This is a genomic window from Myroides indicus, from assembly GCF_004364575.1.
Taxonomy (GTDB): Bacteria; Bacteroidota; Bacteroidia; order Flavobacteriales; family Flavobacteriaceae; genus Flavobacterium; species Flavobacterium indicum_A.
Map to the genome: position 1 here is coordinate 1 of NZ_SOAG01000016.1, position 57671 is coordinate 57671.

Here is a 57671-nt window from a genome sequence, read left to right on the forward strand (position 1 = left end):
AAGCTTTAGATACATTTCCTAAATGTTGTGCTAATTCTAACACGCCCAACTTGTTTTTGATGATTTTTTGTTGTGTAGTCATAATACTTAATCTTGTTTTAAAGTTATTCAATTTTATTATAACTGTCAGATTAAGTATTGACTAATTCATTTAATATCTTAAAAAAGTAAGAGCCCGATTCTATTAAGTTCTTACTTTTTTAAGTTTTTGTAAGATGCTAGCCAAGTCTGTTTTACTATTAGGTAATTCATCTTTCCAACAAGAGTAAACTTCAGAATAAGAATCTGTTATCAAAAGTTTATTTTGAAGCATTCTTTCCATGTATACATCATTCTTAGAAAAACTATTGAACTCTTTCGTAGATATAAGATGGGGTTTCGTCATAATTACTTTCCCTTCTTTTCTTCTTTTAATATGTTCTTCCAATAAATGAGACCCAAAGATTGCTCGTTTATGAATAAGCAAAATATTTTGTGCACTTATTGTTAAATCTATTTTATCTGTCAAGTAAATTGGATAATGTGTATGTGCTTTAATTGCTTCGATTTCATTTTTCAGTTCTGCATTGGCAGTAGAATTAACAACAAACACCTCAAAATTTCGATAAGTTTGTATGTCTAGACTCCATAAAATATATTGTAAATCTATAACATTTAAAATATTATTAATAAATACAGCTAAATCTCTTTTCTTCATAAATCAAATATAAACGATTTTTTTATCTTTGTACTTCTTGTGACTCTTGAAAATCAAGTTATGAAATTATCGGTAATCATACCAACTTATAATGAGGAAGCTTATATTGCAGACGCTATTCATTCTGTATCATTTGCGGACGAAATTATTATAATTGATTCATACAGCACCGATCAAACGGTAGAAATAGCAGAAAAAATGAACTGCAAGATTCTATTTAATAAGTTTGAAAATTATTCTAAGCAAAAAAATCTTGCAATTCCTCATGCACAGGGAGAATGGATTTTATTTTTAGATGCAGATGAGCGCATCAGTATTGCTTTAAGAAATGAGATAATTTCCGCTATTGAAAGCCCAGGTAAAAACAGAGCATATAAATTACAATTTCCTCATTTTTTCATCAACCGCTTTTTATACCGAAAAGCAGACAAAGTGACTAGACTAGTATACAACAAAGACATTATTTTTACAGGAGACGTACATGAAAAATTAAACATTCCTGAGGGTAACACCAAAATCCTAAACCAGCCTGTTCTGCACTATACTTATAAAGGCATTTACCACTATCTGTCAAAAAAAGAATCTTATTCCTGGTTTCAGGCAGGAGAGATGTTAAAAAGAAATAAAAAAACAAACTACTTTCATCTTGTTTTTAAACCATTTTACCGTTTTTTTCATATTTATTTTATAAAAAGAGGTTTTTTAGACGGTATTCCTGGGTTAGCCGGAGCCACATTTGACGCTTATGGTGTTTTTGCACGTTATGCAAAATTGATACTGCTTCAAAAAAATCTAAAATAATTTTCCAAATTTTAATTTCCATTTAAACTGAAAACTATTTTCTGTTCCCTTAATATCAATTCTGTTTATTTCAAAGGATGATGAGAAAGGAAATTTATTAATGCGATTACCTATTCGCAAACCATATTTTATTCCAAAAGATTGCATAATCTCAAAAAAAACAGATTTATGAGGTTCTTTACGTGGAAAGTTTCCAAAAGGATATGCTATTACCGGAAAAACTTTTAAGTTTTCCTGATCTATCACTCTAATACTCTCTTCAAAATCATTTTCTATTTCTATTTTACTAAGATTTGAAAAATGCCGGTGTTTATAAGAATGATAACCTAATTCAATATTACTGCTCAGAGATTTTATCTGCTCCAAACTCATAATGGGTTCGGGATTGTCCATTCCATTCCATTCATCGCTTTTACCGATATAATAAAAAGGAATAAAAAAAGTAGCCTTTAAGTTGTATTTTTCTAATAAAGGAGCAGCGTATTCTAATTGATTTATTGTAATATCGTCAAAAGTTATGATAACGCTTTTTTGAGGAATCTTTTTCAGTTTATCTAACTCAGAAAAGTGAAGAGTCACATAATTATGTTTTATGAGATATTGAAATTGAGTTTCTAACTTTCTTTCATGAATAGAAAATGATTTTAACTCTGTATCGTTACTCAACACATTATGATACATTAAAACAGGTAAAACGCCCATTATCTTATTTTTAGATTTGTTATCGGACAAATTTATTACTTTTGTTAAAATATTTTAAAAATATTGTTCTACAAATTTGCATCTATGAAACTAACGATTTTTTCCCTGTACCAAAAAGAAGCCAATTTTGATAAATGGGCAAACAAATTAAATGAAATTGCTAAAGAAATTATTTTAATCGTAAATCGCCGTGATCTAAAAAACATTGTTTCTTTGTCAAATAAAGTCCCGGTTAAACTAATTAATGTAGAAAGTACTCTTTTTTTTGAAAAATATCAAGAGAGTTCACTTAACAGCTCTTCAAAATGGATTTTATTTCTTCCTATGCACCTTACCATCAATAAAATGGTTATATCCGAAATTAAAAATATTGCTACCAATAATCTCAATACACAAACAATATACGGTATACATGCAAAAGAAATAATTTTTATGGGAAATGTTATTAAAAAAGGAGGATACACTCAAGAAGCTAGCGGTTGGCTATATCATAATACAATAAACCCTCTAAGTATCTTTAGTCATAAAAACATTAAAATACAATCATCTTTTGAAACATTTCAGCCTATTGCGTTTGATGATTTTAATCTATTTCTTACATGGAAAAGTCAAATAATAGGTTATCATCAGTATTCCGAAAATCGTAAGCTTTTTTTAATAAGCTTTTTTATTCGCCCTCTAAATCAATTACTATACAGATGGATAATGAAAAGAGGGTTTTCAGATGGAAAAATCGGCTTTATTTTGGCTTATTTATATGCGCTATCTACATTCAAAGAGCAATTATTTTTATGGATGAAATATCGAAGAATTGATTAGCTTTTTCACAATACACTAAGTTTTTTATAACATAATTTTAAATACACTCATCTAACTTACTGCGTTATATAAACTATATAATACAGTTGATGATGACGAACCTCAGCATTTTGATTCCTACAAAAAATGAAGAAATTAATATTAAGTCATGTATTGAATCTGCGCAAAATTTAGCCAATGAAATTGTTGTTATAGACTCTTACAGTACTGATAAAACAGTGGAAATTGCACAATCCTTAGGAGCTAAAATAATTTTTAGAGAATTTGACAACTTTTCAAACCAAAAAAACTGGGCTATCCCCCAAATGGCTAATCAGTGGATTTTACTTTTAGATGCAGATGAGCGAATTACCCGTGAATTAGAAAAAGAAATACTTTCTTTAATTTCTTCTAATGAATTAGAAAGTCATAATGCATATTGGATATATCGGCAAAATCACTTTTTTAATCAGCCTATCAATTACAGCGGTTTTCAAAAAGACAAAGTAATTCGGCTTTTTCATCGTGACAAATGCCGATACAATAACAAAAAAGTTCACGAAGAAATTATAACAGAAGGTTCTATTGGTTTTCTGAAAAACAAATTATACCATAATACCTATAAAGGATTCGACTATCATATAGAAAAATTAAACCAATATGCTACACTACAAGCTGAAGACTACAACAAAAAAACAGGTAAATTAGGATTCTTTCATTTTGTATTTAAACCTTCTTTCCGTTTTTTCAAACATTATATTATCCAAAAAGGATACAAAGACGGCATTCCTGGATTTATTATGTCTTTTTTGGGGTTTTATGCGGTAATTTTGCGCTACATAAAAGTATGGATGCTGAGAAATGATATTAAAAATTAGAAACAAACACTGGGCGTATAATTTTTGTTGTCCATATCTTTTTTGATTATTTTTACAACAAATGATTCCCATGAAAACTTTAAAACATGTTTGTTTTACTTTGGTCATAATCTGTTTGTCAATTTCCTGCCGAAAAGACATAGATTTTGAGCCTATGAGCGACTCTCTTACTTTTTCTAAAGATACTGTTTATCTAGACACCGTTTTCACCAATATAAAATCAGCTGTTTATACATTAAAAGCATATAATAACTCAACTAAAAACATTTATATTCCAAAAGTTGGTTTGGCTAATGGAGAACAATCATATTATAAACTTATGATTGATGGCATCAGCGGCAAAACATTTGAAAACATTGAGGTGCTTGCTAAAGATAGTATCTATATTTTTATAGAAACCTCCATTGATTTTGACAAAACTCGAGATAAATCATATTTATATACAGATCAAATCCAATTCCTTGGCGGAGCTAAACCACAAAATATAGAATTAGTTAGCTTAGTTAGAGATGCTTATTTCCTATATCCCAAAAAAGACCTAAATGGGATAACCGAACAAATTGATGTTTCCAAAAACAAAAAAGAAAACGGCTTTTGGTTAACTGAAAATCACCCGACTGCCGGAAATACCTTACACCTGACTAATAAAAAGCCATATGTTATTTACGGGTTTGCTGCTATTCCCGAAGGCAAAAAACTAATTATTGACCAAGGCGCAGAATTATTTTTCTATAATAATTCGGGATTAATTGCTAAAAAAAACAGTAGTATTGAAGCCAATGGAACAATTGAGGAACCCATTGTATTCACCGGCAACAGGCTAGAATATTCATATCGCTACCTCCCTGGTCAATGGAGAGGAATCTGGTTACAGGAAACATCCAAAAGTTCCTTAAACAATCTCATTGTTACCAATACTGATATCGGTCTTATTGCAGAAAATACTCTAGATTTAAATTTATACAATGTACAGATTTACAATAGTGTGCAATATGGCTTATTAGCAATAAATGCACAAATAAACGGGAAAAACCTGATAACTGCCAATGCAGGAATATCTACTATGGCACTCCAAGAAGGCGGAAATTATAGTTTTATCCATTCTTCCTTAGTCAATTATTGGAATGCCCCTGATCAAACTTCACTTCTCATAGAAAATAAAGCTGAAACCTCTTTGGGTTCATATACTTTTGAAAACTGCTTAATCTATTCATCTGCATCAACTAGTTTTAACATCCATTCTGATGAAGCAAACATTCAAAAATTTAAATTCAAAAATAACCTGTTTAAAGATCTCAGCAACAGAACAATGTCATACACATTTCCTTACAATTATAACGATTCTACTTATTATGCAGATAATTTTATATTGACAAACCAAAATAGCGGAAAAGTGGTTTTTGCAGATATAAATCGTAATAAATATCAACCTACAGACCAATCTTCTTCGATATTAGGAAAAGCCGGCATCAAAACAGCCCAAAAGGTTCCCAACGATTTAAGCGGAAAACTGCGCAGTTCCGAACCAGATTTTGGAGCATATCAACATATAAACACTATGCAAGAATAATTTTCAAATTGTTTTTTTTTAAAGTATTTTTGCACCATACAACAACAACTAAAATAATCTTATCGCAATGATTTTTTTCTTCGAAAATCCTTCAAAAAAGTTCTACGCTGTTCAGGTGAAAAACGCTTTATCTATTGAAGATATTCAAAAACTAAATTGGCTTTTTGGCGACGCTAAGCACCTAGATCAAAAAGTAATTAACCGTCAATTTATCGGTCCACGTGCGACTATGATTACGCCTTGGAGTACCAATGCGGTTGAGATTACACAAAATATGGGCATTGGTGGAATTGTTCGTATTGAAGAATTTTTCGAAGCAAACCAACAAGAATTCGACCCGATGTTGTCCCAAGTATTTGAAACGTTGAATCAAGATATATTCGCGATTCACATTCAACCTGAGCCTATCATCTACATCGAGGATATTGCGAAATACAACCAAGAAGAGGGTCTTGCACTTAACGAGGAAGAAATTACTTACTTGGAAAAATTAGCTCATAAAATAGGACGTAAACTAACAGATTCAGAGGTATTTGGTTTTTCACAAGTAAACTCAGAACACTGTCGTCACAAGATATTCAACGGAACATTTGTGATAGATGGAGAGGAAAAACCGAGTTCACTATTCAAATTGATCAAGAAAACATCAGAAACAAATCCAAATGACATTGTTTCTGCCTATAAAGATAACGTTGCGTTTGTAAAAGGACCACGTGTAACACAATTCGCTCCTTTATCAGCGGATAAACCAGACTTTTATGCGGAGAAAGAATTTGATTCTGTTATTTCTTTAAAAGCAGAAACGCACAACTTCCCTACAACGGTAGAGCCTTTTAACGGTGCCGCTACAGGATCAGGAGGAGAAATTCGCGACCGTTTAGCAGGAGGACAAGGATCATTGCCTTTAGCAGGAACTGCTATTTACATGACTTCTTACTCTCGTTTAGAAGAGAATCGCCCATGGGAAAAAGCCATGGATGAGAGAACTTGGTTATACCAAACCCCAATTGATATTTTAATCAAGGCTTCAAATGGAGCTTCTGATTTTGGAAATAAATTCGGACAACCGTTGATTACTGGATCTATCTTAACTTTCGAACACGAAGAGGAAGCGCGTAAACTTGGTTTTGATAAAGTGATTATGCAAGCGGGTGGTATTGGATACGGAAAGTTAGATCAAGCCAAAAAACACAAACCAGAACAAGGAGACCAAGTGGTTATCTTGGGAGGTGAAAACTACCGTATTGGTATGGGAGGAGCTGCAGTTTCTTCGGCTAATACAGGAGCATTTGGATCAGGAATTGAATTGAATGCCATTCAACGTTCAAACCCAGAGATGCAAAAACGCGCAGCGAACGCTATTCGCGGTTTAGTTGAAGCAGACCACAACCCTATTGTATCGATTCACGATCACGGTGCGGGTGGACACTTAAACTGTTTATCTGAATTAGTAGAAGAAACAGGAGGACATATCAATTTAGACCAACTTCCAGTTGGTGATCCGACGCTTTCGGCTAAAGAAACCATTGGAAACGAATCACAAGAAAGAATGGGATTGGTGATTGGTAAAAAAGATATGGATACATTAGCGCGCATTGCTGAAAGAGAACGTGCACCAATGTATGCAGTAGGTGAAATTACTAATGATCACCGCTTTACCATTGAATCAGCAAAAACTGGAGCTAAACCAATGGATTTTGCTATCGAAGAAATGTTTGGTAGCTCTCCAAAAACAATCATGGACGATCAAACGATTGCCCGTGTGTATGCTGATTTAGATTATACTGTTGAAAAAGTAGACGAATACTTAAACCAATTATTGCAATTAGAGGCAGTAGCTTCTAAAGATTGGTTAACCAATAAAGTAGACCGTTGTGTGGGAGGTCGAGTGGCCAAACAACAATGTACAGGTCCATTGCAATTGCCTTTGAATAACTTAGGAGCTATGGCTTTGGATTACAAAGGAAAAGAGGGAATTGCTACGACAGTAGGACATACTCCTGTTGTGGCTTTGGTTGATCCTACTGCTGGAAGTAGAAATGCCATTGCTGAAGCTTTATCCAATATTGTTTGGGCGCCATTAAAAGACCAAATGAAAGGGATTTCCTTATCAGCAAACTGGATGTGGGCTTGTAATAATCCTGGAGAAGATGCTCGATTATACGAAGCAGTTCAAGCGTGTTCAGATTTCGCGATTGAACTGGGAATCAATATTCCAACTGGAAAAGACTCTCTTTCTATGAAGCAAAAATACCCGAATGACGAGGTAATTGCTCCTGGAACAGTAATTATCTCTGCAGCAGCAAACTGTACGGATATTACAAAAATCGTAGAGCCTACTTTAAAGAAAAACGCTGGTTCTATTTACTATATCCGTCTATCTCAAGACAGCTTCAAATTGGGAGGTTCTTCTTTTGCTCAAATTTTAAATAAAATCGGACAAGAAGTTCCAACAATTCAAGATGCAGCCTACTTCAAAAAAGCATTCAATGCAGTTCAGGATTTAGTAGCAAACAACCAAATTGCAGCAGGTCACGATATTGGAAGTGGTGGTTTAATCACAACGCTTTTAGAAATGACCTTTGCCGATGTAAATTTAGGAGCTCGTTATGACTTAACGGCTTTAAATGAAAAGGATACAGTAAAAGTTCTTTTCAATGAAAATATCGGTTTAGTCATTCAAGCACAAAACGATGAAGCGTTTAAAAGAGCCTTACAAGCAGCAGGTGTTGAAGCAACTAAGATTGGTACTGTTGTAACAGAAGAAACAGTATCTTTCCAAAATGGAACTGATAGCTTTAGCTATAGTGTTCCTGCAATCCGCGATACGTGGTATAAAACTTCGTATTTATTGGATCAAAAACAAACGAAAAACAACAAAGCGATAGATCGTTTTAACAACTATAAAAACCAACCGTTACAATTTGCTTTCCCAGCACAATTTGACGGAAAGAAACCAGTTGTGGATGCGTCTAAACCACGTCCAAAAGCAGCGATTATCCGCGAAAAAGGAAGTAACTCTGAAAGAGAGGTTGCCAATGCCATGTTCTTAGCTGGATTTGACGTAAAAGACGTTCACATGACGGATTTAATTTCAGGTAGAGAAACATTAGAAGATATTCAATTCATCGGAGCAGTTGGAGGTTTCTCTAACTCGGATGTATTGGGATCAGCTAAAGGATGGGCAGGTGCTTTCATGTACAACGAAAAAGCAAATACAGCCTTGAAAAACTTCTTTGCACGTCAAGATACACTATCTGTTGGTATTTGTAATGGTTGTCAATTGTTTATGGAATTGGAATTGATTAATCCTGAGCATGCTGTTCACGGAAAAATGTTACACAACGATTCTCAAAAACACGAAAGCAACTTTACTTCGGTTACTATTCAAGAGAACAATTCCATTATGCTATCTACATTAGCAGGTAGTACTTTAGGGGTTTGGATTTCACATGGTGAAGGTAAATTCAATTTACCAGAAGCAGAAAGCAACTATAATATTGTAGCAAAATACGCTTACGATAGCTATCCTGCGAATCCAAATGGTTCTGATTACAACACCGCTATGATGTGTGACAATACAGGACGTCACTTGGTTATGATGCCTCATATTGAGCGTTCATTGTTCCAATGGCATTGGGCGAATTACCCAGAAGGACGCAAAGACGAAGTTTCTCCTTGGATGGAAGCTTTTGTTAATGCTCGTCAATGGATTGAAGATATTAATTCAAATAAATACTAAATAGCTGGTCCTCTATTGTCTATTTATAATATTTAAAAAGCAGAACTTAAAAGATAGAGTTCTGCTTTTAATCAAATACATATGAATCAACAAGTAAACTCTTAAAAGTTTTTTTTGCTCGCTTTGTATTTAATCAGCCAAATAGGAAGTACCGCCCAAATAAATAAAATTCCCATTGCCAGAAAACTTCCGGAAGCCCCACCAAAAAAGCTTTTAAACACAGCTCCGGTATAGCCGAGTAAAGCGGAAATATCTAATTTTAGCAAAATTAGTATTCTAGCCAAATCAATGGGGTTAAAAATTGTTCCTACCAACGTAACTGTTTCTAATGGATAATCGCCAAAAATCATTAAAACGGATAGAAAAATGCCGTCGTAAATAACGGCTAAAAACAGCCAAACCAAAATTGAAAAACCAAAACCTTTGATTTTGTTTTCGTTCATCAGTCCGATGTTATAAGAAAGTGCCGTGAATATAAATGTAAGAAACGAACCGACAACAATGAGTTGTATAAAATCAAATATGACGGCGGATTGAAACAGTCCGTAACTGATAAAGGGAATTCCTAAACCGATAATTAAACTCATTGACAGCGAAAGAGAAACTCCTAAATATTGTCCCAAAAAGATAGATGAGCGCTTTAAAGGCAAAGCCAAAAGCAATTCTGTAAACTCTTTAGAATCATAATAATACATAATGCCAAAAATTGTTCCAATCAACGGCACCAGAATAATAATAACATTCATCAGCGTGATTACTGCTTTTCCGATGTCGTTGTTTAAAAACAACAGCACAAAACTAAGCAAAAGGTAAAAAAGCAAATAAATATAACTCCATCTACTTTTGATGAGGTCGTAAAAACTATATTTTAATATTTTAAGCATGGTTGTCAATTAAAATTGAGGCTATTGCGTGTTCAAAATTGGTTTGCTGAGTTTGGTTTTTAAGTTGAGAAATTGTTCCTTTAAAATATATTTTACCTTCTAAGATAAACATGATTTCATCGGATATTTCTTCCACAAAACTCATAATGTGAGAAGTAACTAAAATAGTTTTTCCTTTCTTTTTTTCTTCTTCAATGAGTTTTTTTAAAATAATCAGTGCGGCAGGATCTAATCCTGTAGTTGGTTCGTCTAAAATAATAATAGGGCTGTCAAACATAAATGTCAATAACAGGTTGACTTTTTGCTTGGTTCCCCCCGATAAGTTATTTAGTTTTTTATTTAAAAAAGGCTGAAGTTTAAACAATTGTAATAAATGCGTTTCATCTTTTGATTTGACGTTTCTCAAATCCTTAATCATCTTTATCAATTCTGCGACTGTAATGTTGTTTGGAAAATTGGCAATTTGAGGAAGATAATCTATCTCTTTTCTATAATTCCAGCGATTATTGATATCCTGTTGGTTTACAGTTATTTTCCCTTTATCCGGAAAAACCATTCCTAAAATACATTTATTCAATGTGGTTTTTCCTGAACCATTGGGTCCTAAAATGGCTAAAACCCCGCTTTTTATCTGAATGTCAATTCCTTTTAAAACTTGATTTTCGCCAAAGCGTTTATGTAGATTTTCAATTTGTATCATGTTTTATTTTTTTCATTGACGGAGTTTCATCCATCAAATTATCTGGTGTAAATACAGGCGAAACTTTTTCTGAAAAATCAATCAGATCAACAAACAAGCTTCTCAAAAAAATAATAGCTTCGGGCGTTTTATTTACCACGTATGAAAACAACTTTACGGGGCGATACGGCACATCGCCAACTCCGTCTTTGTCCAAGTCATATCCGGTATAACTGCTCCAAAAGTTGGAGTTGAAATTATTGCTGTTCATCCTTCCGGAATACACCAAATCAAAAGAATTGTTTAAAAAATTGTTGTAGTTTACTTCGTTTTGATAATTGGCACCGCGCGAATTAATTGCCCAGCCGTTACTTATAAAATCATTGTGTTTGTACACCACGCGGTTTGATCCTTCGATATTTATTCCGGTTGTGTTGTTTTTAAACGTATTGTAACTCAACTCTGTGTCGTTCACTTCTTTCAACAAAACGCCGTATGCAGCCGAACCCCAATTGTCCGCAAAAGTATTATTCAGCATTTTCATACTTTTAGAAAACATAATAGCTACTCCGGCTCCGTTGCTTATGTAAGAACAATTTTGAACTAAATCATTGTTTGAAAACATAAAGTGCAATCCGTAACGAACATTGTTTTTGCTGATATTATCGCTGATTGTGCAATTATTTGAAAATTCGAGGTAAATACCGTCGCGCACTTTTTCTACATAATTATCTGCAATTTCGATATCATCACTGTACCAAAGTTGGATTCCGTTTCCGGAATTATATTCACTGACGGCTTTTCCGTATATTTTATTGTTGAGAATTTTTCCCGTCTTTGATTTTTCAATATAAATTCCGAAAAACAAGTTTTTAATTGTGTTGTTTTGTATTGTAAAATGCTTGCTTTCTCTTACTCGTATTGCTGCATAATCGCGAATATAACTTGTTCCTACATTGATAAGCGTAAATCCGTCAAGAGTTACATTATCTGCTTTTATTACAAAAATTTCTCCTTGATTATCACCATCTACAATTGCATTTTTAGTTTTTAAAGTCAATGGTTTATCGATTAATATTTCGTGTTCAACATAGGTTCCATCTTCTACAAAAATTACATCGTTTTCCTGCGCTTTATCAACTGCTTCTGCAATTGTTTGAAAGGGACAGGTAGAGCAGACTTTATGTATATTTGCTTCTGCTTTATAAAATACCAAAAGGATTATTAATGAAAAAATAAGATGGCGATATTGAGCCTTTGTTTTCATAATATCATCCAAGTTATTTGTGATTTAATTTGTTTAAAATCTCGTTCCAGTTATAAATTTCCCCACCGTTTTCGGCGATAATTTCCTCAGCCTCACTTTCGGTTTTTAATGCCGATAAAAACGCGCCCATCGGACTCGGGATTTTCTTTGAGATAATATAAACAGCTGATTTAGCATCGATGGTTTCACCCGGATTAGATAAATCAGCAACAAGTAAAAGATGATAATTTTGGTCATTTTCCTGTTGGTTCAAATAGTGAACCATACATTCAATGGCATCAAATTTAAAATTTTTCCCTTTAGATGTCACCAATTGTGCTACATGAGCCTTATCAACAATTGTCATTCTGCAAAAATCGCAACCGTCACTTCCGTAATTAATGGGTTGTGCGTTTTTACCACATCCCATTAACAAGAAAAGCGTACTGATAAAGATGAGTCTTTTCATGAGTTTTTATTTTTTATATTGTTTGATTCCTACTAAATAAGCTGCGAATACGAATACCATTCCCAGTGCCATTAAATAAGCTCCTATATGAGGGTAAGAATAAGCGTCAAAGTTTAATATTTTTCGATGTCCGAATAAAGGTGGTTCGTAAGTTAGCGGGTTTCCGTTTAAATCTACCATTTTCATAATGGCGTGCGGATCTAAATTCCTACCATAATCCAATAACCACAAATTAAAATCGTACATCCCTAAAACTCCCAAAGTACCCATCAATAAAAGCCAATACAGAAAAAATACAGGCTTTATTTTTTCAAAAAATGCTCCTAATCCGATTGCTATTCCAAGTGTTGCCATCAATCCTATCACAATAGGAAAAACGGTAAACTCCCACATTTCTTCAGGTTTAGGTATGGTTTTCATTCCAATATAGTGATTGAGTCCGTCAATATTTTGGATATCAAATTCTTTTACTCCCTTAATGCCATCAATGTAGATATTCATTCCCAATGGAACGGGATATTGTGGCGCGCCAAGTTCTATGTTCCACAACGGAAAAAAGAAAAGTGAAAACAACAATCCCGAACCGATAATCATTAATACAGAGGCTTTTTTCATGACTAAGTGATTTTAATAAAGGACAAAACCTGAGTTTTGTCCTTTAACAATTGAAAAAAATGTTAGCTTGTGCTTTAATTAGCTATTGTTACTCGTCGTCTAACGACCAAGAAAGCTCAATATTTGAATCTGCCAGAGACACGCGAACGTATCCTTGCATTTCCTGATGCAATGCCGAACAAAAATCTGTGCAGTAAAATGGCCACACTCCTACTTCTTTAGGTTCCCAAACAAAAGTTTCTGTTTTTCCGGGAGTTACAAGCAACTCTGTTGTATTTGCTCCTAACATACTGATTCCGTGAGGAACATCAAAATCTTGTTCAAGGTTAGTTACGTGAAAATACACTTTGTCGCCGACTTTTATTCCCTCAATATTATCCGGTGTAAAGTGGCTTCTGATCATTGTCATATAAACGTGAACTTCTTTGCCGTTTCTTACCACTTTGGCATCTGCCGGTGATTTGGTTACGTATTTGTGCTTGTTTTCGTCCAGTTTATAAATCTCTCTTGACTTATGCATAATTTTATCTGCTTTAATAGCAGCTGCATAATGCGGTTCTCCAATCGTTGGAAAATCCAACAACAACTCCATCTTGTCCCCCGAAATATCGTATAACTGAGCAGAGTGATTTAAATCCGGACCTACCGGTAAATATCTGTCTTTGGTAATTTTGTTCATTGCCACTAAATATTTTCCGTCTGGTTTTCTTGAGTTTCCGCCCGGAATCATCAAGTGACCTACGGAATAATAAGTTGGTTTTCTGTCGATAACTTCCCAAGACCCCAATTTCCATTTAACAACTTCTGAGGAAATAAAGAAAGTTGTATAAGCATTTCCTTGGTCGTCAAATTCTGTGTGCAAAGGACCTAATCCAGGCTGTTCTACAACTCCTGCCAAAACATCTTCAAACTTTAAGATTGGAATACCATAGGATTCTCCATCAAACTGTTTACTTTCGATAGCTTTCAGCATTTTATCGAATGAGTGTACTGTTAGATTTGCTGAAAGTTTTCCGTTTCCGACAATATATTCTCCGCTTGGGTCAACATCACAACCATGAGGCGATTTTGGCGTTGGGAGCAAATATACCAAACCTGGTAATTCGGATGCATCTAAAATCAATACTTCTTCTTTCATTGTTGAAGTTGCTGTATGCGTACTATTATCAAATTTGTTATGTGCATACTTAGTCGGCATTTTTTTACCTTTTCCAGCTTTGATATACTCTTCCGCTTTTTTCCAATTAACTGCTGCAATAAAATCTTTATCATTTTGCGAAGCGTTTACTTCTAACAAACTATGTGCTTCTTCTGTATTATACGTAGTAAAGAAAAACCACCCATGCGATTTACCTCGTCCGGGATGCGCTAAATCGTAATTAAAGCCAGGCATCATAATTTGGAACGACAAATTCATATCTCCGGTTTTCTGATCAACACTAATAAAGGACAATGTACCTTTAAAATTTCCTTTGTATTCTTTAATAGAAATATCTCGTTGAGGAACCGGAACGGAAAATCGGGTTCCCGCTACAACGTATTCTGTATTTTCAGTTACAAAGGAAGAACTGTGATTTCCGGCACTATTTGGAATTTCGATAATTTCTGCTGTACTAAAATCCTCTAAATCAATACGGGCAATTCTCGGCGTATTATTTCCATTAATAAAAATCCATCTGCCATCTAATTCTCCATCAGTTTGTGAAATATCCGGATGGTGCGCATCATCCCAAGGTATAAAACCATGCGAAGTCATTAACATAGGTTTAGTTTCTTCGCTATATCCGTAAGCTTTTTCAGGATCCTGAGAAAAAACCGGAATCACTTTAAATAACCTTCCTGAAGGCAATCCGTATACAGATAACTGTCCGCTAAATCCTCCGGAAAAAAAACCATAATATTCATCATACTCTCCCGGTGCTACATAAACCCGTTCTGCAGCATTGGTTGCCATTGCTCCACTCTGCTTATTAGAAGAGGATGGATTGTTACACCCTGCCATAAATATCCCTGCAAGCGAACAAACTGCCAATAAATTAAATCTTTTTTTCATTTGAATATGTTTTATTAGTGTAGTCAAACAAATAGTATTAGTAATTAAAGGGTTCTGAAATATTCCAAAACTGCTCTGGCTTCATCTTCTTTCAGATTTTGATTAGCCATAGGCGCACCATTAAATTCTTTTAGTAATTCTTCAGCTAAAGGATCTTCTTTAATCATCACTTCCGGATTTAAGATCATATTCATTACCCATTCCGGAGATCTTCTTTCCAGAATTCCCTTTGGAGCAGGTCCAATAAATTTTTTATCAGGTTTGTGACAAGCTGTACACATATTTTTAAATATTTCCTGCCCTTTTGCCGCTAATTTTTGATCAATGTCAGCAAGAATCAATGATTTTACAGGTCCCACTCCTTTGTTTTCCAAATCAATTCTCTCAGAAGCTTCAGCTGTTTTTTGCATCTCTGTTTCAGAAATAGTTTTAGTTTCTTCTGCTGTTTTTACATTTCTTTCGTTAGTGATAATTGATTCTGTTTCTGCCATTTTATCAGCTTTAGAATTACAGCTAACTAATAGACCTAAACTCATAACAAGCAAGAAAAATACATTTGACGAAGTTTTCATTTTTATTTATATTTTACATTTATTGATACGAAATTATTAGTAAAACAACTTTCATAATATGATATTTATCACTTTTGAAAAATAAAGATATTTTCATCTTTTATTTAAATATACTTAAGATTAAGAAACAATGGCACATACTAACAAATAATTGAAAGACAACTTTCTAATTGTTTTAAGAGTGAGCAAAACAATAATTGTAGAGGAATAATAAGTGTTTTTATCTTTTGCCTACAGTACAAAACTTAAATTCTTTTTTGAATATTTGAGGCGAAAGAATTAGGTTATAAAAAATGTATTTTGGAAACAGGAGACAAAATGATAGAAGCAATCAGCTTATATAAGAAAAATAATTTTGAAATCACACCTAATTATGGACAATATGCTAATATAGAAAGTAGCATTTGTTTTGAAAAAGAGATTCTGGTTTGAAGCTCTAAATAATAGTAAAAGAAAGTATAGGCTATAATAATGACAGACTAAGACAAAAGACGAATAACACCGAATTAAAAAAACACTACAGCTAACAAGGTATTGGCAAAATGGCGGGGTTTTCGGATAATTGAAACTTTCTGCATATTAAGCCGCCGAATGTGTTCCACATTCAGCTTTTTTTAATAATTTAGCTTCTGTGGAAACACATCGGCTACGTTCCTGCTAAATTGAACTTTCCGTCCAATTTATCCGCCACTTCGCCAATGCGTTTCCCGTAGCGAGGAAATCCCTTCGGGCTTCCCTCGCTACGGCTCGGGGCTTCACACGTCAAGCACAGCCCTTCGGGACTGTCCTCGAACTTGGGTTTCACGCAAGCGAGAAACCTGCGTGAAGCCCCGAGCCGTTATAGGGCATTTTAAGACAGACACCATGCTAACAACAAACAGTGAACATTACGACAGAAATAAGAACGCTCTACAATCCCATTCAACCGACAGTCAGACAATCGGCTGACAACGTAACCTACACGGAATTTTTGCCCGACATAAAACTTCAACCTTTCATTTATTGCTATTGGCAATTGAAAACTACACAGCAACTTTCAGAACAATTCAACTATCGTGTTGTTTCAGACGGTTGCATTGACATCTATTTTGAACTAAACAACCCGAAAGAAAATTATGTAATGGGTTTCTGTAAAAAGTTCACGGAATTTCCGCTTGACAATACTTTCAACTACGTTGGTGTTCGTTTTCTGCCGACAATGTTTCCGCAGCTTTTCAAAATAAACGCAATAGAATTAAGTAACCGTTACGAACACTTAAATTCGGTTGTTCCACATTTGTCCGACTTTATTGCAAACAGTTTCAATGAAACTCAACAGCAAGATGAAATAAAAACATTACTTGATAATTATTTTCGTGAACTGACTACCAATACAACTTTTGACAACGACAACAGACTTTACGGTGCAATAGAACTCATTCTGAAAAACTTTGGAATGCTTGACATTGAAAAGGATATAGACACGGGTATCAGTACAAGGCAACTTCGCAGACTTTTTGAATTTTACATTGGCGACACCGCTAAAACTTTCAGCAAAGTTGTCCGTTTTCAAAATATTCTCAAAGCCAAGCCATCAAGCCAAAGTCTGCGACAAAACAAACTATTCTTTGACGTTGGTTATTACGACCAATCACATTTTATAAAAGAGTTCAAAAATTTTTATGGCGTTACGCCAAGCAAAGCGTTTGTCAGATGAATTTTGTCCGATTTTTACTATTCCAAAAGTTTCAGTTGTATGAACTTTGCATCGTTAATCAAATTCAAAAACAATGAAGCGAATAGTTTTAATCATTGCGACATTTTGCTTAACGGCAAATGTATTTTCACAAACAAATTCAGTAACTAAAAAAGAAATCAAGATGAAATTAAATGCAGGTATCGTAACATCAAAATTGGCAGAAACAAAAGAGTTTTACACCAAAACATTGGGCTTTGGCGTAACATTTGAAAACGAGTTTTATCTTTTGTTGCACACGCCAAACCACGAAGCGGAAATCAGTTTTTTGCTTCCAAACCACCCAAGCCAACAACCTATTTTTCAACAACCTTTCCAAAATCAAGGTGTTTATCTGACCATTGAAGTAGATGACGTGGATAGTATTTACCAAGAGTTGAAAAAGAAAGGCGTTGAAATAAAAATTGACATTCGCAACGAACCGTGGGGCGACAGACATTTTGCCATTCAAGACCCAAATGGTGTTGGTATTGACATCGTAAAATATTCGCCACCGACAGAAGAGTAAAAAACGCCCTATAACATAGCATTGGCGAAATGGCGGGGTTCACGGTAAATTGAAAGTTCCGTCTTCGTATGCCGCCAATGCTTTTTGCATTGGCTTTTTTGTAATTTAGCCACTGACAAAAAAGCATTGGCTACGTTTCGTCCAAATCGAAACTTTCCGCTTCGATTTTCCGCCACTTCGCCAATGCTCGGCACGTTATGTGCAATGCTACCAAACCACCGCAGACAAGCGACCACAGAACGATTTGACAATTACTCAATCCCTTGAACAATCTTTTTCCGGTGTGCAATTCCCCATTCTGTGAGATTATTAATAATTGTCTGTAGGGTCAAACCATGCTCGGTTAATTCATATTGTACGACTATAGGTTGCGTATCCAATACTGTCCGTTTAATCAGTTTATTAATTTCTAGTTCCTTTAATTCTTTACTTAACATTCGGTTCGAAATCCCATCAATATCATTTAAAAAATCAGAAAACCTTCTTTTGTTATAATAGCATATAGAGGTTAAAATAGGAATTTTCCATTTTCCGCTTAATACGTACATGGAGTCTTGTACAGCTCTCATTTCCTTTTTATGCTCTTTCTTAAAATCTTCAACTTGACACTTCATAATGTTACTTTGTTACATATATGTTACTGTTATTTATAAGAACAAAGTTACATATAATAACAAGAAAAAAATATCTTTGCCTAAATTAATTTTAAAAATATATAACAATGAATTTTAAAAACAAAAATGTTGTCGTCACAGGCGGCAGTAAAGGAATTGGGCTGGCTACGGCAAAAGCGTTTATTGAAGCGGAAGCAAATGTGTGGATAACTGGTCGAAACGCCGAGGGTTTAAAAAATGCGGAAGCAGTAATCAATAATCCAAATTTAAGAACCCTTGTTTCTGATACATCAAATTTGAAAAGTATTGCCGAATTGGAACAGAAAGTTGCTGCCAGCGGTAAAAAAATAGATGTATTATTCTTAAATGCAGGAATTGCTTCTTTTGCTCCAATTGAACATGCAACGGAGGCTGAATTTGATGCGCAGTTCAATACCAATGTAAAAGGAGTGTATTTTACTTTACAACATTTGATACCGCATATTGCAAATGGTGGATCCGTAATATTTACGTCGTCAACTAATGCAACAGCGTCAACTTTGGGTTCTAGTATTTATGCCGCAACCAAAGCAGCTTTAAATAAAATTGCTCAGGTTGCTGCTAATGAATTGGCAGATAGGAATATTCGTGTGAATATCATCAGCCCCGGACCAACTCAAACACCGGGATTGGAAAATGCAGTGCCAGCAGAAGCTAAAGAATACTTGGCATCCTTAACTGCTGTGCAAAGACTTGGGAAACCAGAAGAAATTGCAAAAGCAATACTTTTTGTAGCATCGGAACAAGCAAGCTTTATTACCGGAACAGAAATTATTGTGGATGGTGGTGTTACGAACTTTATGCTGAAATAAAGAAGTATAGGTTAGTCTTAAATAAGTAAATCGAGATTATTTAGGACTAACCTTCTCAAATATCAGAGATGCAATTTGCTGAGTCAGGATTAAACTAGTGGAACTTATCCTTCAGTTTTTACGCAAGAAATTATTCTTTATTAGCTGTTTGACCAAATAGTTTTTTTCTGTGCTCTTTGCCCCATTTTGATAAACTTTCTATCATTTCATGTAATTTTTGGCCGTGAGATGTCAAAGAGTACGCTACTGCTATTGGCTGAATATCTAAGACTGTTCTTTTCACAATCATATTTGTTTCTAGGTCTTTCAATTCCTTACTCAGCATCTTATTGGAAATCCCATTAACGTCACGCAAAATTTCTGAAAATCGACGGGAAGGATGGTAACACAAGCTGGCAATAATTGAAATTTTCCATCTTCCGCTCAATAAATCCATAGCATCGTGAACAGCTATTATCTCTTTCTTACACTGTTCTCTAAAATTATTTTCCATGATTATTCACTTAGTTACCCAAAAGTAACAATTACTTTTTGAAATTAAGTAACAAAAATAAACAATGATTTTCTAATTTTGGAAACTCTTATGTTGAATTAAATCAAACGTTAAAAAAATGGTCACAAACAAAGTCTTATTAAAAACAGCCAATGAAGCACTTGAAAAAGGGGATATAGATGGGTTCTTATCTTTTTGCACAGATGACACAGAATGGGTGTTCATCGGAGAAAAAACTTTAAAAGGGAAAGAGGCTGTTAAGCAGTATTTGGAAGAAGCTTATACAGAAACAACACAGTTCACAATTGAACGAATGATAGAGGAAGGTGACTTTGTTGTGCAGGTGGGTGAAATTAGTTTTGAGAATAAGAATGGTGAAGTTGAATCTTATCTTGCTTCCGATATATGGAGGTTTGAAAACGGAAAAATGGCTGAGTTAAAAGCTTTTGTATTAAAGAATGAGAAATAAAATATAAAATTTTAAAACAATAAAAATATGACACTTTTAGATAATTTAAAATGGCGTTATGCCACAAAGAAAATGAACGGGCAGTCTATCCCGGAGGACAAATTGGATTATATATTAGAAGCTGCTCGGCTTGCTCCATCTTCGTCAGGATTACAGCCATATAAAGTGATTGTAATCTCTGATCGTGCCTTGCTGGAAAAGATTAAACCGATAGCCTATGGCCAAGAGCAAATAACCGATTGCTCTCATTTACTGATATGGATAGCTTGGGATGGATATAGTGATGAGCGTATTTCTAATGTATTTAATGAGATGATGGACCTACGTAACTTGCCGCATGATACAATGGATGCATATCGTCAAAAAGTTTTAGAGCTTTACGAACATGAAGGCAAAGAATGGCAGGCACACCATGCGGCAAAACAAAGTTATATTTCATTTGGGATGGCAATAGCCACCGCCGCTGAGCAGAAGGTAGACGCGACACCTATGGAAGGTTTTGATTCCGAAAAATTGGATGAGCTTCTGAAACTTAGAGAGATTGGTTACAAAAGTACGGTAATACTTCCTTTGGGTTATCGAGATGCTGATAATGACTGGCTGATAAATATGAAGAAATACCGTAAATCTAAAGAGCAGTTTGTGCTTGAAATGAGTGTCGAGGATGCTGCGGATATTAATGTAAGCGAAAAATTTAACTTAAATGACTTAGCAACTAAATGATACACTGTTCGATTACAGGTTTTATCACATCTTCATACATAAAGCAATGCATTGACGTTACCTGTTTTTTTAAGCAGTTAAACATCCGTTTTAGGGGAGTTATGTCTAATAAAAAAAGGTATGCTTTTAAAATGGAGAAAATAATTTTATTTGAATATTAAACTATCCCATCTCGCTATCGATTGATACTAACTATTGTTAGAAGTAGTTTTCAAACTTGTAGGTAGAGATGGGTAGTATTTTGTTCTAAGCACTCTTTGCAACAAAGAATAATTACTGTAATTCCGTCACAATAATTTCATTTCCATCCAAATCGAAACAATGAAAAAAGCTATATTCTGGAGTTTTAATAACATCAGTTTTAAACCTTACGTTGTTATTTTTAAGTCGCTCATAGAGAGTTTCTAATTCTTGTGTATAAATCACCATCGTAGGCTGTTCGGCGGTTTGATTACCTACACGTTCTCTTTGCTTTTTTGTATCAGCTTTCAAGAACCAAATACCTAAAGAATCAGATGGTTTGCTACCAATATGAAGGAATCGTTGTCCTACATCTGTAGTTACATCAAAAAATCGCGTAAAGCCAAAGTTTTTTTCATAGAAATTGGCTGATTTCTCATAATCCTCTACCAGAAGAACTATTCTACCTAAATAATTTCTCATAAAAATAAAAATTAAAAAATTAATAAGATTTCGAAAACCTACAGTAAGTAATACTGTAAGATTGCTTTATCATAAAGCCTTTGATAGGCATATTCGTTTTTGGGTTCAATCCAATTGTACTCAATAAGACGCCATTCTTCAGTGTATGAGTCTAATTTCAGTAGTCGAATATATTCAATTCCACATATGACAAAATCCTCCCAAAACTGAAGCAAATAACCTCCATTTTCAAGATGATATTTACTCGCTTCGTTATAGTTTTTAAACCATTTGTGGATTAAGCCAATCCCATTACTTCTAAAAAGCATATCTTTTTTTACGATATGAAGTTTTAAATCTTCTCAGCGGCTATAACCGTATTCTGAGGCAATAAGATGATAGATATCTTTTAGACGAATCTCTTTTATAGAGTTTTTAATTTCCGAAGCAGTTAAATCTTGGAAGATTGGCTGATTGGAATATTCTTTTACCGAACTTTCACTGCTCGATTTAAAGTTTTTCAGTAGTAACTTGGCTTCAACTTTTAGTTGCTTGAGCCTTATTGGACGTAATTCTTTCATAATATCCTTTTAGTTGCCATTACTCACATTTGGCGGATTTATGAAACATTTGCATACCGAAAAAAAAGGTGACGTTGTCTTTTGTGAGTATAGGCATCCTTTTATTACCTAAGGCAAACTTAGAAATAAAATTTTAATATTTAAACAATTAACACCTATCTTTTTTGAGGTTTGATTTTTCTATGAAGAAAGGGTTTTGTATTTAACAATACAAACTTCAGGGATTCATTCTTATTAGCTTTTATTTTTTGACCTTCATTTAATGCAATTTCTGAAAATCTGAAAGGGATTAACTTGAAAAATTATTGCTAAATTAGCAACGATGAAAGATTTTATAAAATACATTCAACAATTTGCCCCTCTTAATGCGCAACAAATTGAAATAATTGAAAGCAAGGGCACAGAAATAGAACTCAAAAAAGGGGGCTATTTTATAGAAGAGGGGAAAGTATTGAAACAGGTAGGATTTGTGTTGGAGGGTATATTCCGTATTTATTATTTCAACCAGAAAGGTGAAGAAATAACTAAGATATTCATTGAGGAAAACCACTTGCTTTATAATCTAAAAAATATTCCATCTAAAGAATACATACAAGCGATTACCAACTGTAAACTACTGGTGTTCTCCAACCGAGATTGGGAAGAAATTTCTGACATAATAGTCGAATGGAAAACAATAATTCAAACAATAACCAATCGGTCACTAATCCAAAAATTGGAAAAGGTAAGTCCTTTGGTTTCACAAGATGCCACTACACGTTATTTGGAATTTATTCAAAAATATCCTACTCTTGTTAATCGCATTCCATTGTCCTACATTGCTTCATATTTGGGAATTACTCAACAATCTCTTAGCAGAATAAGAAAAAATCTTTATTAATTTACTTTTTACCATATGGTAAATAAGTTCATCTTTGGTCATTTTATATTTGCTGTAACAATAAAAAAGCAAGAGAATGAACAAAACAATTTTAATCACAGGTGCTTCCTCAGGGCTAGGAAAAGCTACAGCTAAATTATTTTCCTCTAAAGGGTGGACAGTAATCGCAACGATGCGCCATCCTGAGAACGAGACAGAACTAACACAGTATCCAAATATCCAACTTTTGAAACTCGATATCAGTAATAGTGAGCATATTGAGGAAGTAGTCGCTCAAGCAGAAAAAATCAGTCCAATAGATGTATTGTTTAACAATGCGGCCTATGGACTGATGGGACCCTTTGAAGGGGCATCCAACGAACAGTTAGGAAAACAAATTAACACCAATTTTTTAGGAACAATCTTGGTTACCAAAGCATTTCTCCCTCATTTTAGGAAAAGAGGAAGTGGAACAATTATTACCGTTACTTCCTCTACCGCAAACATACCTTATCCGTTTGTAGCTGTATATGCTGCTACAAAATCAGCCTTAGAAACTTGGACTGAAGGATTGAGTTATGAATTGAACCGATTTGGTGTGAATATTAAAACAATTGTGCCTGCCTATATGCAAACCAATTTTGGTGGTAATGCGGAAATGGTTTCTCATTCAGCATATGAAGATACCTTCAACCAATATTTCAGAGCTATGCGGGAGGACGCTAGTTTAAAACGGGATACGCCGGAACTAATTGCAAATGTTGTTTACGAAGCAGCTACGGACAATAAGAATCAATTACACTATCTTGCAGGTGACCTTGCTACCGAAGAGTATAATTGGCTAAAAAAAGAAGGAATTGAAAAGACAATGAACGAAATGAATAAGCGTTTTTTCTAAACTAAGAATAAGTTTTTTCTTTTTAAACTATATTAATTTCCTTATGCACTTTTCCATTATCCTGTGAATAATGGAAAAGTGTTATTATTTCTAGCGTTGTAAAGCCTATCATTTTTGTCAAAATCTTTAAACGAACCGCCCATATAGTAAAGTTAGGTATTGTTTTTTATTCCTATGTGATCATGAGAATTAGCTTTAGAATTCTAATTTTTGATTGAGGAATATTGGCTATTATACCAATGGAATTCCAATTACTCAATCCCTTGAACAATTCTTTTTCTGTGTTGATAACCCCATTTCTCCATAGCAACCAAAACATCATTTAAACTGTGACTATATTCGGTCAATTCATATTGTACAGTTATAGGTTTGGTATCGCAGACTTTTCGGCTGACCAATCCGTTCATTTCCAATTCTTGCAATTCTTTCGACAAAATACGAGGGGAAATTCCCGCTTCTCTCGACAATTCATTAAACCCTTTTTTACCGCTTCGTAACACCGAAATCAGGATTAACTTCCATTTACCGCCTACTATATCAAGTGTATCACGTATTGCCAAATTAGCTTTTGCACAACTTTCTATCGTATGTTCTTTCATATACTATTCTTTTTGTAAGTACTATCCTTTTTGTAACAGATAGCAAATGTATAGTATTTATTCTGAAATTTGCATCAGAATTAAAAATTAAAATATTATGTCACAAAAAGCAATCAAAATTACGGGATGGGGAATGACCATCGTTTTAGCACTTGTGTTTACAATGAGTGCTTTTATGAAACTCACGCAAAACGAAACGGCCTTGGAACAAGCTTCTTCTATTGGCCTTGATGCTTCCACGTATCAGTTTATTGGGGTTATTGAAATCATCTCGCTGATACTCTTCATTATTCCAAGAACTGGAGTTTTGGGAGCAATGCTGTTAGTAGCCTATTTGGGTGGAGCTATCGCCACACATTTGCAACATCAACAACCGATAGCAATGGCGGTTATTTTTCAAATGCTGCTTTGGGTTACGGCGTTTATTCGTTTCCCCGAACTGAAGCAAAGGATTTTTCAAACTAATAAAGCACAACAATGATGATACGCAGAAATATTTCAAAAATAACCCAAAACCATTGGCATAATGGTTTCTTGGGAACAGGACATCGTGCAATGGCGGTATTGGACGGTGTACCTTACAAAGACAGCGACCCTTTTATTTTGTTTATGGACGACAGCCTGAACCTTCCTGGTGGAGAACCCGTAGGAGGAGCACATCCACACGCTGGGTTTGAAACCTTGAGCTTGGTTTTGGAAGGCAATGAAAAAGATTGGAAAACGGGAAGTTTTGAACTAATGACCGCCGGAAAAGGCATTATCCACACCGAAGAAATCACTTCCAAACAAAAACTTCGTATGCTGCAAGTGTGGTTGGTACTACCGCCCGAAAAGCGATACGCTCAACCTTTCTTACAAAGAATGCTATTGGAAGACGTACCCAAAATTAAAACCGATACATACGAAATTCGTGTGTATAGCGGAAGCAGTAACGGATTGATTTCGCCATTAAAAAACCATACGCCATTTACTTTGGTGGACTTCAGGTTAGACAACCGAGCTGTGGTATCACAGGAAATTCCATCGCACTATAATGGTTTGGTATATGTATTAAAAGGCAGTGTGAAAGCTGGCGACAAAATCATCAATGCCGGACAAGCGGGTTGGCTTGATAAAGCGACTGAAGACGGCGATACCGAAATACAATTTGAAGCACTGGAAAACGACACCCATTTTGTGTTGTATGCCGGACAGCCTCATAATGTTCCTGTGGTTCATCACGGACCTTTTGTAGCAGATACCATGGAAGACATCGCACAGATGTATCGAGATTTTCGTCAGGGAAAATTTCCACATTTGAACGATTTGCCAAGCATTCAGAAAATATCCTATTCTTCACAAATAAGTAATTAAAAAATAATGTTTAGCGTTTTAAAGTTACTTTTTCGCGCTGGATTGAGCAATTTCCTAAAAGAACGGGAAAAAAGGTAGTGAATTGCGCAAAACCGCCTGATAGGCAAAGGTCACTAGAGCGACTGAATATATCAGGCGGTGCATCCTGCGCAAGGATGTGACGAAAGGAGCGAAACTGAATTATCACATTCATTCATTTATAAGGTTCAGTTCTCTCAATATGAGGTCAACAATCTCCGTTCTGGCGTTTATAAAATGTTCATAGTCTATGGTTTTGGATTGAATACAATTTGCGAAATAATAGACATTGGTTTTTGTTTCTATGTAACCTACATACCAACCAATATTTTGATTGTCTTGCTGCCCCAAACCTGTTTTTGACCTTACAATAAAATCTGCAGTATCATTTGATACCATTATCTTTTTCAGAATATCAATGGATCGCTTTGAAAAAGGTAGCTGGTAATTATGAATTCTCCTTAAAAAATCAACTTGCTGTTTAGGTGTAATACGAAGTCCTCCACTCAACCAAAAACGATCAATACCGCCTGAGGTATTTGCATTGCCATATTGTGCTTTATTCAGCCAGTCTTCCATCTGTGAAGTGCCAATAGTTTTAGCAAGTTCTTGATAATACCAAACGGTAGAATTTTTAAATGCATTTTTTAGATCATGGTCTTTATTCCAAATAGGTAGTTGCCTTTCTACACTGTCCCAGTGAATGATATGGTTTTCATCCTCTATATTACCCGTTTCGAGACCAATCAGTGAGTGACAAATTTTAAAGGTAGATGCGGGGGTAACTGCCTGATCAGAAAGAGCCGGATTGTACACTAGATATCTGTCTGCTTCCTGGTCGTATAAAACGAAGGTGCCCTCTACGTTAAATTGATCATAGTATTTTTTTAAATGACTTTGCACCTCGATGTGCTGAGCTTGTACAGTCGGATAAGAACTTAACAAGAAAGAAGTTAGGATAATTAGGATATTTCTGCTGTTAATCATCATTATTGCTTGCATTAAACTATAATTGCATTTGTTTTTTCGCATTTTGCATGATCAGTAGAACGTGAAACCACATTTATATATAAATATGTCTAGTCAGTACCTAAATTTAAGTATAGAAACGCTACTTTCATTCTCATCAATGAATCTCAGGCTACCAATTTTCTAATCAGGTAATGTTAGCATAAAATCAAGAATATCTTGCGCAATTTCCTTTACATGGGTTTCTAACGCAAAATGACCCGTATCGTAAAGCTTGACAATTGCATCTGGTATATCTCTTTTGTAAGCTTTGGCACCTTCTGGAAGAAAATAAGGGTCTTTATCTCCCCAAGCTATCAAAGCCTTAGGCTGATATTCTCTGAAGTATTTTTGAAATTCTGGATAAAGATCGACGTTATGTTTATAATCATATAATAAGTCAAGTTGCTTTTCGTCAGATTCTGGGCGATCAAGAAAGTATTGGTCCAGTGTATATGCTTCAGGTGCAATTAATTCAGGGTTTTCGACTCCGGTAAAATATTGAAACCTGAGTTCTTGCTCTTTTACAAATCCTCTTAGCGCATCCCTGTCCTTTTCTGAGTTGCTAATCCAATATCTTTTTACTGCATCCCATGCAGTACCCAATCCTTCTTCATAAGCGTTGCCATTCTGCGATATAAATCCTGTTATTTTTTCTGGGTTTGCCATCATTAAGCGATAGCCCGTAGGTGCGCCGTAATCAAATACATATACTGCAAACCTTTTGAGTTCCAAAGTGTCGATAAATGCTTGCATCACGTTAGTAAGGTTATCAAACGTGTAATCGAAATTTTCCCTTGTAGGAGAGTCTGAATAGCCAAATCCGGGAAGATCAGGAGCTATTACATGATACTTTTTATTCAAAATCGGAATAAGACTTCGAAACATATGTGATGATGTTGGGTAGCCATGGAGAAGTAGTATTACTGGAGCGTCCTGTGGTCCAGACTCCCGATAGAAAATATTATGTCCGGCTGCATTTATTGTGCGATAGTAGATGTTACGCTCTGTGTTTTCTGTTTGTTTTTTTAGATTCACTTTAGATTGTGCCATAATATATGGATTTAGTATTAAGGTTGATATGACAAGTATGCTTGTCACAGAAAATTTATTTGTTTTATTTTTCATACTACAAATTTATAGGCTATATTTGATTGTTAAAAATGATTTATTACGATGTAAAATATCACAATTTATGATTTATGAATATTAATGATCTGAAATTATTTATGGCGGTTGCTTTTCATGGTAATTTTACCAAAGCTGCAGAAGCGTCTTATACTGTACAATCGAATGTAACAGCAAGGATAAAAAGTCTGGAAGAAGAGTTTGATACGAAATTGTTTTTGAGAACTTCTAGAAAGGTTGAACTTACCTCAGCGGGGGAGACACTACTACATTATTCCAAGCAAATTATTAACTTAATTGAAGAGGCAAAAATATCCATCGGAAAAAACGACATAGTTAATGGTCAAATTAAAATAGGCTTTCTAGAAACTACAATGGCTCATAAAGGACCTAGCATTGTCCACGAAATGGCTGACAAATTTCCTCTGATTGATCTTCATTTAACTTCAAGTATGCGTGATACGCTAATTGATAGCGTGTTAAACTACAAATTAGACGCAGCATTTATACCCGCGCCGGTATACAACGAAGAGCTGAAACAGATTCATGTTAATGACGAGCGTATTGTCGCCGTAACGCCAATCTTTGTTAAAAATCTCGAAGATTTGCTAGAACAACCTCTTATGAAAGCAATTGTGTTTGATCAAGGTTGCTTTTTCAGAGCTCGATTGGAAGCTTGGCTGATAAGCCATAACATTATGAATTATCATAAAACGGTCATTAACTCCATAGAAGGAGTTGTCAATTTCATAGAATCTGGAATTGGTTTTAGCTTTCTGCCTGAAGAAATTGTATCAACCTTTTATAGTGGAAGGAAAATTAAAACACATGCTTTACCTAAAGAAATTGGGGCTGTCAAAAACGCCCTAATCTATCGTAAAGAGAGTGTACCCTCTCCTGTGCTCAAAGCGTTTATTAGTCTGTTTACATAATGAAATCTTGTAAAATGTATGATATACTGAAGAACCATATCGAAAAAATTATTTCCCTTACAGATTCCGAATTTGAATTTGTAGCTTCTTTGTTCACTCCAAAAGTCTATAAAAAAGGACAGTTCATCTTCCACGAAGGAGAGTATCTTACTAAGAATTTCTTTGTATGTAAAGGCTTAGTAAAGCTTGTATATAATGATTCCGATGCGCGCGAACATATTGTTTCTTTTGCTATGGAGGATTGGTGGGAAACTGATTTTGAAGCATTTTATACACAGAAAAAAACAACCATGTCGCTCATATGTCTAGAAGATACGGATGTATTATTTATTACCTATGATGACTACAAACATCTCTGCAATGCCTTGCCCAAAATAGAACATTTCTTTTTGGAAAAAGCGTACTTTGGATTTATCGCCGCACAAAAACGAATTCTTTCCGCCCTTACCTTGAACACTGCGGAGCGTTATCGTCAGCTGATCGAACGATATCCTAACTTAATCCAACGGGTACCCAAATCTCAATTGGCGGCTTATCTGGGTGTTTCTCGAGAAACATTAAGCAGGATATCGATCTAAAATCCAATTCATTAGCTTTTCTCGACAGCTCACAACTCATTCCCTCTATATAGCCTACTGTTTTTCTTTATTGCATATTTAAACTTCAACGTGTGACATACATCACTCCATAATTGTGATTTAGATCAACAGGGAGTGTCAAAATTGGAAACTAACTTTGCACTAAGCAATTAAAAACGAAAAAAGGATTCCTCTGTAAGGTAAAATGAAGAAAATAAGAAAACTTATTTAAATAGCAGTTTCTACAAATTGAATAGGAAAAGTACGGAGTAAAACGATATCTGATTTTAAAAGCATTACTATGTTAAACATATTTATTATTAACGGTGGCCAAATTTTTGGAACTTCAAGTGGACAATTAAACAAAAAACTGGCCGAAATTACAGATAATTTCATGAGTATCAATGGTTTTAATGTTCGTGCCTCTGACATCAACTACGAATATGATGAACTTGTAGAACTCGAAAATTTCCTTTGGGCTGATATTACCATTTGGCATGTACCTATTTGGTGGTTTCAACTACCACATAGATTAAAAGAATATATGGATGTGGTTTTTAAAAACGGAGAAGGGAGGCTTTATGAAAGCGATGGCCGCACAAGAAATGATCCTCAATTAAATTACGGTAGAGGTGGGTTGCTTCATTCTAAAAAATATTTGATAACAACCAGTTGGAATGCACCGAAAGGAGCATTTACAATTAAAGGTGAAATCATGGACCAAACCTCGGTAGATGATGGTGTTTTATTTGGTTTTCATAGGGCAATGGAATTCTTGGGATTATCGAGGCTTAAAGGATTTCATTTTTATGACGTTCTTAAAAATATGGATAAAGAACGCTTCGAAGAGTATGAGAATCAATATATAGAGCACCTTAATCGAACACTAAAAAAAGAGATTTTATTGGTTAGTAACCCTATTGATGGTAAAAACACTTAGCCAACGCACTCACCATATTGAGAGTCCCACTTTACTTCTTTTTGACTTTACAGCTCGAACAATGCACTGTATAAGGTGTAAAAAAGCTCTTACTATTGGTTTAGCACAACAATTAAAAAAACAACTTAAAATTTACATACAATGAGATTATTAGATGATTTAAAATGGCGGTATGCCACCAAAAAATTTAGTAGCAAAAAAGTTTCAAATGAAGATATAGAAACTATAGTTGAAGCCATCAACCTTTCTGCTTCATCATTGGGAATGCAAACCTACAGAGTTTTTGTGATCGAAGATCAAGCGTTAAAGAAGAGACTCGGTGAGGGGTCTTTTAATACGCAAATAGGTGAATCTTCTCATCTATTGGTGTTTGCCGCTTTCGGATCCATTAGTCAAGAGATGATTATATTACATTTTTCGCTTATGAAAGAGAACAGCCTGTCGAGGAATTAGCAGAGTTTAAACACGCCATTTGTAATTTTCTTTTGCCTCGTAGCGATGAAGAAAATTTCACATGGTCAAGTAAGCAAGCTTATATTGGCCTTGGAACTGCTCTAATTGCTGCCGCAAACCTAAAGATAGACGCTACGCCTATGGAAGGCTTTGATGCCGATAAGTTTGATAACTTATTAGAATTAAGGGACAAAAACTTGAAGAGTGTAGTATTGCTTGCCTTGGGTTATCGTGATCAAGAAAGAGATTTCTTAGCGAACCTTAAAAAGGTAAGAGTCCCAAATGAAGAGTTTGCTATTACTATTAAATAATCCGTTTCCCTTCTAAAAGCAATCTTTCAATAGTGGTTTATCGAGATGTAATGGACATCCATTCAAACCCACACCACTACACAACAACTCACACAATATATGAGGTGCAAAAAAATAAATCGCTTATGCATACAGTAAACATAAAAAATAATTAAAAATGGAAAAAAGAGAATTTAGTCCTTGGACATGGCAGAATGAACGCAGTTATGTACAAGCAGTTGAAATCAAAAATCCAGAAGGTATATTATATTGTTCCGGGCAGGCCGCTATAGAACCCAATGGTATATCTAGCAATGAAGATATGAAGTCACAGCTTCAAAAAGCAATTTCTAATTTAGAAGAGGTGATATCGTTAGCAGGATATAAGTGTAAAGGCATGGTTCGATTAAAGGTGTACACGACCTCTATGCAAGATCTTTGGCCACATTTTCATATCCTTCAGGAATGGATAGCCCAACATAATATCAGAACAGCTTTGACTGCCATGGAGGTCAATGTATTATTTGAAACATTAAAAGTTGAGCTGGAAGCTACGGTTGTCAAATAAAAAAGAGAAAACAGTAAAAAAAAGAAATAAAAGCAAATGTTTCTGAACGGCATACAGCGTGAGGGATAGAAGCGACATCCTTTTGCGGTCCTCGCAGATCCGCAAAAGATACAGCGAATAGCCCGACCCATCTGCATTTTATTGATAGCCTGGTCATGGGGGTAAAATGCAGGCGGTGGCACGTTCAAACCCTACTTTTCGTCCTGCTCGCCCATTCTCTGTATAAGTTCTTCTCGAAGTGCATCAAGGAATTTTGTACGGTTCATTTTTCTGTTTCTCAACTCCAAAAAAGTCTGATAGAAATTACCCAGATCAATGCCAAAGACACTTTCAAAATATCGAGCTATTTCTCTTATATCCTTGTTTCCATTTTCGAAAACCTTTTGAAAGTGCAAAGCGTAAATCAATTCAATCAATGCCACTTTGCTACCTGTCCATTTCAGCTTTTTCGGGGTTTTAGATTTATCTTTTTGGAATTTGTTATATAACTGGTCTTCGATATAGACTTGTATCAGATCGTTTGCGATTATCTTGGCAACCTTATAATCATGCGATGTGGAAAAAGTCATATCAGACTGAAAATACCCTGTATCAACGCATAGCTGAATATCCAGCTTTCCCCGTAAAAAATATTTGTCGTCAAGAAACGGGTTATTACTACGGTAATACTTGTAGAAGACCAGATTGTTGTCAAAGAACCTATTTAACTCTTTCAGTTCTTTGTTAAGGTGTTTTCTTATGGGTTTTGTCCCATAAGGCTTTTTTGCTTCAATTTTGTAAATCGTATTGTAGTAAATGAGCTTGGCTACGATGACAGGTTTTTGATGTTTGAAAAAATGGATTTCCTCATCAGTATTCTTAAAACCTCTTTTTAATACGTATTCTTTTAATTTGGACAGGCATTCTACAATAAGATGTATAACGGTTTCAATCCGTTTTAAAGGGCAGTTGGCCTCAAGCTCCAATTCGTTGATTGCCGTTTCCAGTTTGAATAATGTTTCATTATAGAATTGTTCAACATCACTAATGTTTCGGGATATTTTTATTTCCTCCAGTTATTCTATAAATTGAACGTACAGCTTTATTTATGACGTAGCAAGTAGTTAAATTTATAAACTAAAAAGTTAGCGGGAATATATTATGAAATTACTCTCTTATTCCTTTTATCTTGATACAACACGGCTGCAAAATCTAAAAACTCATCAATGAAATATTCTGTGTTTTTTTCTATATCTGAGTTTACAGGTTCGTTTTTTTCATTGAATGCATTTTGGATTTCTGGTATCAAAAGCCTTGTTGGAACAGGATATGCACCTAATCCCAAAACCAATGATTGCAAGTGTATAGAGGCTTGAACTCCGCCTAATTTCCCTGCCGATGTAGTTACTACGCCTATTGGCTTTTTACTAAACTCAGCCCAATAATATTCAACCATATTTTTAAGCGTGGATGTATATGTTTGATGATATTCGGGGCTAATAAATATAATGCCGTCTGATTTTATAAGAATATGTCTTATTTGTTCTATGTTTTGATGACTTTCTAGTTTTGTTCCAAAGGCGGGTAAGTTGATTTCTTGCAAATCAATCAACTCTGTTGAAACACGCTCATTCATTTTGTTTAGAAGAAAAATAGCTAAACTTTGTGATTTTCTTTCCTCTCTTATTGCCGATAAAATTATAACTATCTTCATATTGTTAATATATTTTTATGAATTTGTGATACTGAATTCGTTGTATGGAATAATCAGCCTCAATTTCCAAACCATTGATAGCTGTTTCTAACTTAGATAATGTCTCGTTGATTATTCATTAGGCTGATTTAAAATAATATCATTCGATCACACCGATATTCCAAATCAGTTATAAAATTATTTATAACATTTACAATAAAACCTCAGCTACCTTCCGTTCTACATACATTTGCCAAAAAACATTCGCTATATTGACTGGGCTATATGTTTGGCTATTTTCATCAATCGCCCCGTTTATCAGCAATATTCCGGCATAAGCTCCATGCTCAAGAAGCGAACTATTTAAACATAGTACTAGTGATCTAAGCGCAGAACTTGAAATGGAGTAGGACGAATATTCGGGCATTGGACATATTGCAATACCACCACCCGAAACTAATACGACACCATTTGATTCGATTAGGTTTTCTTTCAGGGTCTGAACCGTGGTTAATAACCCAATCACATTGATAATAAAATCATTGATTAAGTCTGCTTCGGACTCGTGGAAAATACATCGTTTGACGATATTAACTGCATTGTAAAAAAGGACATCTATTGTTTGAAATTTTTTTGAGATACTTTCTAAAACAAATTTTAATTTTTTTTTATTAGAAACATCAGCTTTGTAAGTAAAAACGTAATCTTTATATCCTGTTAGACTTTGCTTTAACGAATTAAGATTGTTTTCGTTTCTACTTATCAATATCACACTAAAACCGTCTATCAAAAATCGTTTTGCCACGGAGATCCCTAATCTTTGACCTGCGCCCACTATGAGCATTATTTTTCTATCCGTCATTCCCGTAACTCTGCCTAGTCTAATATTTTTTCAATTCTTGTATTCTGGGTGGTTTTGATAAGCCATCGGTCATTCGATTTTATCAATACCATAGTTAAGTGACCCGAACGATCTTCTACACTGTCATCATTTTTAAAATCCTTCCAGATCCAAGTAGCATATACTAATGCGATGTCATCATGTAAAAATTTTATGGTAATATCATCCAATTTATAAGTCATGTTTTGCTTTGATTCCTGTAAGAATTTATGGGCTTTTTTATGGCTTTCGATATTCACTTTATTTGAATCATATCTCCCCCCAGACCATGTTATAAACTTGGTGTCTTTTGTAAACAGTGCGCCCCATCTATCTATTTCGTGATTATTCCAAAAAACTACGTAGTCTGTAAATACCTCTCTAATCGCCTTTTCTTCTTTTTTCATATCCGTCATTTTTTTGTTGTTCATATCCTCTTGAATTGTTACATGGTTCTGTATATTTTGTTTGAGTTGCGAGAAGCAACTACTTAGGGTAATTGACAGTTTTAAACAAAATACAAATTGTAACAACTTCATTTTATCCATCTTTATTTCTATTTTAGTTTTGCTACACAAAATTAAATGACATATATTTCACGTGCTGTGATTCTAATCACAAAAGTATTTGACTATAAAAAATCTGTCGCAGCTAACCTCCATTCTGCTCAATCCCAAAAATGTCGTATTTTTGATATTAGTTTAAATCAATCATTGTATCATTTGATAATGACAGAAAACAACCAAAATATAATTAGGGAGTTCCATAGTATATTAGCCATGAAGTACACTTATGTAAATCACGAAAATTGGCTAAAACTCCAAGACATTTCGATAGTCAAAAACATTGGAAAAAATGAATTGATATTTCGGGCTGGAGACTATTTAAACTATGGCATTTTCGTTGTTGAGGGTTGTCTCAAACTATTTTATTTTGACGAGAGCGGATTGGAGAGAATATCGACATTTACGACCAAACATGAATACATGGATAATTGGAATGACATTCATCGGAATAGACCGTTGCCGTATTCTATCAGTGCGCTTACTCCGAGTACAATTATCCTTTACCCGCTTGAGAAGATGGTTGAGATATTCAAACAAGAAGCCGACCTACTACAGCTCTGTGTAGACTTGTCTCAACAAATCATTCAAAAGAAACAAGAGCATTACACTGTCCTAACTTTAAAAACGCCTTTGGAAAGATACGCCTACCTTTTAAAACATAGAAATGAATGGATTTCAGATATTTCTGTAACCAACATAGCGCAATATCTAAACCTAAGTAGAGAAACCGTCAGTAGGGTGAGAAATAAAATAGTAAAGGGATAAAACTTCTTAATAAGTACCAACTTATTATTAGACTTTACCAAATTCCAATGCCAAAATACCACCGATAATAAGGACTGACGACGGTATAAGTATTCTATTCAATAAAAGATTTCTAAATCATCTGTTGATCATTTTTAAACTTGATACACCTACACCAAGTGCTTTAAACCGGGGTCGTTCTTGATACGCTCCATTTCGCTTTCCACAATCTGCAAAACGTCTGTTTTGACCTGCCTGTAATTGGCTTCAATGACCTGTTTCATATTGTCGTTGCCGTGTTCATCGGTAAAAGATAATATCTGCGGTTTCTTTTTGTACGCTTTGGTTTCGGTAGAAACCTTTTCGTTATCCACCACGATTTCAGCATGAAATATTTTCTGCTCGATACGTTCATCGAAGTTGTCTGAAACATTTTCCTAATGGGCTTCGCTCCGTAGGGTTTCTTTGTCTCGATTTTGTAAATAGCGTTGTAGTAGATGAGTTTGGCAACAATGGCAGATTTCTGATATTTAAAAAATCGGATTTCTTCATTCGCATTTTTAAACCCTTTTTTAAAATGGCTTTTCCATTGGAAAGAAAAGTAACTGTGTCGTGATTTTGACACAGTTACTTGTACTTGGTTACTAGTTTTCTAAAATCAAACGTTCCAGTTTTACTTTGCTTTTGAGTGTACCAAAGAAAACGATAGCCTCATCTCCTTTTATCTCGGATATCGTTCCAACCGCTGACTGTCCCGTTAAACGAACAGTATCGCCAACTTTTATATTTTTTATCTCCTTGACAATATCATCAGTTAAAACTTGAACTGGCTCGATAACGGGTTTTGATTTACCTAAACCGTTTTCCGCTTCCTTTCGCTTATTTTCCCAGTACAGTTTGTCTTTAGCAATTGATTGGAGAAAATTATCCATATTAATAAATTCTTCACCTATTCTACCGGAAGCATCAGCGATAATACTCTCGTCCAAACCTATTCTTCGGGCTACTTCAATTGCAAAAGAACTTCCCGGATTTCCTATCGAAAGTTTGTACATTGGGCGGTTATTTTCGGAATCGTACAGCATCGCACCATTGATTACGCCCTCTGTTTTATAGGCGAAATGCTTTAGATTTTGGAAATGCGTCGTAATCAATCCAAAGCTTTTTTTGTTATTGAAACGCTCCAAAAGTGTTTCTGCAATTGCTCCTCCGATTTGAGGCTCTGTTCCACCCCCAAACTCATCAATCAAAAGAAGTGTTTTGTCATCGTTATGTTCTACAAAAAACTTCATGTTCGTTAAATGAGAAGTATAGGTACTCAAACTATTCTCCATACTTTGCCCGTCGCCTATATCCATGAATATATTCTGGAAGACACCTGCTTTTGAACCCTCATCTACCGGAATTAACAATCCGCACTGTAGCATATATTGTAATAAAGCTACCGTTTTCAAACAAAGAGATTTTCCTCCGGCATTCACTCCCGATACGATTAAAATCCTGTCTTTTTCAGTCAGAAAAATATCCAGTGGATGTGCGTGTTTTTTCTGTTGTCGCAGTGCAATGTCCAATAATGGATGTACAGCATTAGTCCATTCAATATTCTGTCTGTTCTCCAATACGGGCTTCGTAGCTTTGATACGTATCGAAAAAGATGCTTTTGCCTGAATAAAATCAATGGTTCCGAGGAAGTCGTATGATTTTAGAATTTCATCCGCTTCGGGTCTGATTAAATTCGTGAACTCTGTCAATATTCGGGCAATCTCTTTTCGTTCATCATTTTGCAATTCCCTCAAGCGATTAGATGCCTCGACTACCGCCTCGGGTTCTATAAAGAATGTTTTTCCACTGCCAGAGCTGTCGCGAACTACCCCCTTGATTTTCCTTTTGTTGGTAGCCGTCACCGGGATTATATAATGCCCACCTCTCATATCGGCTTGGACATCTCTGCCCACGATGCCCTGTGCTTGTGCCGTACGAAGTGCGGCAGCCATAGCTTTGGTAATATCTTTTTCCGCATCGATTTTATTTTTTCTGATGGTGTTTAGCAATTTGGAAGCATTGTCTTTTATCTGTCCAGACTTATCCAAAATTGAATTTGCCTTTTCGATGATCGATGGAAATGTCTTTATTTCATCTGCCAGTTTTTTGAGTTCAGGGTATTTTATCTTACCGGGTTGGTTTCTCGATTCGTCATTCAAAAACTCAACAATTCGAACAATAGTTTCCAGCGAATCGGATAATTGAGGGATTTCCTTTTCTGATAGCCAAAAAGAATTGTCCACCTGAACCTGTTTAAGGGCATAACGGATATCAATAAAGTGTTCCGAAGGGAAACTTTCTTTTTTGTTTATGATTTGAGAAAACTCATGGGTTTGTGTTAACCAACGTTCGATTGTTTCGAAATCAGTTGAAAAACGCATAGCGTTTACTTTATCGATGCCTAAGGGACTTAAGCACTTCTCTTTAATATGCTCACGTATAGCGTCGAAATCTATTTTATGTTCAAAATTTTCCGGATAAATATTCATCTCAAAATATGTTTAATAGCAAGCAATCAGACTATCGGGGTCTGAATACCAATTGTTTTTAAAAATGTAAAAGGATTAATTTGAGATTGCCCATACCCCATCCTGATACTGTCAATTTTGAGATACGGAATTAAATAATCTTGTATCTACAGCAGCATCCGGGTTTCTCTAAGAATGGAGAAACAAAATGGCGATATGGTATTTATGCGGAAAGAAAAAACATATTCTATGTGTCCTTAATTGGACAAAGATAATAAAAATTCCATTAATATGTGTTTATGAGTATTCAGATTCGAGAATGGACATGAGCAGTAAGGATCTATACCCGTCATCCGTCTTTATCTCGTCACGTAGAATACCGTCTAAACAGAATCCTTCTGACTTGTACAGATTTGAGGCTCGCTCATTATCTTGAAATACATCAAGCCATAGTTTATTAAACCTGAGTGAGATAAAGCAATATTCTTTGATAAGACGGATACACTGTCTACCAATTCCTTTCCCTTTTTCGCTAATGACTATTCGTCGGAACTCAAGCGACTTATTCGGATTTGTAATACCACATAAAATAATAAATCCGGTTATTTTTCCTGATGATTTATCCCACACGCTGACGTGTGCCATATTTTCATCTTCGATGGCAGCCATATGTTGTTCTCTGGTATAGGGAAGTATACAAGACTTGTTTTCGTCTTCGTTTTCAAGCCTGATTATTTCGGCTATGTCCTCCAAATGAGTTTTCATTAAAAGAATAGAATTATTTTCCATTATAAATAGATTTTGATCTAAAAATTTCAACTTAACTGAAAATGGTTCTATATCTGCAATGAATATCGATATTTCTAAAGAACATTCCATAAAACCAGAGAAATGAATTAAACAAAAGACATATTTTTAATTTAAACAATTAAAAATGAGCAGATACTGTTCGAATTTACAAAGTTTTTTTTGCCTTTAAAATTTTTAAATTAATTGTCATATCTGAGCTGCATCTTTTTTTGAAAGTAATATATGAGTTACATTTTTTTCGAAAAAATGCCCACTTTTGCGATGATAAAAATAGGAAAGAAAAGTATATAAAACAAGAAAACCCTTGATAAACAAGGGTTTTAAAAGTGATCCAGTTAGGATTCGAACCTAAGACCTACTGCTTAGAAGGCAGTTGCTCTATCCAGCTGAGCTACTGGACCTCACTTTGTCGGGGTGGCAGGATTCGAACCTGCGACCTCCTGGTCCCAAACCAGGCGCGATGACCGGGCTACGCTACACCCCGAAAAAACGCGGAGAGACAGGGACTCGAACCCTGGCATCGGTTACCCGATGACAGATTAGCAATCTGCTCCGTTACCACTCCGGCACCTCTCCGTTGCCATAGAGAATTGTTCTCTAATGCGGATGCAAAAGTAGCATTAGTTTTACTATCATCCAAACTTTTTTAAATAAAAAACATAAAAAAATAACACCCTAAAACAAACTTATTATAAATCAACATCCTATAATATTCATCGCGTTTGTTTCAAAGCGTATTTTTTCGTTTAAATCCTCTTCTTTTTAATTTATTTCCTTTCCTCACAATAATCTTAAACTCTTTCTTTTTTTGGTAAAACCTTTACTCAATGTTAACTTGCTCGTAATTTGTTTTCTCTCCAAAATTATTCATGTATATTTGTCTAATTGTTTTAAATTCGCAAAACTTAATTAAATAACTATAAATCATGAATAAAAAAGTAGTAATCGTATCTGCGGCAAGAACTCCAATCGGAAGTTTTCTAGGTAGTTTATCGACTGTTCCCGCTACCAAATTAGGAGCAGCTGCTATAAAAGGAGCTTTAGATAAGATCAATCTTGATATAAACCTAGTAGATGAAGTTTTTATGGGAAATGTAGTTCAAGCAGGAGTGGGTCAGGCACCGGCTCGCCAAGCTGCATTATATGCTGGTTTATCAAAAGAGGTTCCATGTACTACTGTTAACAAAGTATGTGCTTCGGGCATGAAAGCAATTATGTTTGGCGCACAAGCTATTTTATCGGGTGATGCTGAAGTGATTGTTGCAGGCGGAATGGAGAACATGAGCATGATTCCTCACTATGTGCATATGAGAAACGGTCAAAAGTTTGGCCCTTCCACCTTAATTGATGGTCTACAAAATGATGGTTTAGTCGATGCTTATGATAATAATGCAATGGGTGTTGCAGCTGATTTATGTGCTACTGAGCACAATATTACAAGAGAAGAACAAGATGCTTTTGCTGTGCAATCATACGAGCGTTCTGCTAAAGCGTGGGAAAGTGGAAAATTTAATAATGAAGTTGTTCCTGTAGCAGTACCTCAACGAAAAGGAGATCCTGTGATGGTTACTAAAGATGAAGAGTATACTAACGTTAGATTAGATAAAATTGCTTCTTTAAGACCTGCTTTTACAAAAGAAGGAACCGTAACTGCAGCTAATGCATCAACGATCAATGACGGTGCTGCCGCTGTAATATTGATGAGCGAAGAAAAAGCAAACTCTTTGGGATTAAAACCACTTGCTTATATTAAAGGATATGCCGATGCAGCTCAAGATCCAGTCCGGTTTACAACAGCTCCTGCCAAAGCTTTACCTAAAGCCCTCAAAAAAGCTAATATTGCTATTGAGGATATAGATTTCTTTGAATTTAATGAGGCATTTTCTGTAGTAGGTCTTGCTAATTCTAAAATATTAGGACTAACCTCTGACAAAGTTAATGTAAATGGCGGTGCAGTATCTTTAGGACATCCATTGGGATGTTCGGGAGCAAGAATTATTGTAACCTTATTAAATGTTTTAGAACAAAATAATGGAAAAATAGGAGCTGCTGCAATTTGCAACGGCGGTGGCGGTGCTTCTGCTTTAGTTCTTGAAAGAGCTTAATTTTCAAAATTGAAAAAAAGAAGAAAGAAGTGAAAAAACATTTTTTTGACTTCTTTCTTTTTCTTTTTCCATGGTCTATATCTTTTTCTATTTTAATAACAATGTACGCAATCTGTAATTTATCTATTGTTCCTTTAAGAGCCGAACCTTCGGATAAAAGTGAAATGACTTCTCAAGTCTTATTTGGAGAGCATTTTACTGTATTAGAGCAAACAGAAAAGTGGTCAAAAATAGAATTAGCTTTAGATCATTATCAAGGGTGGATTGACAATAAACAATTTCAAGCAATTTCAGTCGAAGACTTTCAGTTTCTTCAACAACAACCAACGCTCTTATCCGGAAATTTAGTAGATTTTGCCTCTTCTTCTAAAAACCAACTGTTACCTGTTTCTATTGGCAGTTCTTTGTCTTTTTTAGACAGCAGTTCTATTAACATCGAGCAATTTATTTATGAAGGAGAAAAAGTTTTTGGCAAAAAAGAAAAAAAGCAACTTTTAAATACTGCCTTTATATACCTCAACGCACCATATTTATGGGGAGGGAAAACTCCGTTTGGAATAGACTGTTCCGGTTTTACACAAATGGTTTACCGAATTAATGGATATCGCATTCCACGCGATGCATCACAACAAGCTAATGTTGGAGAAGTATTAAGTTTTATCGAAGAGAGCGAACCCGGAGATTTAGCTTTTTTCGACAATCAGGAAGGCAATATTATCCATGTAGGAATTATCATGGATAATAACTACATTATACATTCTCATGGAAAAGTAAGAATAGATCGTCTGGATCACTTAGGTATCTATAACATTGATTCTGGAAGACATACACACAAACTACGTGTAATTAAAAAAATTATATAGTATTTTTCAATTCTGAAACAATTTATTGTTAAATAAATTTCTTAAATAAAAAAGGTATCTTTGTCGAAATTCGTACATTATGAACACTTTCGAGCAATTTAATCTACCGAAAGCCCTGCAAAAAGCTCTTGATGAGCAAAATATAACCACTCCTACTCCCATTCAGGAAAAATCTTTCTCTGTTATTATGTCAGGAAAAGATGTCTTAGGAATAGCGCAGACAGGAACTGGAAAAACATTGGCTTATCTGCTGCCTATTTTAAAGCAATGGAAATTTTCCAATACAGATACCCCAAAAGTAATTATTTTAGTTCCTACTCGTGAATTAGTTGTTCAGGTTGTTCAGGAAATAGAAAAGTTAACTTTATATATGTCTGTCCGAACTTTAGGAGTATATGGAGGAACCAACATCAATACTCAGCGAAACGCTGTTTATGAAGGGGTAGATATTGTTGTTGGAACTCCCGGAAGAACAATGGATTTGGCATTGGACGGTGTACTTCGGTTTGACAATTCACAAAAATTGGTCATTGACGAATTTGACGAAATACTTAATTTGGGATTTCGGACACAGCTTACTTCCATTCTTTCAATGATGAAAAACAAAAGACAAAATATTTTGTTTTCGGCAACTATGACAGAAGAAGTTGATGAAGTATTGGACGAATATTTTGATTTTCCGCAAGAAGTTTCTCTTGCCTCTTCAGGCACGCCTCTCGAAAAAATTGATCAGCAAATCTACTTTGTTCCAAATTTCAATACAAAATTAAATTTGTTAATGTACCTATTAGCCGACAAAGATCTTTTTAACCGCGTTTTGATTTTCATTAATAGCAAACGGTTGGCTGATGTAGTAATGGAAAAACTGGAAGAATTTTTTCCAGATGAATTTACAGTAATTCACTCCAACAAATCACAAAACTTTCGATTGAGATCCATGGCTGAATTTCAGGCCAATGAACTAAGAGGTTTACTAACAACAGATATTATGGCACGCGGATTAGATATTTCCGATATCAGCCATGTTATAAACTTACAGTTCACAGAATCACCTGAACAATATATCCACCGCATTGGTCGTACAGGTCGTGCAGATAAAAATGGTATTGCTATTTCTTTAGTAGATCCCAAAGAAGAAGAGATGAAATTAAATGCAGAAATTTTAATGGAAAAAGAAATCCGTCAAATTCCAATTCCAGAGGCAGTAGAAATTTCTGATCAGCTTATGGAGTTTGAAAAGTCTAAACTAAAATCAAAACAGCTGACTAAAATTAAAAAGACGGAGGAAAAAGGTGCTGCTTTTCATAAGAAAAAAGAAAAAAACACAAAAGTTAACCTTGGAGGTCCGGGAAAAAGAAACCCTCGAAAGACAAAACCCAGGAATCGCGCCGTAGATGCTAAACGAGCTACAAAGCGAAAAAACAAATAAAAAAAGCTGATTTAATAATCAGCTTTTTTTATTTGTTTAATCCTGTATCATTTTTTCCACATCTTCTGGTTTATGCTTATATTTAAATACGATTGCAAATAATACGGTTACCACTAAGGAATATAATGAAAAAATAATCCAGGAATGTCTCCAACCTTCTAACTGCAAAGTCAAGTCCTCTTGGCTATATACGTAGTGGTTTACTACAGCCTGAGCAATAAACATTCCCAACGTTGCACCAAATCCGTTTGTCATCATCATAAACACGCCTTGTGCAGAAGAGCGAATATCTTCTGTAGTTTCATTATCTACGAATAGTGAACCGGATACATTAAAAAAGTCAAATGCTATTCCATAAACAATCATCGACAGAATAAACATCCATACACCGCTGCCTGGATCGCCAACTCCAAATAAGCCAAATCGAAGTACCCAAGCTACCATTGACATTAACATCACAACTTTTATCCCAAACCGCTTTAGAAAAAACGGTATTAGCAAAATACACAGTGTTTCTGATATTTGAGATAATGAAATCAATGCATTTGCATTACTAGCTCCCCATGTATTTGCGTATTCGGGAATATTTTTAAATGTTGTAATAAATGGATTGGCATATCCGTTTGTTATTTGAAGTGAAACTCCTAAAAGCATTGAAAAGATAAAGAAAACAGCCATCTTTTTCTGTTTAAATAAAGCAAATGCTTTTAAACCAAACGCTTCTGCAAGTGTTTTTTTAGTTCCTGATTTAACAGGACAATTGGGAAGCACAAAACTGTATAAAAAAAGAACAACACCCAAAAAACCTGAAACATAAAATTGATGATAGTCTTGTTGAAAACTAATAAAACCGATACTGCTGCTAAAGTTAAACCCTAATACTCCGTCTGTATATCCAAAAAAATTGACAAAAAGCATAGCAAAAATAAACCCCACCGTTCCAAACGTACGGATAGGCGGAAAAGCTTTTATTACATCCAATTGATTTTGTTTCAAAATAGAATAAGCTGTAGAATTGGACAAAGCAATTGTTGGCATAAAGAAGGCTACACTAATGGTATATAATGTAAAAATAGTTGTAAAGTCTACACTACTTCCTGATATATATCCGTAATAACCCGTAGCAAACATAAAGACTGCTGCTAATAAATGATTTATTCCCAGTAATCTCTGAACGGGAATCCACCTGTCAGCAACTATTCCCATAATTGCGGGCATAAAAATAGATACAATTCCTTGCATTGCATAGAAAGATCCTATTTTCGGTCCTAAGCCCACAGCACCTAAATAGTTTCCCATAGACGTTAAATAGGCTCCCCAGACTGCAAATTCCAGAAAGCTCATAAACGTTAGTTTTAGCTTTACATTCATAATGTATTATTTATTTTCAAGGAAGTCGCAACTCAGTTAAATTCAGGAGTTCGATTCTCTCCTTCATATTAAGTTCTCTCTGTTACTAATTTCATTATTAGATCAAACTGTTCAACTCTTGATAAATCTGAATTATCTATTTCTATTGCATCTTCAGCTTTTATTAAAGGTGAATCTTTTCTTGAAGTATCTATTTGATCTCTTTCTATTACATTGCGGAATACTTCATCATAATCCACAGATGCATTTTTTTCTTTCAGCTCCTTAAAGCGCCTTTCTGCTCGAATTTCAGGAGAGGCTGTCATAAAAATTTTAAGCTCTGCATCGGGAAAAACAACTGTTCCAATATCTCTCCCATCCATGATAACGCCTTTTAATTTTCCAAAATTTTGCTGTTGTTCGACCAGCTTTCTCCTAACTTCCGGTACCTCTGCTACCTGACTCACAAATTTAGATACTTCTAACGTGCGAATTACTTCTTCAACATTTTCTTGATTCAGGTAAATCTCTGCAAAGCCTTTTGCTGCATTATATTGAAAATTCAATTCTATCTGCTCTAAACTGTTAATTAAGTCTTCCTTCTTAAAACATTCTTTATCGATCATTTTTTTACGCATGGCAAATAGTGTAACTGCTCTGTACATAGCTCCTGAGTCAATATAGACGTATCCTAGCTGTTTTGCTAATGATTTTGCCAATGTACTTTTTCCTGTTGAAGAAAACCCGTCAATGGCTATAGTTATTTTTTTCAAAATAAATACTTTTTAATTAATTCAAATCAATTGAAACACCAAACATACTTGTATTGGCAGCTACAGTCTGTCTTGCATATGAATAGTCAAACTTAAATCGATTGTATTTAAAGCCCGCTCCTGCTGTAAATCCAGAAAAATGTCGCTGATCCACAATACGCAATTCCTCCCCTTTTCTAAAATTGTATCCCACTCTTAAATTAAATTTTTTATCAGGAAAAAGCTCTATTCCTACAGTAATATGCCTCAGGGCATTATTAAAAAAACTTATCTTTTCTTCTTTTCTATTACCCTCCAAATCTGCCTCGCCTCTATTGGGATTAGAATATGATAAATCCCACTTCTGTAAATTATCTAAAGCTAGATGCCAGCGCAAAGGTACATTTTCTAATTTTTTTGAAAGTGCTAATGCAATATCTAACGGCATTTTTTCGCGATGCTCTGCATAAGAAGTTATTTGTCCTCCCAAGTTTCTAATTACAAAAGCAAAGTCTATATTACTATCTTCATCTTTGTATAACACACCTAAATCAACAGCCGCTCCTAAAGAATTATAAATTTCCATATTAGAAAAAATAAACTTAGCATTCACCCCAAAATACCAATTGGTACGTTCAATATTATAGGATGTTCCTAAAGACAGTGCTACTTCATTACCGGAAAAACTTCCAACCGGATTTCCCCACTCATCATATCCTTCAATATCACCGTAATTAATATAGTTAACACCTATAAACAGATTTTTGTGATCGTCAAAAGACTTTACATAAGCCGCAGATCCGTAATTTATAGCATTAAAAACTCTGCTAAAATTAAGCGATAATTGATTGTTCATTGTTTTGCTGATACTTGCGGGATTAGAAAAAGACAAAGAAACTTCGTCTCCTGAATTAGTGAAGTTTTTACCTCCAAGAGCTCCTTGTACGGGCGAAGTAGTCAGGTTTAAAAACTGATAAGTATAATCTCCTCCAACTTGTGCTGCCAAACTGTAGGAGATTATACTAAATAATAAAACAAATCTTTTAAACATTCAACTTCTGTAATTATAACTGTGACGAATCACTAATAGCTAAGATATTATTTTTCTTGACACAAAAATAAAAAAGAAAAGCACAGTTTTGTACAGAACTGTGCTTTTAAATTATTAATTATGTTTAGTCTTACTTTTCTTCCGTTTTAAATTCTTTTGGTTTTTTTACCTTTTGATTTGTTATGGCAATCGCTAAAACTTCTTCCATTTTATCTACATAATGAAACGTAAGCCCTTTCAGATAATTTTCTTTTATTTCCTCTATGTCCTTTTTATTGTCTTTACACAGAATTATTTCTTTAATATTAGCTCTTTTAGCTGCTAAAATCTTTTCTTTAATTCCGCCTACCGGAAGAACTTTCCCTCTCAAAGTTATTTCTCCTGTCATAGCTAAGTTTTTCTTGATTTTATACTGAGTAAAAGAAGAAACCATTGACGTTAGCATAGCAATACCCGCACTTGGACCATCTTTTGGCGTAGCCCCTTCGGGAACATGTAAATGGATTTTATAATTATCCAAAACACTCTGAGATATTTTCAATTCATCAGCATGAGCTTTAATATATTCTAAAGCAATTGTAGCTGATTCTTTCATTACATTCCCTAAATTTCCCGTAATGCTTAACCCTCCTTTTCCTTTAGAAACAATGGATTCAATATACAGAATATCTCCACCTACACTTGTCCAAGCCAAGCCAGTTACAACTCCTGCTACATCATTGTTTTCATATTTATCTCTTTCAAAACGCGGAGCCCCTAAAATTTGTCTCACTTCCTCTTCTGTTAATTTCACTTCATATGCTTCCTCCATAACAATTTTTTTAGCAATTCCGCGAGCTATATGTGCCAACTGCTTGTCCAATCCTCTTACCCCAGATTCTCTTGTATAATTAGTCACGATAAATTCCATAACTTTTTTATTTACAGAAACATTTTGGGGTGTAAGCCCATGCTCCTTTAATTGTTTGGGCAGTAAGTGCTGTTTTCCGATTTCAATTTTTTCTTCAATCGTATAGCCATTCATTTCTATGATCTCCATTCGATCGCGCAACGCCGGCTGAATTGTATTCAGACTATTAGATGTAGCGATAAACATTACTTTAGAAAGATCATATCCCATTTCTAAAAAGTTGTCGTAAAAATCTGAATTTTGTTCCGGATCTAATGCTTCTAATAAAGCTGACGAAGGATCTCCATTATAACTTGATGACAATTTATCAATTTCATCCAATAAAAAAACCGGATTGGATGTTTCTGCTTTTTTTATACTTTGAATAATACGACCAGGCATTGCTCCAATATAAGTTTTTCTATGCCCTCTTATTTCCGCTTCGTCCCTTAATCCTCCCAGTGAAATTCGGACATATTCACGTCCCAGAGCTTCCGCTATTGATTTTCCAATAGATGTTTTCCCTACTCCCGGAGGTCCGTACAAACAAAGAATTGGCGCCTTTAAATCGTTGCGAAGCTTTAAAACCGCCATGTGTTCTAATACTCTTTTCTTAACATCCTCTATCCCGTAATGGTCTCTGTTTAAGATTTTTTGTGCTTTGTTTAAATCAAACTGATCTTTTGAATAGGTATTCCAAGGCAGGTCTAATATTAACTCTAAATAATTCCTTTGAATACCGAATTCAGCAACCTGTGGATTCATTCTCTGAAATTTGAGTAATTCTTTGTCAAATCTTTCTTTAACTTCATTATTCCACTTTTTATTTTTAGCACGCTGACGCATCTCTTCAAACTCTTCTTCATTAGAAAAACCGCCTAACTCTTCCTGTATCGTTTTCATTTGCTGATGCAGAAAGTATTCTTTTTGCTGTTGATCTAAATCAATCCTAACTTTTGATTGAATATTATTGCGCAATTCTAATTTTTGCAATTCAATATTCATAAATCTCAATGTTTCAAAAGCTCTGTCTTTTAAATCATTTATTCTCAACAATTGCTGTTTTTCTTCTACCGAAAGGTTCATATTAGAAGAAACAAAATTGATCAAGAAAGAATTGCTCTCTATATTTTTAATCGCAAAAGTTGCTTCTGACGGAATATTTGGACTTTCTTTAATAATTTCAACGGCAACCTCTTTAATAGATTCCACTACCGCTAAAAACTCTTCATTATTTGCTTCCGGATAAGTTTCTGTCCGCTCTTGAATCCTCGCCTTTAAAAAAGGTTCCTCCTCAATTATTTCGACCAGATCAAAACGCTTTTTCCCCTGTAATATAACTGTTACATTACCATCCGGCAGCTTTAATACTTTTAAAATACGAGCTACAGTTCCTTCGCGATAAATATCTTTAACTCCCGGATTTTCTGTCGACTCGTTTAGCTGAGCTACTACGCCTATTGTTTTATTTCCTTTATTTGCTGAAGTCAAAAGCTCAATCGATTTATCTCTTCCTGCCGTAATCGGAATGACAACTCCGGGAAAAAGAACCATATTTCTCAAAGGTAAAATGGGCAACTCCTCGGGAAGTTCCTCTCTTTTGATTTCCTCTTCGTCCTCAGAAGTTAACAAAGGAATAAACTCAGAATCCCCATCCACAATATCTTGTAACGACAGATTGTCAAGTGTTATAATTTTTTGATTTGCCATAATTTCATTTGCGTCATTTTGTCAGTATTTGATATTTAAATACAAAATTTCCTTTTTCTTTATTTTCACAACACACTGAAAACCAAACGACTTCTTTCTTTTATATTAGATATATAGATATATTAGTCAATCTTTATGCCATAAAAAAGCCTGCTTCTGGAAGCAGGCTTTTTTATTATTTTACGTTGTTTATTTTAATTTTTATAATTCAATAACGGGCGGTTGCTCTGGTTTTTGAATTTCAACTCTCGCCACAAACTCCCCTTCTGTCATTTGTAAAACATGCGTGCCTCTATCTTCTCGAAGTTTAAAATCGAATCTTCCATAGTATCTTTTAAAAGTTTTATTCTCTTGAAATACATCCTCAATTTTATCGATTTTTAAATAACTACCATTTAACGCAGAGTCTTCATTATTTGAAAAATACTTTACACCATACAAAGAAGTATAACTCACCGAAAAGTCTTCATAAGTATAATCCCCTAATTGAATATCAACTGGAAATTGAAGTTTTAAATTTTGATTTCTATAACTTGGATTAAATGCATTGAAAGTAATTTGATTTGTATCGGAATTATGAATAGTATTTATTTCTAAATCTTTCAAAGGTTCTCCATCTACTAAGGTATAAAGGAAGCTCCCCGAAGTATTAGAAGTGGCTCTTTCATAAGGTAAATTTCCGAATTCTCCCTCTATCGTAAAATTGTCAAGGTGATTTATATTTAGTGTATTCGGCAACATTTCAATTTTGAATGTTCCATCAATAACTTTTGCTTCTTTATTGATTCTATTTATTTTTACCATACCACTTTTCCATTCAGGTCTTTCTGGATCTTGAGAGGTTGCCATATCAAAATGCTCATCTATCTCTTCTCCATAGAGATAAATTGCTACATTTACATTAGTAGGAAAACTTCCTTCTTGAAATTTCAATAAATTAATTTGAAGTACATCTTTCTCTTCTTTTCCCAATTTTGACACAACAATGGATAAAGCTCCTTTATTAGTAAGTTGTGCTTTTACATCATCCCTTACATATGCACTATCTTTTAAAAGAACTGTAAAATAAGGTTTTCCCACCAATTCAGGGTTATCTAAATTAGAATTAGAAGATTCTTTATCACACGACGTAAACAAAGTTGTTGTTAAAAATGATAAACAAATTGCACTTAATAAAATAACTCTTTTCATATAATCTAATTACTCTTATATATAGCTCCAAATATATAATTTTTTTTACATTATGTTATATCCTTGTTAACATTTAACATTTAATCTTATTTTATAGTTTTATATTCACCTTTTACCTTAGGTACCCTCAGTAAAAGTACAAATCCCAATACAAAAAACACGATAAGTAGTAAAATTGCATTTTGCATTTTTCCTGTTATATCGCTGATAAAACCATAAAACAGCATCCCTACTACAATTCCTATTTTTTCAGTAACATCATAAAAACTAAAAAAAGAAGTAGTATCTGTTGTTTTATGCAGCATTTTAGAATAAGTAGACCTGGATAAAGACTGAATGCCACCCATAACTAATCCTACCAATCCTGCAGCTACATAAAATTCATTAGGCAAAACAATTGTATAAGCATAGACACATATTCCCACCCACAAAATATTCAATACACATAGAGTATATATATTTCCTATTTTTTCTGATAATTTTGCAGTAAGATACGCTCCGAAAACAGCTACTAACTGAATAACTAAAATACTAATAATTAAACCTGTTGTCCTTTGGCTATCTGACTGCCATGCAATTTCCTTTTCGCCAAAATAAGCAGCTATTATCATTACGGTCTGTACAGCCATACTATACACAAAAAATGCTATGAGGTATCTTTTTAGCGAATTATAGTCTTGAAGTTCTTTCCAAACTTTTTTAATCTCTCTAAATCCTTTAAAAAAAATAGAATACGTCAATTTTTTATCTTTTTTAAAATCCGGCAGGTGTTTAAAAGTATACAAACTAAAACTTATCCACCACAGACCTACCAACAAAAAAGAACAGCGCATAGCGGATAAGGCTGAACTAAAACCTAAAACATCATATTTCATTACCATTCCTAAGTTGACGAGTAATAAAATCACACTGCCAATATACCCTAGAGCATATCCTTTAGCACTAATTTTATCTTGTTGGTTTTCAAATGCAATATCAGGAAGATATGAGTTATAAAAAACTAAACTCCCCCAAAAACCAATCAATCCAAACATATAAATTAGCAAACTAACACCAATATATTCTAAACTAAAAAAATATAACAGCATACAGGACAAAGCTCCTATAACACAAAACAATTTCATAAAAAATTTTTTCGTTCCTAAGTAATCTGCTATACCTGAAAGCAATGGAGAACATACGGCCACTATAAGAAATCCTACAGCCGTAACATAACTAATAATAGATTCGCTTTTTATTTCTACTCCAAAAAACGGATAAGTATCTATGCTTAATTCTCTAAACAGTGCCCCGTAATACAGTGGAAAAATAGAAGAAGATATCACTAATGCATAAACTGAATTTGCCCAATCGTAAAATGCCCATGCATTTAAAATCTTTTTGTCACCTTTAACAAAGTTTGCCATATAATTAAAATAGAGTAATTTCTAACAGAAAAGCTATCTCAACTCACATTAAGATAGCTTTTTTCTCTTTATTTATTACTTAAACGTTACACCAAACCTAGCTGCTTCAGCTTTAGCTTGTGGTATCATTTTCTTTAAATCGTTGATGCGCTGTTCATTGCTTGGGTGAGTACTAAAAAAAGAAGATCCGCTCCCACCTCCACTATTCGCAGCCATCCTTTGCCAAAAATCAACCGCTTCTTCCGGATTATATCCGGCAATAGCCATTAATGTCAAACCTATCTTATCAGCTTCACTTTCATGACTCCTGCTGAAAGGCAACATTCCTCCATAATTAGAACCTAAACCGTAAGCCATAGAAAGCGCTTCTTTAGTAGCTGCGCTTGAATTGCTTGTTGCAGCATCAACAGCCACAGCTCCTACCTGCTGTAAAATACCAGCACTCATTCGCTGTTGTCCGTGGTTAGCTAAAGCATGGGACACCTCATGCCCCATTACTGTAGCAATTCCTGCATCATTTTTACATATTGGTAAAATACCCGTGTAAAAAACTATTTTCCCTCCCGGCATACACCAAGCATTCACTTCTTTACTATCTACTAAGTTGTATTCCCATTGATAGTCTTTTAAATAACTTGAGTATCCATTAGATTTCAACCACAGCTCTGCCGCTGCCTTGATTTTTTTGCCAACTTCTTCAATTCTTTGAGCATCTTTAGTGCCTTTTATTACTTTATGTTCTTTTAAAAACTCGTCATATTGCTGAAAAGACATAGGGAATATTTCACTATCAGAAACAAAAGCCATTGTATTTTTTCCAGTAAACGGATTGGTTTTACAAGAGTTTAATGCAAAAAGTACTATCAAACAAATCAAAACTTTTTTCATAATTTCATTTTTTATCAAAAATAACAGTTAATTGTTAAGTTGTAAAATATTTTTCAATTTTTATTCCACTGTGTTTATTCTAATATTTTGTACTTTTATCACAAACAATCTAAAGCAATGTACAACAATAAAAACAAAGCTAAACAAGTACTTGAAGTCCCTAAATATATTATTTTATGGGGTAAATTCTTACAGTTTTTTTCGATCGATTTAGCTGCAAAATTTGCTCAAAACTTGTTTATTACCCCTATCAAATTTAAACCTCCGAAACGAGAACGAGAAATGTTCATCAAAAGCATAAAAAGTAAAATCACCATTCCTTCTATTCGCAAAGACATTGTTGTATACCAATACGGTAATAATAAAAAAGCAGATAAAAAAGCGCTTCTTATTCACGGATGGAATGGCAGAGGAACGCAATTGGTATCTATTGCTAATTTGTTAATGAGACAAGGCTATGACATTGTTAGTTTTGATGCTCCAGGACACGGAAAATCTCCTAAAAGCAAAACAAATTTAGCTGATTTTATAGAAACAGTATTTGAAGTTGAAAAGCAATTTGGAAATTTTGATTTAATTATTGGGCATTCTTTGGGTGGTATGACAACAATTCATGCTGTCAAAAACGGTCTAAGAGCGAAAAAAGCAATCATTATTGGAAGTGGTGACATTGTAGAAGATGTGATTGAAGACTTTGTAAAACAAATCAAACTAAAACCTGTTATAGCAGAAAAAATTAAAAATAGATTTGAAAACCAATTTAATCAGAGCATGGATAGTTACTGTGTGCACCTTGCTGCTCAAAAAATTGATATTCCTGTTTTGATTATCCACGACGAAGAGGATATAGACGTTCCCGTGAAAGCTGCCTACCAAATTAAAAAAAACATCCAAAATGGAGAATTGCTAATCACTCAGGGCTTGGGGCACCGAAAAATCTTGGGGGATAAAAAAGTAATTGAAAAAATCAAAGATTTCATCCAAAACTCCCAATAGCCATGTATTATATATACACAATATTCCTTTTCGTGGCTTTAGTCTCTTGTAAGCAACACAACCCTAACTATCAAAAAATAGCCGATATGAAAAAAGACAAACACACAACCGAAGAACAATGGTCGCAAATTTTAACTCCCAAACAATACTACGTTTTGCGCCAAAAAGGAACTGAAAGACCTTTTACAGGAGAGCATAACAACAATTTTAACAAAGGAACTTATCACTGTGCAGCCTGTGGACAAATATTATTTGATTCCAATACCAAATTTGATGCTCATTGTGGCTGGCCTTCTTTTGACAAAGCGATAGAAGGAAGCGTTGAATATATCAGAGATTTGTCACATGGTATGATCAGAACTGAGGTAATTTGCTCTAATTGTCACAGCCATTTAGGACATGTATTTCCCGATGGACCAAAAGAAACAACCGGAGACAGATATTGTATGAATTCCATTTCTTTAAAATTCATCCCTGCGAATAGCAAATAGCACTTCGCCAAAGTTAGTAAAGCATTTTTATCTCTTTAATTGCAAATTCTTCAATCGTGCCATTCTCTTTTGTTACGGTTAAATTACCATGACAAGTAACACCTTGTATAACACCTTCGAATGTATGTTTATTAGGCAATTCAAAAACACAGGTTTCCTGATATTTAAATAAGTTTTTATGATACTCATTCCACAATTCATTATTATCTCCGCTTTTTAACCTTTCGCAATTTTGTTTTAGTTCATTTAATACCGATTCCATAACCTCCTCTTTATCTATTTTTATTCCCAATAAATTAAACAAAGATGCTCCTTGAGGAAGATTTTCAAAATTTTGTTGATTCACATTTATTCCCATACCGGCAATTGACAAAACCTCACCGCTAGACTTGATAATATTTTCAATTAAAATCCCGCATATTTTCTTATTTCCTGCCAAAATGTCGTTAGGCCATTTGATTGAAAATGGCAGTTTATATTTTTTTTTCAATCCATTTAAAACACTTATTCCAACCACAATATTTAAATCAAATACACTTTCAGGAGAAGGAAGTAAATCTTTCAATAAAACGCTAAAAGTAAGATTACTACCCGACTCAACAAGCCACTCTGCTCCTCTTTGCCCCTTACCTGCAAATTGATTTTCAGCAACAACAACAGTAAAATTTTCAAGTTGAAACGCATATAGTAAATCTCTTAAATAAGTATTGGTAGATGCTGTGGCATCGAGTTTGATAATATTCATACAAAATTGTTATAGTCAAATCAGAAGCGATTCATTATATTTGATGCCAAAATTAGCTAACAATTATATTTAACATAGAAAAAACCGTATAAAAAATAAATGGCAGATAAAAATATCAGCAACGATGAGTTGATTGCCAACATCATCAAAGGCATAGAAACAGTGAAAGGAGAAAATATTACCATATTGGATTTAAGGGAAATTGACAATACCGCTTGTGATTACTTTATTATCTGTGACGGAAATTCTAATACTCAAATTAACGCTATTGCCGGTTCTATACAAAAAACAGTTTCTAAAGAATTACACGATAAACCTTGGCATATTGAAGGAGAAGAAAATGCAGAATGGGTTTTAATGGACTATGTAAACGTTGTTGTTCATGTGTTTCAAAAAAGTATTCGAGAGTTTTATAACATCGAAAATTTATGGGGAGACGCTAAAACAACGGTTATCGATAGCCAATATTAATTACAATAAATTTATTCTTCATGGCAGGAAATAATATGAAACCAAATCAAAATAAATCCAAATTCAGTCCGTGGATTGTTTACTCCAGTATTTTAGCAATTATACTGGTTATCAATTTTTTGACCAACGGAAGTAATCTTGGAGACTCAAAGCAGCTAAGCTTGTCAAAACTATTTGATTATTTAGAAAAAGGGTATGTAGAAAGAGTTGAATTTACCCGATCTGCTGCCAAAATATACTTAACGGAAGAAGCATTGCAAAACAGCGAATTTGAAGAGTTGCAACGCAAAACAATTTTAGGAAGAGAAAATACCGGTCCTCAGTATATTACTGAAATAGGAAACTCAGAAATTTTTCAAAAAAAATTAGACCAGGCAGCCACTGAAGGCAAATTAAAAGAATATAAATCTGAAACCGAAAGCAATTGGGGAGATTTATTTATCAACTTTTTACCTATCATCATCATCATCGCATTCTGGCTTTTTATGATGCGCAGAATGACGGGCGGGGGTGCAGCAGGTGGAGGTGGACAAATTTTTTCCATCGGAAAATCCAAAGCAAAGTTATTTGATGAAAAAAATGATATAAAAATTACTTTCAATGACGTAGCCGGTCTCGAAGGAGCGAAAGAGGAAATAGAAGAAATCGTAGAATTTCTGAAAAATCCGGAGAAATACACTTCCATCGGTGGAAAAATCCCCAAGGGAGCTCTATTAGTAGGTCCTCCGGGGACAGGAAAAACTTTATTGGCAAAAGCCGTTGCAGGCGAAGCAAAAGTCCCCTTTTTCTCTCTATCCGGTTCTGATTTTGTTGAAATGTTTGTTGGCGTCGGAGCTTCAAGAGTAAGAGATTTATTCAAACAAGCCAAGGAAAAATCACCTTCCATTATCTTCATCGATGAAATTGATGCTGTGGGAAGGGCACGCGGAAAAAGCAATTTTTCAGGCTCAAATGACGAACGAGAAAATACATTAAACCAATTGCTAACCGAAATGGACGGCTTTGGATCAAACACCAACGTTATTGTCCTCGCAGCTACAAACCGAGCTGAAATTTTAGACAAAGCTTTGTTACGCGCAGGCCGTTTTGACCGACAAATTTATGTTGATCTTCCAGATGTTAAAGAACGAGAAGCAATCTTTAAAGTCCATCTGAGAAATATTAAGAAAGTTGATAATTTAGATATTGATTTTCTGGCTAAACAAACGCCCGGTTTTTCAGGAGCCGATATTGCCAACGTTTGTAACGAAGCAGCTTTAACAGCTGCAAGAAAAGGTAAAACAGCTGTTGATATGCAGGATTTCTTAGATGCTGTTGACAGAATTGTGGGAGGTTTGGAAAAGAAAAACAAAATCATTACACCGGAAGAAAAATACGCAATCGCTATTCACGAAGCTGGTCATGCAACTGTAAGCTGGATGTGCGAACACGCCTCGCCGTTAGTTAAAGTAACTATTGTTCCAAGAGGGCAAAGCTTAGGAGCAGCCTGGTACTTACCTGCTGAAAGACAAATTGTTAGAACTGAGCAAATGTTAGACGAAATGTGTGCCACTATGGGGGGACGTGCTGCTGAAAAAATTATCTTTGATAAAATTTCAACAGGCGCTTTAAGCGATCTTGAAAAAGTTACTAAACAAGCTAAAGCGATGGTTACCGTTTACGGACTAAACGAAAAAATAGGTAATATTACGTACTATGATTCATCAGGACAAAACGAATACAATTTTTCGAAACCATATTCAGAGGAAACTGCAAAAGTTATAGATGAAGAAATTTCTAAATTAATCGAAGGACAATATCAAAGAGCTATTGATATTTTGTCTGCTAATAGAGATAAATTAATTCAACTGGCAGATTTACTGTGTGAAAAAGAAGTAATATTTAAAGAAGATCTTGAAAATATTTTCGGAAAAAGACCTTTTGATTCGGTCTCTAATTCTGGAGAATCGGAAAACACTCAAAAAGATTCTGCTGAAAAAGAGTTATAAAATTAAAATGCAGTATATTTAATAAAAATCTTAGCTTAAAGGCAACTTTAAGTTAAGATTTTTTTATCTTTGAATATTTAAATAATAAATTTACCTCGTTACTGTAAGTATGAGTATTTTCAAAAAGTTTTTAAAAAGTTTATTGCCTGCTCAAAAAGAAGAGGAATCTAATACAGAGAGAAGTCGATATCTTCCTGAGCAAGTATTGCCTGTTGACG

61 protein-coding genes, 3 tRNA genes and 2 pseudogenes (1 of these 66 running past the window's edge) are annotated in these 57671 nt (G+C 34.6%); 30 read left to right on the forward strand and 36 right to left on the reverse strand.

The features are described 5' to 3' along the window. Positions 1-184 precede the first annotated feature (184 nt). Positions 185-697, reverse strand: a complete 513-nt coding sequence (locus C8P70_RS07700; RefSeq protein ID WP_133712765.1) for a hypothetical protein — start codon at positions 695-697, stop codon at positions 185-187. 60 nt (positions 698-757) lie between these two features. On the opposite strand from C8P70_RS07700, the gene C8P70_RS07705 reads away from it, so the two are divergent. After that, positions 758-1498: a glycosyltransferase family 2 protein gene (locus C8P70_RS07705; protein ID WP_133712766.1), complete on the forward strand. Its 741-nt coding sequence runs from the start codon at positions 758-760 to the stop codon at positions 1496-1498. Here the strand turns inward: C8P70_RS07705 and C8P70_RS07710 are convergent. Then, the gene (locus C8P70_RS07710; RefSeq protein WP_243832687.1) at positions 1490-2230 is read right to left on the reverse strand and encodes a polysaccharide deacetylase family protein; all 741 of its coding nucleotides are present in this window, start codon (positions 2228-2230) and stop codon (positions 1490-1492) included. The two genes, C8P70_RS07705 and C8P70_RS07710, sit on opposite strands and share 9 nt — an antisense overlap. Before the next feature lie 54 nt (positions 2231-2284). Here C8P70_RS07710 and C8P70_RS07715 point away from each other — a divergent pair, with 54 nt between their 5' ends. The 4 genes from C8P70_RS07715 (at position 2285) to purL (ending at position 9188) form a co-directional block, all read left to right on the forward strand. Beyond that, positions 2285-3019 (forward strand): hypothetical protein, encoded by a 735-nt coding sequence (locus tag C8P70_RS07715; RefSeq protein WP_133712767.1) that lies wholly within the window; start codon positions 2285-2287, stop codon positions 3017-3019. A gap of 89 nt (positions 3020-3108) precedes the next feature. Then, positions 3109-3876, forward strand: coding sequence for a glycosyltransferase family 2 protein (locus tag C8P70_RS07720; protein ID WP_133712768.1), 768 nt, complete (start codon positions 3109-3111; stop codon positions 3874-3876). A 70-nt stretch (positions 3877-3946) separates the two neighbouring features. After that, positions 3947-5446 (forward strand): hypothetical protein, encoded by a 1500-nt coding sequence (locus tag C8P70_RS07725; RefSeq protein ID WP_133712769.1) that lies wholly within the window; start codon positions 3947-3949, stop codon positions 5444-5446. 67 nt (positions 5447-5513) lie between these two features. Continuing rightward, a complete protein-coding gene (purL, locus tag C8P70_RS07730) occupies positions 5514-9188 on the forward strand; it encodes a phosphoribosylformylglycinamidine synthase (RefSeq protein ID WP_133712770.1) in 3675 nt (1224 codons plus the stop codon). 101 nt (positions 9189-9289) lie between these two features. On the opposite strand, the gene C8P70_RS07735 is transcribed toward purL, so the two are convergent. The 7 genes from C8P70_RS07735 to C8P70_RS07765 all read right to left on the reverse strand — a co-directional run bounded on the left by C8P70_RS07735 (position 9290) and on the right by C8P70_RS07765 (position 15706). Then, positions 9290-10072, reverse strand: a complete 783-nt coding sequence (locus C8P70_RS07735; RefSeq protein ID WP_133712771.1) for an ABC-2 transporter permease — start codon at positions 10070-10072, stop codon at positions 9290-9292. Continuing rightward, positions 10065-10772: an ABC transporter ATP-binding protein gene (locus C8P70_RS07740; RefSeq protein ID WP_133712772.1), complete on the reverse strand. Its 708-nt coding sequence runs from the start codon at positions 10770-10772 to the stop codon at positions 10065-10067. Before C8P70_RS07740 ends, C8P70_RS07735 begins: the two co-directional genes overlap by 8 nt. Continuing rightward, on the reverse strand, positions 10759-12018 hold the full coding sequence (gene nosD, locus C8P70_RS07745) for a nitrous oxide reductase family maturation protein NosD (protein WP_133712773.1): 1260 nt from the start codon (positions 12016-12018) through the stop codon (positions 10759-10761). Before nosD ends, C8P70_RS07740 begins: the two co-directional genes overlap by 14 nt. Before the next feature lie 13 nt (positions 12019-12031). Next, positions 12032-12466 (reverse strand): nitrous oxide reductase accessory protein NosL, encoded by a 435-nt coding sequence (locus tag C8P70_RS07750; RefSeq protein WP_133712774.1) that lies wholly within the window; start codon positions 12464-12466, stop codon positions 12032-12034. 6 nt (positions 12467-12472) lie between these two features. Continuing rightward, positions 12473-13081 (reverse strand): hypothetical protein, encoded by a 609-nt coding sequence (locus tag C8P70_RS07755; RefSeq protein ID WP_133712775.1) that lies wholly within the window; start codon positions 13079-13081, stop codon positions 12473-12475. Between the two features lie 88 nt (positions 13082-13169). Next, positions 13170-15134 (reverse strand): Sec-dependent nitrous-oxide reductase, encoded by a 1965-nt coding sequence (gene nosZ, locus C8P70_RS07760; RefSeq protein WP_133712776.1) that lies wholly within the window; start codon positions 15132-15134, stop codon positions 13170-13172. Positions 15135-15178: 44 nt separating this feature from the next. Then, positions 15179-15706, reverse strand: coding sequence for a c-type cytochrome (locus C8P70_RS07765; RefSeq protein ID WP_133712777.1), 528 nt, complete (start codon positions 15704-15706; stop codon positions 15179-15181). Between the two features lie 300 nt (positions 15707-16006). On the opposite strand from C8P70_RS07765, the gene C8P70_RS14135 reads away from it, so the two are divergent. The 3 genes from C8P70_RS14135 (at position 16007) to C8P70_RS07780 (ending at position 17949) form a co-directional block, all read left to right on the forward strand. Then, positions 16007-16138 (forward strand): hypothetical protein, encoded by a 132-nt coding sequence (locus C8P70_RS14135; protein WP_262708897.1) that lies wholly within the window; start codon positions 16007-16009, stop codon positions 16136-16138. Positions 16139-16586: 448 nt separating this feature from the next. Further along, positions 16587-17402, forward strand: a complete 816-nt coding sequence (locus C8P70_RS07775) for an AraC family transcriptional regulator (protein ID WP_133712778.1) — start codon at positions 16587-16589, stop codon at positions 17400-17402. A 163-nt stretch (positions 17403-17565) separates the two neighbouring features. Beyond that, positions 17566-17949, forward strand: a complete 384-nt coding sequence (locus C8P70_RS07780) for a VOC family protein (protein WP_133712840.1) — start codon at positions 17566-17568, stop codon at positions 17947-17949. Positions 17950-18200: 251 nt separating this feature from the next. Here C8P70_RS07780 and C8P70_RS07785 read toward each other — a convergent pair whose 3' ends face one another. Further along, on the reverse strand, positions 18201-18563 hold the full coding sequence (locus C8P70_RS07785; RefSeq protein WP_166666195.1) for a winged helix-turn-helix transcriptional regulator: 363 nt from the start codon (positions 18561-18563) through the stop codon (positions 18201-18203). A gap of 107 nt (positions 18564-18670) precedes the next feature. Between C8P70_RS07785 and C8P70_RS07790 the strand changes: the two genes are divergently transcribed. Further along, a complete protein-coding gene (locus C8P70_RS07790; protein ID WP_133712779.1) occupies positions 18671-19414 on the forward strand; it encodes an SDR family oxidoreductase in 744 nt (247 codons plus the stop codon). A 130-nt stretch (positions 19415-19544) separates the two neighbouring features. Here the strand turns inward: C8P70_RS07790 and C8P70_RS07795 are convergent, their stop codons facing one another. Continuing rightward, positions 19545-19907: a winged helix-turn-helix transcriptional regulator gene (locus tag C8P70_RS07795; RefSeq protein ID WP_133712780.1), complete on the reverse strand. Its 363-nt coding sequence runs from the start codon at positions 19905-19907 to the stop codon at positions 19545-19547. Positions 19908-20025: 118 nt separating this feature from the next. Here C8P70_RS07795 and C8P70_RS07800 point away from each other — a divergent pair, with 118 nt between their 5' ends. Together C8P70_RS07800 and C8P70_RS07805 are read left to right on the forward strand one after the other, a co-directional pair. Next, positions 20026-20376, forward strand: a complete 351-nt coding sequence (locus tag C8P70_RS07800) for a nuclear transport factor 2 family protein (protein ID WP_133712781.1) — start codon at positions 20026-20028, stop codon at positions 20374-20376. Between the two features lie 27 nt (positions 20377-20403). After that, positions 20404-21099 carry an NAD(P)H-dependent oxidoreductase gene (locus C8P70_RS07805; RefSeq protein ID WP_133712782.1) on the forward strand — a complete coding sequence of 232 codons (696 nt, stop codon included), beginning with the start codon at positions 20404-20406 and terminating at the stop codon, positions 21097-21099. Between the two features lie 273 nt (positions 21100-21372). Here the strand turns inward: C8P70_RS07805 and C8P70_RS07810 are convergent, their stop codons facing one another. The 3 genes from C8P70_RS07810 to C8P70_RS07820 are packed head-to-tail and all read right to left on the reverse strand — an operon-like array spanning position 21373 to position 22322. Further along, on the reverse strand, positions 21373-21762 hold the full coding sequence (locus tag C8P70_RS07810) for a VOC family protein (RefSeq protein ID WP_133712783.1): 390 nt from the start codon (positions 21760-21762) through the stop codon (positions 21373-21375). A gap of 38 nt (positions 21763-21800) precedes the next feature. Further along, positions 21801-22070, reverse strand: coding sequence for a hypothetical protein (locus tag C8P70_RS07815; RefSeq protein WP_133712784.1), 270 nt, complete (start codon positions 22068-22070; stop codon positions 21801-21803). 33 nt (positions 22071-22103) lie between these two features. Next, a complete protein-coding gene (locus C8P70_RS07820; RefSeq protein WP_133712785.1) occupies positions 22104-22322 on the reverse strand; it encodes a hypothetical protein in 219 nt (72 codons plus the stop codon). 322 nt (positions 22323-22644) lie between these two features. On the opposite strand from C8P70_RS07820, the gene C8P70_RS07825 reads away from it, so the two are divergent. Beyond that, entirely contained in the window at positions 22645-23202 is a 558-nt protein-coding gene (locus C8P70_RS07825; RefSeq protein ID WP_133712786.1) for a Crp/Fnr family transcriptional regulator, read from the forward strand. A 76-nt stretch (positions 23203-23278) separates the two neighbouring features. Continuing rightward, positions 23279-24079 (forward strand): SDR family oxidoreductase, encoded by an 801-nt coding sequence (locus C8P70_RS07830; RefSeq protein ID WP_133712787.1) that lies wholly within the window; start codon positions 23279-23281, stop codon positions 24077-24079. Positions 24080-24330: 251 nt separating this feature from the next. Here the strand turns inward: C8P70_RS07830 and C8P70_RS07835 are convergent, their stop codons facing one another. Then, positions 24331-24678 (reverse strand): winged helix-turn-helix transcriptional regulator, encoded by a 348-nt coding sequence (locus tag C8P70_RS07835; protein ID WP_133712788.1) that lies wholly within the window; start codon positions 24676-24678, stop codon positions 24331-24333. A 97-nt stretch (positions 24679-24775) separates the two neighbouring features. Here C8P70_RS07835 and C8P70_RS07840 point away from each other — a divergent pair, with 97 nt between their 5' ends. Both C8P70_RS07840 and C8P70_RS07845 read left to right on the forward strand, forming a co-directional pair. Further along, the gene (locus tag C8P70_RS07840; RefSeq protein ID WP_133712789.1) at positions 24776-25159 is read left to right on the forward strand and encodes a DoxX family protein; all 384 of its coding nucleotides are present in this window, start codon (positions 24776-24778) and stop codon (positions 25157-25159) included. Next, positions 25156-26031: a pirin family protein gene (locus tag C8P70_RS07845; RefSeq protein ID WP_208293392.1), complete on the forward strand. Its 876-nt coding sequence runs from the start codon at positions 25156-25158 to the stop codon at positions 26029-26031. Before C8P70_RS07840 ends, C8P70_RS07845 begins: the two co-directional genes overlap by 4 nt. A gap of 189 nt (positions 26032-26220) precedes the next feature. On the opposite strand, the gene blaOXA is transcribed toward C8P70_RS07845, so the two are convergent. After that, positions 26221-27051, reverse strand: coding sequence for a class D beta-lactamase (gene blaOXA / locus C8P70_RS07850; protein WP_166666196.1), 831 nt, complete (start codon positions 27049-27051; stop codon positions 26221-26223). A 150-nt stretch (positions 27052-27201) separates the two neighbouring features. Then, positions 27202-28185, reverse strand: a complete 984-nt coding sequence (locus C8P70_RS07855; RefSeq protein WP_208293393.1) for an alpha/beta fold hydrolase — start codon at positions 28183-28185, stop codon at positions 27202-27204. 74 nt (positions 28186-28259) lie between these two features. Here C8P70_RS07855 and C8P70_RS07860 point away from each other — a divergent pair, with 74 nt between their 5' ends. The 6 genes from C8P70_RS07860 (at position 28260) to C8P70_RS07880 (ending at position 31946) form a co-directional block, all read left to right on the forward strand. Beyond that, positions 28260-29117 carry a LysR family transcriptional regulator gene (locus tag C8P70_RS07860; RefSeq protein WP_133712791.1) on the forward strand — a complete coding sequence of 286 codons (858 nt, stop codon included), beginning with the start codon at positions 28260-28262 and terminating at the stop codon, positions 29115-29117. A gap of 14 nt (positions 29118-29131) precedes the next feature. Further along, a complete protein-coding gene (locus C8P70_RS07865) occupies positions 29132-29695 on the forward strand; it encodes a Crp/Fnr family transcriptional regulator (RefSeq protein ID WP_133712792.1) in 564 nt (187 codons plus the stop codon). Between the two features lie 301 nt (positions 29696-29996). Further along, positions 29997-30635: an NAD(P)H-dependent oxidoreductase gene (locus C8P70_RS07870; protein ID WP_133712793.1), complete on the forward strand. Its 639-nt coding sequence runs from the start codon at positions 29997-29999 to the stop codon at positions 30633-30635. 141 nt (positions 30636-30776) lie between these two features. Continuing rightward, positions 30777-31088, forward strand: coding sequence for a nitroreductase family protein (locus C8P70_RS14140; RefSeq protein WP_262708898.1), 312 nt, complete (start codon positions 30777-30779; stop codon positions 31086-31088). 32 nt (positions 31089-31120) lie between these two features. Then, a complete protein-coding gene (locus C8P70_RS14145; protein ID WP_262708899.1) occupies positions 31121-31399 on the forward strand; it encodes a nitroreductase family protein in 279 nt (92 codons plus the stop codon). 157 nt (positions 31400-31556) lie between these two features. After that, positions 31557-31946, forward strand: a complete 390-nt coding sequence (locus C8P70_RS07880; protein WP_133712794.1) for a RidA family protein — start codon at positions 31557-31559, stop codon at positions 31944-31946. A 191-nt stretch (positions 31947-32137) separates the two neighbouring features. On the opposite strand, the gene C8P70_RS07885 is transcribed toward C8P70_RS07880, so the two are convergent. The 4 genes from C8P70_RS07885 to C8P70_RS07900 all read right to left on the reverse strand — a co-directional run bounded on the left by C8P70_RS07885 (position 32138) and on the right by C8P70_RS07900 (position 34929). Then, the gene (locus tag C8P70_RS07885; protein ID WP_243832688.1) at positions 32138-32911 is read right to left on the reverse strand and encodes an RteC domain-containing protein; all 774 of its coding nucleotides are present in this window, start codon (positions 32909-32911) and stop codon (positions 32138-32140) included. Between the two features lie 173 nt (positions 32912-33084). Continuing rightward, positions 33085-33639: an NADPH-dependent FMN reductase gene (locus C8P70_RS07890; protein WP_133712796.1), complete on the reverse strand. Its 555-nt coding sequence runs from the start codon at positions 33637-33639 to the stop codon at positions 33085-33087. A 190-nt stretch (positions 33640-33829) separates the two neighbouring features. Next, positions 33830-34480: an SDR family NAD(P)-dependent oxidoreductase gene (locus C8P70_RS07895; RefSeq protein ID WP_133712797.1), complete on the reverse strand. Its 651-nt coding sequence runs from the start codon at positions 34478-34480 to the stop codon at positions 33830-33832. Between the two features lie 14 nt (positions 34481-34494). Next, the gene (locus tag C8P70_RS07900) at positions 34495-34929 is read right to left on the reverse strand and encodes a YybH family protein (RefSeq protein WP_166666198.1); all 435 of its coding nucleotides are present in this window, start codon (positions 34927-34929) and stop codon (positions 34495-34497) included. Between the two features lie 174 nt (positions 34930-35103). Between C8P70_RS07900 and C8P70_RS07905 the strand changes: the two genes are divergently transcribed. Continuing rightward, the gene (locus tag C8P70_RS07905; protein ID WP_166666199.1) at positions 35104-35829 is read left to right on the forward strand and encodes a Crp/Fnr family transcriptional regulator; all 726 of its coding nucleotides are present in this window, start codon (positions 35104-35106) and stop codon (positions 35827-35829) included. Positions 35830-35978: 149 nt separating this feature from the next. Here the strand turns inward: C8P70_RS07905 and C8P70_RS13800 are convergent. From C8P70_RS13800 to C8P70_RS07935, 7 genes and pseudogenes are all read right to left on the reverse strand, one after another. Beyond that, positions 35979-36239, reverse strand: a pseudogene (locus tag C8P70_RS13800) (conjugal transfer protein TraG); the annotation flags it as partial. A 41-nt stretch (positions 36240-36280) separates the two neighbouring features. Then, positions 36281-36433: pseudogene (locus C8P70_RS13905) on the reverse strand (hypothetical protein); the annotation flags it as partial. Between the two features lie 19 nt (positions 36434-36452). Then, positions 36453-38339 (reverse strand): endonuclease MutS2, encoded by a 1887-nt coding sequence (locus C8P70_RS07915; protein WP_133712801.1) that lies wholly within the window; start codon positions 38337-38339, stop codon positions 36453-36455. Positions 38340-38615: 276 nt separating this feature from the next. Continuing rightward, positions 38616-39083 carry a GNAT family N-acetyltransferase gene (locus C8P70_RS07920; RefSeq protein ID WP_166666200.1) on the reverse strand — a complete coding sequence of 156 codons (468 nt, stop codon included), beginning with the start codon at positions 39081-39083 and terminating at the stop codon, positions 38616-38618. A gap of 372 nt (positions 39084-39455) precedes the next feature. Beyond that, a tRNA-Arg gene (locus C8P70_RS07925) sits at positions 39456-39529 on the reverse strand. Positions 39530-39537: 8 nt separating this feature from the next. Then, positions 39538-39612: transfer RNA gene (locus tag C8P70_RS07930), tRNA-Pro, on the reverse strand. Between the two features lie 8 nt (positions 39613-39620). Continuing rightward, positions 39621-39704, reverse strand: a tRNA-Ser gene (locus tag C8P70_RS07935). 350 nt (positions 39705-40054) lie between these two features. On the opposite strand from C8P70_RS07935, the gene C8P70_RS07940 reads away from it, so the two are divergent. From C8P70_RS07940 to C8P70_RS07950, 3 genes are all read left to right on the forward strand, one after another. Continuing rightward, entirely contained in the window at positions 40055-41233 is a 1179-nt protein-coding gene (locus tag C8P70_RS07940) for an acetyl-CoA C-acyltransferase (RefSeq protein ID WP_133712803.1), read from the forward strand. A 101-nt stretch (positions 41234-41334) separates the two neighbouring features. Beyond that, positions 41335-42096, forward strand: a complete 762-nt coding sequence (locus C8P70_RS07945) for a C40 family peptidase (RefSeq protein ID WP_133712804.1) — start codon at positions 41335-41337, stop codon at positions 42094-42096. Between the two features lie 79 nt (positions 42097-42175). Continuing rightward, the gene (locus C8P70_RS07950; protein ID WP_133712805.1) at positions 42176-43525 is read left to right on the forward strand and encodes a DEAD/DEAH box helicase; all 1350 of its coding nucleotides are present in this window, start codon (positions 42176-42178) and stop codon (positions 43523-43525) included. Positions 43526-43561: 36 nt separating this feature from the next. Here the strand turns inward: C8P70_RS07950 and C8P70_RS07955 are convergent, their stop codons facing one another. The 7 genes from C8P70_RS07955 to C8P70_RS07985 all read right to left on the reverse strand — a co-directional run bounded on the left by C8P70_RS07955 (position 43562) and on the right by C8P70_RS07985 (position 52762). Continuing rightward, on the reverse strand, positions 43562-44896 hold the full coding sequence (locus C8P70_RS07955; protein WP_133712806.1) for an MFS transporter: 1335 nt from the start codon (positions 44894-44896) through the stop codon (positions 43562-43564). 68 nt (positions 44897-44964) lie between these two features. Beyond that, entirely contained in the window at positions 44965-45648 is a 684-nt protein-coding gene (gene cmk / locus C8P70_RS07960; protein WP_133712807.1) for a (d)CMP kinase, read from the reverse strand. Between the two features lie 16 nt (positions 45649-45664). Further along, a complete protein-coding gene (gene porQ / locus C8P70_RS07965) occupies positions 45665-46678 on the reverse strand; it encodes a type IX secretion system protein PorQ (protein WP_133712808.1) in 1014 nt (337 codons plus the stop codon). A 130-nt stretch (positions 46679-46808) separates the two neighbouring features. Next, positions 46809-49277: an endopeptidase La gene (gene lon / locus C8P70_RS07970; protein ID WP_133712809.1), complete on the reverse strand. Its 2469-nt coding sequence runs from the start codon at positions 49275-49277 to the stop codon at positions 46809-46811. 201 nt (positions 49278-49478) lie between these two features. After that, on the reverse strand, positions 49479-50468 hold the full coding sequence (locus C8P70_RS07975) for a DUF6252 family protein (RefSeq protein WP_133712810.1): 990 nt from the start codon (positions 50466-50468) through the stop codon (positions 49479-49481). An 86-nt stretch (positions 50469-50554) separates the two neighbouring features. After that, positions 50555-51874, reverse strand: coding sequence for an MFS transporter (locus C8P70_RS07980; RefSeq protein ID WP_133712811.1), 1320 nt, complete (start codon positions 51872-51874; stop codon positions 50555-50557). 75 nt (positions 51875-51949) lie between these two features. Continuing rightward, positions 51950-52762, reverse strand: coding sequence for a M48 family metallopeptidase (locus tag C8P70_RS07985; protein ID WP_133712812.1), 813 nt, complete (start codon positions 52760-52762; stop codon positions 51950-51952). A 117-nt stretch (positions 52763-52879) separates the two neighbouring features. Between C8P70_RS07985 and C8P70_RS07990 the strand changes: the two genes are divergently transcribed. Continuing rightward, positions 52880-53758, forward strand: a complete 879-nt coding sequence (locus C8P70_RS07990) for an alpha/beta hydrolase (protein ID WP_133712813.1) — start codon at positions 52880-52882, stop codon at positions 53756-53758. An 86-nt stretch (positions 53759-53844) separates the two neighbouring features. After that, positions 53845-54249 carry a peptide-methionine (R)-S-oxide reductase MsrB gene (gene msrB / locus C8P70_RS07995; RefSeq protein ID WP_133712814.1) on the forward strand — a complete coding sequence of 135 codons (405 nt, stop codon included), beginning with the start codon at positions 53845-53847 and terminating at the stop codon, positions 54247-54249. Positions 54250-54262: 13 nt separating this feature from the next. Here msrB and C8P70_RS08000 read toward each other — a convergent pair whose 3' ends face one another. Further along, complete coding sequence (locus tag C8P70_RS08000) at positions 54263-54994, reverse strand: biotin--[acetyl-CoA-carboxylase] ligase (protein WP_133712815.1); 732 nt, start codon at positions 54992-54994, stop codon at positions 54263-54265. Positions 54995-55093: 99 nt separating this feature from the next. Between C8P70_RS08000 and rsfS the strand changes: the two genes are divergently transcribed. From rsfS to C8P70_RS08015, 3 genes are all read left to right on the forward strand, one after another. Beyond that, positions 55094-55465, forward strand: a complete 372-nt coding sequence (gene rsfS / locus C8P70_RS08005) for a ribosome silencing factor (RefSeq protein ID WP_133712816.1) — start codon at positions 55094-55096, stop codon at positions 55463-55465. Between the two features lie 20 nt (positions 55466-55485). Next, complete coding sequence (gene ftsH, locus C8P70_RS08010) at positions 55486-57453, forward strand: ATP-dependent zinc metalloprotease FtsH (protein ID WP_133712817.1); 1968 nt, start codon at positions 55486-55488, stop codon at positions 57451-57453. A 109-nt stretch (positions 57454-57562) separates the two neighbouring features. Continuing rightward, positions 57563-57671, forward strand: partial view of an LUD domain-containing protein gene (locus tag C8P70_RS08015; protein WP_133712818.1) — the beginning only. Its footprint extends 497 nt past the window's final position; 109 of the gene's 606 nt are visible here — the first part of the coding sequence; the start codon lies at positions 57563-57565; its stop codon lies off the right edge, out of view.

Coding starts and splice junctions, on each gene's coding strand:
- C8P70_RS07975 (WP_133712810.1), bottom strand. CDS start 50,468: ATGAAAAGAGTTATTTTATTAAGTGCAATTTGTTTATCATTTTTAACA.
- C8P70_RS07860 (WP_133712791.1), top strand. CDS start 28,260: ATGAATATTAATGATCTGAAATTATTTATGGCGGTTGCTTTTCATGGT.
- C8P70_RS07740 (WP_133712772.1), bottom strand. CDS start 10,772: ATGATACAAATTGAAAATCTACATAAACGCTTTGGCGAAAATCAAGTT.
- C8P70_RS07870 (WP_133712793.1), top strand. CDS start 29,997: ATGTTAAACATATTTATTATTAACGGTGGCCAAATTTTTGGAACTTCA.
- C8P70_RS07980 (WP_133712811.1), bottom strand. CDS start 51,874: ATGGCAAACTTTGTTAAAGGTGACAAAAAGATTTTAAATGCATGGGCA.
- lon (WP_133712809.1), bottom strand. CDS start 49,277: ATGGCAAATCAAAAAATTATAACACTTGACAATCTGTCGTTACAAGAT.
- C8P70_RS07890 (WP_133712796.1), bottom strand. CDS start 33,639: ATGAAGATAGTTATAATTTTATCGGCAATAAGAGAGGAAAGAAAATCA.
- C8P70_RS07830 (WP_133712787.1), top strand. CDS start 23,279: ATGAACAAAACAATTTTAATCACAGGTGCTTCCTCAGGGCTAGGAAAA.
- C8P70_RS07805 (WP_133712782.1), top strand. CDS start 20,404: ATGACACTTTTAGATAATTTAAAATGGCGTTATGCCACAAAGAAAATG.
- msrB (WP_133712814.1), top strand. CDS start 53,845: ATGAAAAAAGACAAACACACAACCGAAGAACAATGGTCGCAAATTTTA.
- C8P70_RS07705 (WP_133712766.1), top strand. CDS start 758: ATGAAATTATCGGTAATCATACCAACTTATAATGAGGAAGCTTATATT.
- C8P70_RS07815 (WP_133712784.1), bottom strand. CDS start 22,070: ATGCTTTTTAGAAGTAATGGGATTGGCTTAATCCACAAATGGTTTAAA.
- C8P70_RS07795 (WP_133712780.1), bottom strand. CDS start 19,907: ATGGAAAATAATTTTAGAGAACAGTGTAAGAAAGAGATAATAGCTGTT.
- C8P70_RS07825 (WP_133712786.1), top strand. CDS start 22,645: ATGAAAGATTTTATAAAATACATTCAACAATTTGCCCCTCTTAATGCG.
- nosD (WP_133712773.1), bottom strand. CDS start 12,018: ATGAAAACAAAGGCTCAATATCGCCATCTTATTTTTTCATTAATAATC.
- C8P70_RS07990 (WP_133712813.1), top strand. CDS start 52,880: ATGTACAACAATAAAAACAAAGCTAAACAAGTACTTGAAGTCCCTAAA.
- C8P70_RS07940 (WP_133712803.1), top strand. CDS start 40,055: ATGAATAAAAAAGTAGTAATCGTATCTGCGGCAAGAACTCCAATCGGA.
- nosZ (WP_133712776.1), bottom strand. CDS start 15,134: ATGAAAAAAAGATTTAATTTATTGGCAGTTTGTTCGCTTGCAGGGATA.
- C8P70_RS07790 (WP_133712779.1), top strand. CDS start 18,671: ATGAATTTTAAAAACAAAAATGTTGTCGTCACAGGCGGCAGTAAAGGA.
- C8P70_RS07725 (WP_133712769.1), top strand. CDS start 3,947: ATGAAAACTTTAAAACATGTTTGTTTTACTTTGGTCATAATCTGTTTG.
- C8P70_RS07780 (WP_133712840.1), top strand. CDS start 17,566: ATGAAATTAAATGCAGGTATCGTAACATCAAAATTGGCAGAAACAAAA.
- C8P70_RS07800 (WP_133712781.1), top strand. CDS start 20,026: ATGGTCACAAACAAAGTCTTATTAAAAACAGCCAATGAAGCACTTGAA.
- C8P70_RS07820 (WP_133712785.1), bottom strand. CDS start 22,322: ATGAAAGAATTACGTCCAATAAGGCTCAAGCAACTAAAAGTTGAAGCC.
- porQ (WP_133712808.1), bottom strand. CDS start 46,678: ATGTTTAAAAGATTTGTTTTATTATTTAGTATAATCTCCTACAGTTTG.
- C8P70_RS07765 (WP_133712777.1), bottom strand. CDS start 15,706: ATGAAAACTTCGTCAAATGTATTTTTCTTGCTTGTTATGAGTTTAGGT.
- C8P70_RS07855 (WP_208293393.1), bottom strand. CDS start 28,185: ATGAAAAATAAAACAAATAAATTTTCTGTGACAAGCATACTTGTCATA.
- C8P70_RS07750 (WP_133712774.1), bottom strand. CDS start 12,466: ATGAAAAGACTCATCTTTATCAGTACGCTTTTCTTGTTAATGGGATGT.
- C8P70_RS07720 (WP_133712768.1), top strand. CDS start 3,109: ATGATGACGAACCTCAGCATTTTGATTCCTACAAAAAATGAAGAAATT.
- C8P70_RS14140 (WP_262708898.1), top strand. CDS start 30,777: ATGAGATTATTAGATGATTTAAAATGGCGGTATGCCACCAAAAAATTT.
- C8P70_RS07845 (WP_208293392.1), top strand. CDS start 25,156: ATGATGATACGCAGAAATATTTCAAAAATAACCCAAAACCATTGGCAT.
- blaOXA (WP_166666196.1), bottom strand. CDS start 27,051: ATGCAAGCAATAATGATGATTAACAGCAGAAATATCCTAATTATCCTA.
- C8P70_RS07700 (WP_133712765.1), bottom strand. CDS start 697: ATGAAGAAAAGAGATTTAGCTGTATTTATTAATAATATTTTAAATGTT.
- purL (WP_133712770.1), top strand. CDS start 5,514: ATGATTTTTTTCTTCGAAAATCCTTCAAAAAAGTTCTACGCTGTTCAG.
- C8P70_RS07755 (WP_133712775.1), bottom strand. CDS start 13,081: ATGAAAAAAGCCTCTGTATTAATGATTATCGGTTCGGGATTGTTGTTT.
- C8P70_RS07900 (WP_166666198.1), bottom strand. CDS start 34,929: ATGAACAACAAAAAAATGACGGATATGAAAAAAGAAGAAAAGGCGATT.
- C8P70_RS07985 (WP_133712812.1), bottom strand. CDS start 52,762: ATGAAAAAAGTTTTGATTTGTTTGATAGTACTTTTTGCATTAAACTCT.
- C8P70_RS07715 (WP_133712767.1), top strand. CDS start 2,285: ATGAAACTAACGATTTTTTCCCTGTACCAAAAAGAAGCCAATTTTGAT.
- C8P70_RS07955 (WP_133712806.1), bottom strand. CDS start 44,896: ATGAATGTAAAGCTAAAACTAACGTTTATGAGCTTTCTGGAATTTGCA.
- C8P70_RS07835 (WP_133712788.1), bottom strand. CDS start 24,678: ATGAAAGAACATACGATAGAAAGTTGTGCAAAAGCTAATTTGGCAATA.
- C8P70_RS07785 (WP_166666195.1), bottom strand. CDS start 18,563: ATGAAGTGTCAAGTTGAAGATTTTAAGAAAGAGCATAAAAAGGAAATG.
- C8P70_RS07840 (WP_133712789.1), top strand. CDS start 24,776: ATGTCACAAAAAGCAATCAAAATTACGGGATGGGGAATGACCATCGTT.
- C8P70_RS07895 (WP_133712797.1), bottom strand. CDS start 34,480: ATGACGGATAGAAAAATAATGCTCATAGTGGGCGCAGGTCAAAGATTA.
- C8P70_RS07915 (WP_133712801.1), bottom strand. CDS start 38,339: ATGAATATTTATCCGGAAAATTTTGAACATAAAATAGATTTCGACGCT.
- C8P70_RS07945 (WP_133712804.1), top strand. CDS start 41,335: ATGTACGCAATCTGTAATTTATCTATTGTTCCTTTAAGAGCCGAACCT.
- C8P70_RS07880 (WP_133712794.1), top strand. CDS start 31,557: ATGGAAAAAAGAGAATTTAGTCCTTGGACATGGCAGAATGAACGCAGT.
- C8P70_RS07810 (WP_133712783.1), bottom strand. CDS start 21,762: ATGAGAAATTATTTAGGTAGAATAGTTCTTCTGGTAGAGGATTATGAG.
- C8P70_RS08000 (WP_133712815.1), bottom strand. CDS start 54,994: ATGAATATTATCAAACTCGATGCCACAGCATCTACCAATACTTATTTA.
- C8P70_RS07920 (WP_166666200.1), bottom strand. CDS start 39,083: ATGAAAACTCATTTGGAGGACATAGCCGAAATAATCAGGCTTGAAAAC.
- C8P70_RS07950 (WP_133712805.1), top strand. CDS start 42,176: ATGAACACTTTCGAGCAATTTAATCTACCGAAAGCCCTGCAAAAAGCT.
- ftsH (WP_133712817.1), top strand. CDS start 55,486: ATGGCAGGAAATAATATGAAACCAAATCAAAATAAATCCAAATTCAGT.
- rsfS (WP_133712816.1), top strand. CDS start 55,094: ATGGCAGATAAAAATATCAGCAACGATGAGTTGATTGCCAACATCATC.
- C8P70_RS07865 (WP_133712792.1), top strand. CDS start 29,132: ATGTATGATATACTGAAGAACCATATCGAAAAAATTATTTCCCTTACA.
- C8P70_RS07735 (WP_133712771.1), bottom strand. CDS start 10,072: ATGCTTAAAATATTAAAATATAGTTTTTACGACCTCATCAAAAGTAGA.